The sequence below is a fragment of the Paenibacillus hodogayensis genome (assembly GCF_039536325.1).
In the GTDB taxonomy this organism is placed as follows: Bacteria; Bacillota; Bacilli; order Paenibacillales; family NBRC-103111; genus Paenibacillus_AB; species Paenibacillus_AB hodogayensis.
In genome coordinates this window covers 500,997-558,667 of sequence record NZ_BAAAYO010000010.1, presented here as the reverse complement: position 1 = coordinate 558,667, position 57,671 = coordinate 500,997, and the positions used below count along the sequence as shown (strand labels likewise).

At 57.6% G+C, this 57,671-nt stretch carries 55 protein-coding genes and 1 other annotated feature (1 of these 56 only partly in view); of the genes, 48 read left to right on the top strand and 7 right to left on the bottom strand.

Features of this window, described 5'->3' with window-relative positions; translation table 11 throughout:
- The 12 genes from lon to hemB all read left to right on the top strand — a co-directional run.
- Window positions 1-1,164 carry the 3' end of an endopeptidase La gene (lon, locus tag ABD796_RS21525; RefSeq protein ID WP_344911623.1) on the top strand. Its footprint begins 1,176 nt before the window's first position, so only the last 1,164 of its 2,340 coding nucleotides appear in the window; the start codon falls outside the window, past its left edge; the stop codon is at window positions 1,162-1,164.
- A gap of 21 nt (window positions 1,165-1,185) precedes the next feature.
- On the top strand, window positions 1,186-1,815 hold the full coding sequence (gene yihA / locus ABD796_RS21520; protein WP_344911621.1) for a ribosome biogenesis GTP-binding protein YihA/YsxC: 630 nt from the start codon (window positions 1,186-1,188) through the stop codon (window positions 1,813-1,815).
- Between the two features lie 287 nt (window positions 1,816-2,102).
- The gene (locus ABD796_RS21515) at window positions 2,103-2,690 is read left to right on the top strand and encodes a non-ribosomal peptide synthetase module (protein ID WP_344911619.1); all 588 of its coding nucleotides are present in this window, start codon (window positions 2,103-2,105) and stop codon (window positions 2,688-2,690) included.
- A gap of 84 nt (window positions 2,691-2,774) precedes the next feature.
- A complete protein-coding gene (locus tag ABD796_RS21510; RefSeq protein WP_344911617.1) occupies window positions 2,775-3,287 on the top strand; it encodes a double zinc ribbon domain-containing protein in 513 nt (170 codons plus the stop codon).
- Between the two features lie 266 nt (window positions 3,288-3,553).
- A complete protein-coding gene (gene speD, locus ABD796_RS21505) occupies window positions 3,554-3,955 on the top strand; it encodes an adenosylmethionine decarboxylase (RefSeq protein WP_344911615.1) in 402 nt (133 codons plus the stop codon).
- A gap of 206 nt (window positions 3,956-4,161) precedes the next feature.
- Entirely contained in the window at window positions 4,162-4,698 is a 537-nt protein-coding gene (locus ABD796_RS21500) for a hypothetical protein (RefSeq protein ID WP_344911613.1), read from the top strand.
- 152 nt (window positions 4,699-4,850) lie between these two features.
- Window positions 4,851-6,272, top strand: coding sequence for a glutamyl-tRNA reductase (hemA, locus tag ABD796_RS21495; protein WP_344911611.1), 1,422 nt, complete (start codon window positions 4,851-4,853; stop codon window positions 6,270-6,272).
- Between the two features lie 12 nt (window positions 6,273-6,284).
- Window positions 6,285-7,118 carry a cytochrome C assembly family protein gene (locus ABD796_RS21490; protein WP_344911609.1) on the top strand — a complete coding sequence of 278 codons (834 nt, stop codon included), beginning with the start codon at window positions 6,285-6,287 and terminating at the stop codon, window positions 7,116-7,118.
- 5 nt (window positions 7,119-7,123) lie between these two features.
- Window positions 7,124-7,792, top strand: a complete 669-nt coding sequence (locus ABD796_RS21485; protein ID WP_344911607.1) for a precorrin-2 dehydrogenase/sirohydrochlorin ferrochelatase family protein — start codon at window positions 7,124-7,126, stop codon at window positions 7,790-7,792.
- A gap of 25 nt (window positions 7,793-7,817) precedes the next feature.
- Window positions 7,818-8,756 carry a hydroxymethylbilane synthase gene (gene hemC / locus ABD796_RS21480; RefSeq protein WP_344911605.1) on the top strand — a complete coding sequence of 313 codons (939 nt, stop codon included), beginning with the start codon at window positions 7,818-7,820 and terminating at the stop codon, window positions 8,754-8,756.
- Window positions 8,757-8,763: 7 nt separating this feature from the next.
- The gene (gene cobA / locus ABD796_RS21475) at window positions 8,764-10,305 is read left to right on the top strand and encodes a uroporphyrinogen-III C-methyltransferase (RefSeq protein WP_344911603.1); all 1,542 of its coding nucleotides are present in this window, start codon (window positions 8,764-8,766) and stop codon (window positions 10,303-10,305) included.
- A 21-nt stretch (window positions 10,306-10,326) separates the two neighbouring features.
- On the top strand, window positions 10,327-11,322 hold the full coding sequence (gene hemB / locus ABD796_RS21470) for a porphobilinogen synthase (protein WP_344911601.1): 996 nt from the start codon (window positions 10,327-10,329) through the stop codon (window positions 11,320-11,322).
- A gap of 120 nt (window positions 11,323-11,442) precedes the next feature.
- Here the strand turns inward: hemB and ABD796_RS21465 are convergent, their stop codons facing one another.
- On the bottom strand, window positions 11,443-11,598 hold the full coding sequence (locus tag ABD796_RS21465; RefSeq protein ID WP_344911599.1) for a hypothetical protein: 156 nt from the start codon (window positions 11,596-11,598) through the stop codon (window positions 11,443-11,445).
- A 282-nt stretch (window positions 11,599-11,880) separates the two neighbouring features.
- Here ABD796_RS21465 and hemE point away from each other — a divergent pair, with 282 nt between their 5' ends.
- Genes hemE through hemG form a run of 3 tightly spaced genes read left to right on the top strand, consistent with a single transcriptional unit; the run spans window position 11,881 to window position 15,352 of the window.
- The gene (gene hemE / locus ABD796_RS21460) at window positions 11,881-12,948 is read left to right on the top strand and encodes a uroporphyrinogen decarboxylase (protein WP_344911597.1); all 1,068 of its coding nucleotides are present in this window, start codon (window positions 11,881-11,883) and stop codon (window positions 12,946-12,948) included.
- A 1-nt stretch (window position 12,949) separates the two neighbouring features.
- Window positions 12,950-13,879, top strand: a complete 930-nt coding sequence (gene hemH / locus ABD796_RS21455; RefSeq protein WP_344911595.1) for a ferrochelatase — start codon at window positions 12,950-12,952, stop codon at window positions 13,877-13,879.
- Between the two features lie 30 nt (window positions 13,880-13,909).
- Entirely contained in the window at window positions 13,910-15,352 is a 1,443-nt protein-coding gene (gene hemG / locus ABD796_RS21450; protein ID WP_344911592.1) for a protoporphyrinogen oxidase, read from the top strand.
- A 100-nt stretch (window positions 15,353-15,452) separates the two neighbouring features.
- Here hemG and ABD796_RS21445 read toward each other — a convergent pair whose 3' ends face one another.
- Entirely contained in the window at window positions 15,453-16,121 is a 669-nt protein-coding gene (locus ABD796_RS21445; protein WP_344911590.1) for a Crp/Fnr family transcriptional regulator, read from the bottom strand.
- Window positions 16,122-16,232: 111 nt separating this feature from the next.
- Here ABD796_RS21445 and hemL point away from each other — a divergent pair, with 111 nt between their 5' ends.
- Window positions 16,233-17,537: a glutamate-1-semialdehyde 2,1-aminomutase gene (hemL, locus tag ABD796_RS21440; protein WP_344911588.1), complete on the top strand. Its 1,305-nt coding sequence runs from the start codon at window positions 16,233-16,235 to the stop codon at window positions 17,535-17,537.
- 223 nt (window positions 17,538-17,760) lie between these two features.
- Window positions 17,761-18,087, top strand: coding sequence for a hypothetical protein (locus ABD796_RS21435; protein ID WP_344911586.1), 327 nt, complete (start codon window positions 17,761-17,763; stop codon window positions 18,085-18,087).
- 128 nt (window positions 18,088-18,215) lie between these two features.
- Here ABD796_RS21435 and ABD796_RS21430 read toward each other — a convergent pair whose 3' ends face one another.
- Entirely contained in the window at window positions 18,216-20,195 is a 1,980-nt protein-coding gene (locus tag ABD796_RS21430; protein ID WP_344911584.1) for a phosphodiester glycosidase family protein, read from the bottom strand.
- A 126-nt stretch (window positions 20,196-20,321) separates the two neighbouring features.
- Between ABD796_RS21430 and ABD796_RS21425 the strand changes: the two genes are divergently transcribed.
- Window positions 20,322-20,444: a hypothetical protein gene (locus ABD796_RS21425; RefSeq protein ID WP_344911582.1), complete on the top strand. Its 123-nt coding sequence runs from the start codon at window positions 20,322-20,324 to the stop codon at window positions 20,442-20,444.
- Window positions 20,445-20,654: 210 nt separating this feature from the next.
- Complete coding sequence (locus ABD796_RS21420) at window positions 20,655-22,133, top strand: LysM peptidoglycan-binding domain-containing protein (protein ID WP_344911580.1); 1,479 nt, start codon at window positions 20,655-20,657, stop codon at window positions 22,131-22,133.
- A 64-nt stretch (window positions 22,134-22,197) separates the two neighbouring features.
- Here ABD796_RS21420 and ABD796_RS21415 read toward each other — a convergent pair whose 3' ends face one another.
- Complete coding sequence (locus ABD796_RS21415; RefSeq protein WP_344911578.1) at window positions 22,198-22,362, bottom strand: hypothetical protein; 165 nt, start codon at window positions 22,360-22,362, stop codon at window positions 22,198-22,200.
- Window positions 22,363-23,089: 727 nt separating this feature from the next.
- On the opposite strand from ABD796_RS21415, the gene ABD796_RS21410 reads away from it, so the two are divergent.
- The 4 genes from ABD796_RS21410 (at window position 23,090) to ABD796_RS21395 (ending at window position 30,314) form a co-directional block, all read left to right on the top strand.
- On the top strand, window positions 23,090-25,765 hold the full coding sequence (locus tag ABD796_RS21410) for a valine--tRNA ligase (protein WP_344911576.1): 2,676 nt from the start codon (window positions 23,090-23,092) through the stop codon (window positions 25,763-25,765).
- Window positions 25,766-25,936: 171 nt separating this feature from the next.
- Window positions 25,937-27,313: a bifunctional folylpolyglutamate synthase/dihydrofolate synthase gene (locus ABD796_RS21405; RefSeq protein ID WP_344911574.1), complete on the top strand. Its 1,377-nt coding sequence runs from the start codon at window positions 25,937-25,939 to the stop codon at window positions 27,311-27,313.
- Window positions 27,314-27,321: 8 nt separating this feature from the next.
- Window positions 27,322-28,704, top strand: a complete 1,383-nt coding sequence (gene murC / locus ABD796_RS21400) for a UDP-N-acetylmuramate--L-alanine ligase (RefSeq protein WP_344912914.1) — start codon at window positions 27,322-27,324, stop codon at window positions 28,702-28,704.
- A gap of 194 nt (window positions 28,705-28,898) precedes the next feature.
- Window positions 28,899-30,314 (top strand): SPOR domain-containing protein, encoded by a 1,416-nt coding sequence (locus tag ABD796_RS21395; protein ID WP_344911572.1) that lies wholly within the window; start codon window positions 28,899-28,901, stop codon window positions 30,312-30,314.
- A gap of 75 nt (window positions 30,315-30,389) precedes the next feature.
- On the opposite strand, the gene ABD796_RS21390 is transcribed toward ABD796_RS21395, so the two are convergent.
- Window positions 30,390-31,706: an N-acetylmuramoyl-L-alanine amidase gene (locus ABD796_RS21390; protein WP_344911568.1), complete on the bottom strand. Its 1,317-nt coding sequence runs from the start codon at window positions 31,704-31,706 to the stop codon at window positions 30,390-30,392.
- A 181-nt stretch (window positions 31,707-31,887) separates the two neighbouring features.
- Between ABD796_RS21390 and ABD796_RS21385 the strand changes: the two genes are divergently transcribed.
- From ABD796_RS21385 to ABD796_RS21295, 19 genes are all read left to right on the top strand, one after another.
- Entirely contained in the window at window positions 31,888-32,130 is a 243-nt protein-coding gene (locus tag ABD796_RS21385) for a DUF4321 domain-containing protein (protein ID WP_344911566.1), read from the top strand.
- Window positions 32,131-32,192: 62 nt separating this feature from the next.
- Entirely contained in the window at window positions 32,193-32,897 is a 705-nt protein-coding gene (locus ABD796_RS21380; protein WP_344911562.1) for a Maf family protein, read from the top strand.
- Between the two features lie 429 nt (window positions 32,898-33,326).
- Window positions 33,327-34,085, top strand: coding sequence for an MgtC/SapB family protein (locus ABD796_RS21375; protein WP_344911558.1), 759 nt, complete (start codon window positions 33,327-33,329; stop codon window positions 34,083-34,085).
- A 165-nt stretch (window positions 34,086-34,250) separates the two neighbouring features.
- Window positions 34,251-34,952, top strand: a complete 702-nt coding sequence (gene radC / locus ABD796_RS21370; protein WP_344911554.1) for a RadC family protein — start codon at window positions 34,251-34,253, stop codon at window positions 34,950-34,952.
- A gap of 103 nt (window positions 34,953-35,055) precedes the next feature.
- A complete protein-coding gene (locus ABD796_RS21365; RefSeq protein ID WP_344911551.1) occupies window positions 35,056-36,093 on the top strand; it encodes a rod shape-determining protein in 1,038 nt (345 codons plus the stop codon).
- A gap of 85 nt (window positions 36,094-36,178) precedes the next feature.
- Window positions 36,179-37,033 carry a rod shape-determining protein MreC gene (gene mreC / locus ABD796_RS21360; RefSeq protein WP_344911548.1) on the top strand — a complete coding sequence of 285 codons (855 nt, stop codon included), beginning with the start codon at window positions 36,179-36,181 and terminating at the stop codon, window positions 37,031-37,033.
- A gap of 8 nt (window positions 37,034-37,041) precedes the next feature.
- Window positions 37,042-37,572 (top strand): rod shape-determining protein MreD, encoded by a 531-nt coding sequence (gene mreD / locus ABD796_RS21355; protein ID WP_344911545.1) that lies wholly within the window; start codon window positions 37,042-37,044, stop codon window positions 37,570-37,572.
- Window positions 37,573-37,643: 71 nt separating this feature from the next.
- On the top strand, window positions 37,644-38,309 hold the full coding sequence (locus ABD796_RS21350; protein WP_344911543.1) for a septum site-determining protein MinC: 666 nt from the start codon (window positions 37,644-37,646) through the stop codon (window positions 38,307-38,309).
- A gap of 14 nt (window positions 38,310-38,323) precedes the next feature.
- Window positions 38,324-39,118, top strand: coding sequence for a septum site-determining protein MinD (gene minD, locus ABD796_RS21345; protein WP_344911540.1), 795 nt, complete (start codon window positions 38,324-38,326; stop codon window positions 39,116-39,118).
- Between the two features lie 7 nt (window positions 39,119-39,125).
- Complete coding sequence (locus tag ABD796_RS21340; RefSeq protein WP_344911538.1) at window positions 39,126-40,292, top strand: FtsW/RodA/SpoVE family cell cycle protein; 1,167 nt, start codon at window positions 39,126-39,128, stop codon at window positions 40,290-40,292.
- 189 nt (window positions 40,293-40,481) lie between these two features.
- Window positions 40,482-41,459, top strand: coding sequence for a peptidoglycan DD-metalloendopeptidase family protein (locus tag ABD796_RS21335; RefSeq protein ID WP_344911536.1), 978 nt, complete (start codon window positions 40,482-40,484; stop codon window positions 41,457-41,459).
- Window positions 41,452-42,333, top strand: a complete 882-nt coding sequence (locus ABD796_RS21330) for a M50 family metallopeptidase (RefSeq protein ID WP_344911534.1) — start codon at window positions 41,452-41,454, stop codon at window positions 42,331-42,333. Before ABD796_RS21335 ends, ABD796_RS21330 begins: the two co-directional genes overlap by 8 nt.
- A gap of 31 nt (window positions 42,334-42,364) precedes the next feature.
- Window positions 42,365-43,627, top strand: a complete 1,263-nt coding sequence (locus ABD796_RS21325) for an Rne/Rng family ribonuclease (RefSeq protein ID WP_344911532.1) — start codon at window positions 42,365-42,367, stop codon at window positions 43,625-43,627.
- 50 nt (window positions 43,628-43,677) lie between these two features.
- Window positions 43,678-43,777 (top strand) — a sequence feature (ribosomal protein L21 leader region).
- 15 nt (window positions 43,778-43,792) lie between these two features.
- On the top strand, window positions 43,793-44,104 hold the full coding sequence (gene rplU, locus ABD796_RS21320; protein WP_344911530.1) for a 50S ribosomal protein L21: 312 nt from the start codon (window positions 43,793-43,795) through the stop codon (window positions 44,102-44,104).
- A gap of 14 nt (window positions 44,105-44,118) precedes the next feature.
- Complete coding sequence (locus tag ABD796_RS21315; RefSeq protein WP_344911528.1) at window positions 44,119-44,466, top strand: ribosomal-processing cysteine protease Prp; 348 nt, start codon at window positions 44,119-44,121, stop codon at window positions 44,464-44,466.
- Between the two features lie 5 nt (window positions 44,467-44,471).
- The gene (gene rpmA / locus ABD796_RS21310) at window positions 44,472-44,786 is read left to right on the top strand and encodes a 50S ribosomal protein L27 (protein ID WP_344911526.1); all 315 of its coding nucleotides are present in this window, start codon (window positions 44,472-44,474) and stop codon (window positions 44,784-44,786) included.
- A 93-nt stretch (window positions 44,787-44,879) separates the two neighbouring features.
- The gene (locus ABD796_RS21305; RefSeq protein WP_344911524.1) at window positions 44,880-45,497 is read left to right on the top strand and encodes a Spo0B domain-containing protein; all 618 of its coding nucleotides are present in this window, start codon (window positions 44,880-44,882) and stop codon (window positions 45,495-45,497) included.
- Window positions 45,498-45,512: 15 nt separating this feature from the next.
- A complete protein-coding gene (gene obgE, locus ABD796_RS21300) occupies window positions 45,513-46,820 on the top strand; it encodes a GTPase ObgE (RefSeq protein WP_344911522.1) in 1,308 nt (435 codons plus the stop codon).
- A 215-nt stretch (window positions 46,821-47,035) separates the two neighbouring features.
- The gene (locus ABD796_RS21295) at window positions 47,036-48,538 is read left to right on the top strand and encodes a UDP-N-acetylmuramoyl-L-alanyl-D-glutamate--2,6-diaminopimelate ligase (RefSeq protein WP_344911520.1); all 1,503 of its coding nucleotides are present in this window, start codon (window positions 47,036-47,038) and stop codon (window positions 48,536-48,538) included.
- A gap of 17 nt (window positions 48,539-48,555) precedes the next feature.
- Here the strand turns inward: ABD796_RS21295 and ABD796_RS21290 are convergent, their stop codons facing one another.
- Window positions 48,556-49,437, bottom strand: coding sequence for a LysR family transcriptional regulator (locus ABD796_RS21290; protein ID WP_344911518.1), 882 nt, complete (start codon window positions 49,435-49,437; stop codon window positions 48,556-48,558).
- A gap of 125 nt (window positions 49,438-49,562) precedes the next feature.
- Between ABD796_RS21290 and ABD796_RS21285 the strand changes: the two genes are divergently transcribed.
- Complete coding sequence (locus ABD796_RS21285) at window positions 49,563-50,726, top strand: MFS transporter (protein WP_344911515.1); 1,164 nt, start codon at window positions 49,563-49,565, stop codon at window positions 50,724-50,726.
- Between the two features lie 369 nt (window positions 50,727-51,095).
- Window positions 51,096-52,055, top strand: a complete 960-nt coding sequence (locus tag ABD796_RS21280; RefSeq protein WP_344911513.1) for an alpha/beta fold hydrolase — start codon at window positions 51,096-51,098, stop codon at window positions 52,053-52,055.
- A gap of 878 nt (window positions 52,056-52,933) precedes the next feature.
- Here ABD796_RS21280 and ABD796_RS21275 read toward each other — a convergent pair.
- Window positions 52,934-53,440, bottom strand: coding sequence for an NUDIX domain-containing protein (locus ABD796_RS21275; protein ID WP_344911511.1), 507 nt, complete (start codon window positions 53,438-53,440; stop codon window positions 52,934-52,936).
- Between the two features lie 287 nt (window positions 53,441-53,727).
- Here ABD796_RS21275 and ABD796_RS21270 point away from each other — a divergent pair, with 287 nt between their 5' ends.
- From ABD796_RS21270 to pheA, 4 genes are all read left to right on the top strand, one after another.
- Complete coding sequence (locus ABD796_RS21270) at window positions 53,728-54,219, top strand: ACT domain-containing protein (protein WP_344911508.1); 492 nt, start codon at window positions 53,728-53,730, stop codon at window positions 54,217-54,219.
- Window positions 54,220-54,303: 84 nt separating this feature from the next.
- The gene (locus tag ABD796_RS21265; protein WP_344911506.1) at window positions 54,304-55,590 is read left to right on the top strand and encodes a homoserine dehydrogenase; all 1,287 of its coding nucleotides are present in this window, start codon (window positions 54,304-54,306) and stop codon (window positions 55,588-55,590) included.
- 42 nt (window positions 55,591-55,632) lie between these two features.
- The gene (gene thrB, locus ABD796_RS21260; protein ID WP_344911504.1) at window positions 55,633-56,640 is read left to right on the top strand and encodes a homoserine kinase; all 1,008 of its coding nucleotides are present in this window, start codon (window positions 55,633-55,635) and stop codon (window positions 56,638-56,640) included.
- Between the two features lie 163 nt (window positions 56,641-56,803).
- On the top strand, window positions 56,804-57,671 hold an 868-nt coding region (gene pheA / locus ABD796_RS21255; RefSeq protein ID WP_344911502.1), incomplete at its 3' end, for a prephenate dehydratase.

Here is a 57,671-nt window from a genome sequence, read left to right as displayed (position 1 = left end):
GGCCACCGCCGCACCTACGTCGGAGCGATGCCGGGCCGCATCATGCAGGGACTGAAAAATGTCGGCAGCAACAACCCGGTCATGCTGCTCGACGAAATCGACAAGATGGCGATGGATTTCCGGGGAGACCCGGCGTCAGCTTTGCTTGAAGTGCTCGATCCCGAGCAAAACGGAACTTTTAGCGATCATTATATCGAACTGCCCTTCGATTTATCGAACGTCATGTTCGTCACGACGGCCAATGCCGTGCACAACATTCCGCGTCCGCTGCTGGACCGGATGGAGATGCTGTACATTCCCGGCTATACGGAAATCGAGAAGCTGCAAATCGCGATCCGTTACTTGCTGCCGAAGCAGATTAACGATCACGGGCTGACGAAGGAACAACTGCAAACAGACGAGAAAACGCTCATGAAGGTCGTTCGCGAGTATACCCGAGAGGCCGGCGTGCGGAATCTGGAGCAGCAAATCGCCACCATCTGCCGCAAATCCGCGAAGATGATCGTATCCAGCGGGGAGCAGCAAACCGTTGCCGTAACGGTCGACAACCTGAAGGACTTCCTCGGACCGGCCAAGTTCCGCGTCAGCATCGCCGATCAGGAGGACCAGGTCGGGGCGGTCAACGGGCTCGCCTGGACCGAGGTCGGCGGCGACACGCTGGTGATCGAGGTGACGGTTATGCCCGGCAACGGGAAACTGACGCTTACCGGTAAGCTGGGCGACGTGATGAAGGAATCGGCTCAGGCCGCTTTCAGCTATACGCGCTCGAAAGCCGGACAGCTCGGCATAGCCGCCGATTTTCACGAGAAAAACGATATTCATATCCATATCCCGGAAGGCGCCATTCCGAAGGACGGCCCTTCTGCGGGCATTACGATGGCCACAGCGCTCATCTCGGCCTTGACCAACATACCGGTATCCAAATCGGTGGCGATGACCGGTGAGATCACGCTTCGGGGTCGCGTGCTGCCGATCGGCGGGCTGAAGGAAAAGTCGCTGGCCGCTCACCGTGCCGGCGTCAAAACGATCCTGCTGCCGAAAGACAACGAAAAAGATTTGATCGAAATTCCGGAAACGGTCCGCGGCGAGCTGACCTTTATTCCGGTGCATCATATGGATCAAGTACTGGAGCACGCTCTCGTGCGTCCGGTCTCGATTTCTTGATGCTGGAGGGAGAAACCGGAAATGAACGTAACTCAAGCGGAATTCGTAATAAGCGCGGTCGGACCCGATCAGTACCCGGAGGACGGGCTGCCGGAGATTGCGCTGGCCGGCCGGTCCAACGTGGGGAAATCGTCGCTGATCAACAAGATGATCCAGCGCAAAAACTTGGCTCGCACCAGCTCGCAGCCGGGCAAGACGCAGACGCTCAACTTTTATAAAATCAACGAGAAGCTGTTTTTCGTCGATCTGCCCGGCTACGGGTATGCGAAAGTGTCAATGTCCCAGAGGCAGCAATGGGGCAAATTCATCGAATCGTATTTACTGAACCGCGACCGGCTGCGCATGGTCATCTTGCTGGTGGACTTGCGCCATCCGCCGAGCCGCGACGATACGGCTATGTACGATTGGCTGTCCCATTACGACATTCCGATCTGCATCGTGGCGACGAAGGCGGACAAGGTTCCGCGCAGCCGGTGGCCCAAGCATTTGAAGCAGGTCAAGGAAACGCTGCTCGTGCGCGGGACCGACCGCGTTATCATGTTCTCTTCGGAGACGGGACTTGGCAAGGAAGAGCTGTGGAGTCACATATTGCAGCATACGGACGATGCGGAGCAAGCGCGTCCGGAAGCGGCGGGAAACGAAGCGGACTGATGCGGTCCGCTTCTTTGCCTTTTTCGCATATCCGGCAATTTCGCAACATGCGGCTGCGAATACGCGAAATTGGGGAGCGATCCGGAGAGATCCAGACAACATTGCGGACAAATTGCGCTTGGCTGCCGATTTTTCTGGATTTTGCTTGTTTTCCGCGAAAATTTAGCAGGAATATTACGGCGAGATATAGTATAATTAATTAAGGTAACGCAGTTGGATCCATTCAAAGCGGACCCTATAGGTCGGGATGGATTGTTGGGTTTAAACAAGAGAATCGAGGGATTTTTATGGCTCAGCGGTTAGCGACGGAATATGTCAAAACCTGCTTGACTCTAACGGAAGCCGAAATGATCCAGTTTATCCAGTTGTTTGAAAGCGAAAACGTATTTCTCCAGGCGAAAGTCGCAGAAAATGGAGATCAAGAAATTATACTGAAGGACAATTCCGGAGAAGAAGTCGTCCTGGCGTTTGAGCGCAGAAAAGGGAAGTTCGTATGCGAAGGCTCGTGCCGCGTCAACGATCCGCTGCTGTCCAATCTCATCCGCAAGGCCGTGTCGCGTTTCAAGGGCGATGCGATCGTAAACCGGATATATCCTGCCTTTACGATGAACTATGTGTACAAACGAGGTTCTGTCGTACGAATTTCCGAGATCGTTTCCGGTAAGCATAAGCTCGTATACGAATACAAGGATACGGTCGGCCAATTCGAGCGACTGTACCGCAAGCAGCACGTGGAACGGCAAATCCAGACCGTGTATACCCGCATCGATGAATTGCTCGACAAACGCAATCGTTCGGACACGACGGACGACCAACGCGGCGTGGATGAGCAGCTGACACAGCTTGCCCGCAAGCTGTTCGAACTGGAAGCCTGACGCATTTGTCCTACCTGGAACACAAGGAGCCGCGAGGCTCTTTTTTTTGGATACGGGTGTCCGTACAAGCAAGGGGGCGTTAGGATGAAGAAATGGCTGGATGTACTGAAGGAAGGCGCTACCCGGGCTGCCGACAAAGCGCAGCGCACCGTCGAGGTAACGAAGCTGGCGGCGCAAATATCCGGCAAACGCAAGCAAATCCGCGACGTGCACCGGCAGATCGGAGTCGCGGCGCATACCGCCTTCCGGCAGGGCGACCTGAAGGCGGCCGAGCCGGAGATTGCCCGCCTGACGATGCAGATCGATGCCCTGGAGCGGGCAATAGGCAATCTCGAGCTGGAGCTGCAGCGGCTCAATCGCGAGAAGACATGCTCCTGCGGCAAACGGGTGCCTTATTCGGCCCGGTTTTGCCCGGACTGCGGCAAGCGGTTCGAGACAGCTCCCGAAACGATGGTCGTTGCAGTGGAGATCGAAGCTACGATCCGGTGCGTCAATTGCGACGGCGAGCTGGACGAGGGCGACAAGTTTTGCCTGCGGTGCGGCTCGGACCAGCGGGAAGAACATCACGCGGAGACGCCCGGGCCGGAGCGCGACTAGAAAAACGTTGGCACCAAACCCGCCCTCCGCACATACTGTGACAACGGGAAGAATACGGGGCGCGAATCGTTTTGTTCCTTTACAAAAAAAAGTATTGCAATTGTGGGCAATAGATGTTATTTTTATTCTCGTTGAAAACAATATAGGAACCAGGATTCACTCAGGACATGTAATGTTGCGAGAGATTATTCCCTCGAGAAGTGAATGACGTAGGTCCTAGCGGATGAAATCCAACAATTTTATTCCTAGGAAGGGGGAACCGAAAGATGGAATACTCAACTTTCGGAAGACACGTTGCTGTTGATACTTGGGGAGCCGATTTTGAACTGCTGAACAATGCAGAATGGTTGCAGGCTCAGATGGTTGAGGCGGCAGAAGTTTGCGGGGCTACGGTATTGTCCGTGCAAGCCAAGCAATTTGAACCACAAGGCGCGACGGTGTTGGTTTTGCTTTCGGAAAGCCACATCTCTATCCACACGTATCCTGAGAAAGGATTCGCGGCCCTGGATTGTTACACGTGCGGAGAAACGGTCGACCCACAAGCGGCCATCGATTACTTGGTCTCGGTGCTTAAGCCCGAGCGCACTTATGCAAAGAAGCTGATTCGCGGTCTCGGCGAGCTGACGGTCGAAACGCCCGTGATGGATCAGCAAGCGTTGGCGAAGTAAGGAAACAGTAAGAACAAGCTTGGAACGGCGGTTTTTCTCGAAATGCAAGGCGCAAATAACCATGGGAAACCATGGTTATTTGTTTGTTGTTCGTCCCATACAATGGAACATGTACGAAGTCAGGTGTCCGTACCGTCCGGCATAGCGGTTGTCGGAGCGGGCTTTGATAGGTAGGTTCCAATGTATATCGGGGAGGAGAACCTTGTATGGGACGACATGCGGGATTGCGCAAAATGGCGCTGTGGCTTGCCCTGCTCCTGCTCATCCTGTGGCCGATTTCACGCATTTACGGCTATTTGACGCAGCACCGGGAGTCGGCCAACGCTTCGCTGCTGCTGTTTCAGGTATCCCAGTTCCAGATCGAGCTGCTGAACAGTTCGCTTGCCGAGGCGACGAAGGCGGGCGATACGAAGGAGTTGGACGCGCTGCGGCTGTCCGCCTATTCGGCCAATTACGTCCATGAACGGCTCGTCCAAGCGGTGGGCGACGACCGTCTGACGCCGCTCCGTTCGGTGGAGCAACTGGTGCAATGCGTGCTGCGGCTGCAGATCGGCGGGAGCCGGGCGCTTAAGGCGGATGAGAAGGAAGCGCTGGGCGAGGCGTCGCGCGCCTTCAAGGACGTGTATGAAGGCTACGGCAAGCTGCTTACTTCGTCGGGTAAACTCGTTTCGTCGCAAAACGACAAGGTGGCGAAGCTTGACGAACAACTGGCCGAGCTGTTGAAGAAAAAGCTGCTCCGGTAAAGTTTTGAATACCGGACACTTTTTCCGATCACACTAAAGGCAAGAGATACCGAAACGGCCTGTCATGATTTAGTCAAACTTTTGTCCTTTTACGTTTGTCGAACTATGGTATAATGGGAAAAGATTTTAGATGCGGAAGGCAGGTGAACGCGATGCATATCATTGCGGTAGGTCTGAATTATCGGACGGCTCCCGTCGAAATTCGGGAACGGTTTGCTTTTGAAGAGAACTCGCTTCCTCAAGCGCTGCAACAGCTGAAAGATACGAAGAGCATACTGGAATGCGTCATCGTGAGCACCTGCAACCGGACGGAGATTTATGCGGTCGTGGACCGGCTGTACATGTGCGGTCATTACGTGCGCAATTTTTTGGAAATGTGGTTCGGCATCCCGCGCGAGCGGATGAAGGACTATCTTTATATTTACGAAGACCGCCAGGCAATCGACCATTTGTTCCGGGTGACATGCGGACTCGACTCGATGGTGATCGGGGAGACGCAAATTCTTGGCCAAATTCGCGATGCGTTCTTGAAGGCGCAGCAGGAGAAGGCGACCGGCACGATGTTCAACACGCTGTTCAAGCAGGCGATTACGCTGGCGAAGCGGGCTCATTCGGAGACGTCGATCGGCGACAATCCGGTATCGGTCAGCTATGCGGCCGTCGAGCTCGGTAAGCGGATATTCGGTAATTTCAGCGGAAAGACGGTTCTGATCGTCGGAGCAGGTAAAATGAGCGAGCTGACGCTCAAGCATTTGACCTCCGGCGGAGCGAACAAGGTGATCGTCGTCAACCGAACGTTCGATAAGGCGGTCGAGCTGGCGGGCAAGGTGAACGGCAAAGCCATCCCGTCCGAACGGCTGGGCGAGGAGCTCGGCAAGGCGGATATCGTCATCAGCTCCACCGGGGCGCCCGGCTACGTGCTGGGCCGCGAGATGGTGGCCAATGCGATGCGGTGCCGCCGCTCTCGTCCGTTGTTCATGATCGATATCGCCGTTCCGCGGGATATCGATCCGGATATTGCGAACCTGGCAAACGTTTATTTGTACGATATCGACGACCTGGAGCTTATTGTGGAAACGAATTTAAGCGGACGTCAGAAGGAAGCGGTCAAGATCGGCATCATGATCGATAAGGAAATCGAGGCGTTCGATCAGTGGTACAAGCTGCTCGGCGTCAGCCCGGTTATCCGGGCGCTGCAAGACAAGTCGGTCGCCATCTACGACGAAACGATGAACAGCATGCTGAACAAGCTGAGCGGGCTTGACGAGCGGGAAATCAAAGTCATTCGCAAACTCACTAAAAGCATGCTGAACCAAATGATGCGGGACCCGATTATGCGGATCAAGGAGCTGGCCGGGGAGCGTAAGGGCGAAGAGGCCATCCAGCTATTCACCGATCTGTTCGGCCTCGAGCAATTGGTGGAGAACGCCAAAGCCGATCAGGAAGCCGAGCGCGCGGCGGACAAGTCGGCGATGGCGGAGCTGAAGAAAGATGTTCCTCCTCTGTTGGCGGAACAGCGAGAGCGCAAGCCGCTTGCGGCCTTGGCGGCCGGCGAGCTGCTGGCCGGCTCGTAGAGGATAGGCGCGATGCTGGCCAAAACGTGGATTTACGACGCGATTTTATATATGTATGCCCTGAGCCTGCTGTTTTCTTTCTCCGACTTGGCGTCCAAAAACCGGAGTGCAAAGCGGTTAGGAACGGGGCTGCTTGCATTTGTATGGCTGCTGCAAACCGGCTTCATCGCGGTTCGGGTGGCCGAGCACCGCTACATACCGGTGTTGACGATGTTCGAGGCCTTATTCTTTTATTGCTGGATGCTCGTTACCGTTTCGCTCATGATGAACTTCTTTTTAAGACGGCTCGATTTGCTCTTGTTCTTGCTGAATTTGGCAGGCTTTGCCATATTGGCGCTGAACTTCTTCAGCGATCCGTCGGCTACGCCAATCAGCAGGCAGTGGGAGGCCAAGGACGAACTCGTCTTTATTCATATTACGCTGGCGATCGCCAGCTACGCCGCGTTCCTTATAGCCGCCTTATTGTCGGGCATGTACTTGTTCATGCACCGGAAGCTCAAGGGCAAGCAATGGTCCACAGTGATGAACCGATTCCCCAGTCTGGACAAGATTGAAGGCTATACGTACCGGGCGGTCATGATCGGCATTCCGCTGCTGATCCTGGCTGTCGTGCTGGGAATCGCCAAGATCGTGCTGGAAGGCGAGACGCGTCTGATCGCCGACGCGAAGGTACTCAGCTCTTTGTTCAGTCTGGCCGTGTATGCGTTTTATCTGCTCCAGCGCTTTTCCGGGAAGCAGACTGGCTATATGCTGGCGTTTTGGAATTTGGCCGCGTTTACGATCGTGGTCATCAATTTTTCATTATTTAACCTGTATTCCGGGTTTCATCATTGGATTTGGATGTGAGCTTGATGCGCGCCTTGTATCCGATCATGACCGATGTGGCCGGTCGAAGCTGTCTTGTCGTCGGAGGCGGGCGGGTCGCCGAGCGGAAGATCGCGGGACTGCTTGCCGCGCGGGCGGCCGTCGAGGTCGTCAGTCCGACGGTTACGGCTGGAATTGCCGAATGGGAGCAAGCGGGTCGGGTTACGGTGCATCGGCGGGAGTACGCCGCAGGCGACGGAGCGCAGGCGGCGCTCGTCTTTGCCGCGACCGACCGGAGCGACGTGAACGAACGCGTCCATGTCGACGCATCGGCGCGCGGACAGCCCGTCAATGTGGCGGACCGTCCCGAGCTGTGCACGTTCGTCGTACCGGCCGTCTGGCGCCGGGGGCATCTGCTGGTGGCCGTCTCCACGTCGGGGACGAATCCGCTGGCCGCTTCGCGTATCCGCGACCGGATCGAAGCGGCTGTCGGTGGGGATATTGATGCGTTTTTGGAATTTGCCTCCGCGTACAGACTGGAGGTGCTCCGCCGCACGGACGACCCGGATCGGCGCCGCAAGCTGCTGGCCGAGCTGTTCGGCGACGAAGCGCTCGAAGCGGTGCGGGCCGGGCGATGGAACGAGTTGCGCGCGCATTTCACGGAGAGGCTGGAGCGGGAAGCGCCGCCGGACAACAGCGGCGTGCAAAAACCGTAAGGAACGAAGGGAGAGCGGAGAGAAGATGCGAACGATTACGGTAGGTACGCGCCAGAGCGCGTTAGCTTTAACGCAAACGAATCAGGTGATCGACCGGCTGCAGCGGATCGCCGACGAAGCGGGCATCCAGTGCCGGTTCGAGCTGCACAAAATCGTTACCCGAGGCGATCAAATCTTGGACGTGACGTTATCCAAGGTTGGCGGAAAAGGCTTGTTCGTCAAGGAGATCGAACAGGCGCTGCTCGGGGGCCAGATCGACATGGCGGTGCACAGCATGAAGGATATGCCGTGGGAGCGTCAGCAGGGGCTCGCCATCGGGGCGACGCCGGAACGGGAAGACCCGCGCGATTGTCTCGTTACCCGCGGCAACGTCTCGCTCGCCGATCTTCCGCGCGGGGCTCGCGTTGGCACAAGCAGCTTGCGCCGTTCCGCCCAACTGCTCGCGTACCGCCCGGATCTGCAGGTCGAATCGCTTCGCGGCAATATTGATACGCGGCTGCGCAAGCTCGAAAAGGAAGGCTTCGACGCCATCGTGCTCGCTGCGGCGGGACTGCACCGAATGGGCTGGCAGGATCGGATCAGCGAATATTTATCGCCCGACATTTGCATCCCGACTGTGGCGCAAGGAGCGCTCGGCATCGAATGCCGCGAAGACGACGCGTTCATGCTCAATCTGCTCGGCCGGTTTCAGCACGCGGAAACCGCGCTGGCGGTTCGTGCGGAGCGGCAGTTTCTCGGCCGTCTGAACGGCGGCTGCCAAATTCCGATTGGCGCCCACGCCGTCGTCAAGGAAAGCGATGACGGAACCGTGCTGGAGATGATGGCCGTCGTCGGCACACCGGACGGCAGCCGTCTGATCAAGGAATGGGGACGGGACAGCGATCCCGTCAAGCTTGGCGATCTGCTTGCCGACAAGATGATCGAGCAAGGAGCGGACCGAATTATAGCCGAGCTCGGGGGATGATGCAGCAATGGGTAAAGGAAAGGTATATCTGGTCGGAGCCGGTCCCGGCGATCCGAAGCTGATTACGGTCCGCGGATTGGAAGCGATCCAGCGGGCCGACGTCGTCGTATACGACCGTCTGGCCAACCCGCGTCTGCTCCGGCAGATGAAGCCGGGAGCGGACAAAATATTCGTCGGCAAGCTGCCGGACAAGCATATGATCAAGCAGTCGGAAATTAACCGGATGCTGGTCGATCTGGCGTTGGAGGGCAAGACGGTAACCCGGCTCAAGGGCGGCGATCCGAGCGTATTCGGACGCGTCGGCGAAGAGGCGGAGCTGCTGGCCGACAACGGCATCGAGTTCGAGATCGTGCCGGGCATCACGTCCGCCATCGCAGTGCCGGCATACGCCGGCATTCCGGTGACGCACCGCGACTTTACTTCTTCATTCTCGGTCGTCACCGGGCATGAATATCCGAACAAGACGTATTCCAATGTGAATTGGGATAACCTAGCGGGAGCTTCGGGAACGATTATCTTCTTGATGGGCGTTGCCAATATCGAGACGATATGCGGGCAATTGGTCGCGCACGGCCGGGATTCCAATACGCCGGCGGCGGTGATCCGCATGGGGACGTGGATGGAGCAGCGGACCGTGGTCGGGACGTTGGAGACGTTAAGCGGGCTGGTCAAGGCGGCGGATATCCAATCCCCGGCGATTATTATCGTCGGCGACGTAGTCAAGCTGCGCGAGAAGCTGGCCTGGTTCGAGAAGCGTCGGCTGTTCGGTCGCAGGGTGTTGGTCACGCGCGCGCGGGAGCAGGCGAGCGAGCTCGTCCGCTTGATCGAGGAATACGGCGGCGAGGCTGTAGAGTTTCCGGTCATCCGTCTGCGTCAGCCGGAAGAAGGGCCCGTCCTGCGAGCGCTGGACGAGGCGCTCGGACGGCTCGAGCAGTACGATTGGCTGTTGTTCACGAGCGCGAACGGCGTCGATTTTACGTTCCGGCGCATGGCCGAGCTGCGGACGGACGTCCGGTCGCTGCACCGGGCGAAGCTGGCCGCGGTCGGTCCGAAGACGCAGGAGGCGCTGCTCGGGCGCGGTCTGGTGGCCGATCTCGTGCCGAACGAGTCGTTTCAGGCCGAGTCGCTGCTGGAGCTGATGAAGCAATTCGTTCAACCGGGCGAACGGGTGTTTTTCCCTCGGGGAGACCGGGCGCGCTCGGTGTTGGCGGACGGCTTGCGCGAGTTCGGCGCGCATGTGGACGTAGCAGACGTTTATGAAAATACGTTATCGTTGGAAGACGGCGAGGAGACGCTGGAGCTGCTCCGGACGGGCTCGATTCACGCGGCGACCTTCACCAGCTCGTCCACGGTGACGAACCTGCTCGAGGCGCTCCGAAGGCTCGGAGAGCCGGAGCCGGAGGCGCTGCTGAACCGGATCGAGCTGTACGCGATCGGGCCGGTCACGGCGGAGACGGCGGTCAAAGCCGGCTTGCACTTGCACGCGACGGCCCGGGAAGCGACGGTCGCTTCGCTGGTGGAGGCAATCGCCGGCGGAACGGCGGATTAATCAGACGAAAGGGTGGAGACGATGGGTTTTCCTGTAGTTCGCAACCGTAGACTGCGTACATCGTCCGCGCTGCGCAATCTGGTGCGGGAAACGATGCTGTCTGCTCACGACTTTATATATCCGATTTTTGTCACCGAAGGAACCGGGGTTAAGGAAGAGATTCGCTCGATGCCCGGCGTATACCACTGGTCGTTGGATTTGTTAGAGGACGAGATTAAGGAAATCGCCGGACTGGGCATCCAGGCCGTACTGCTGTTCGGGGTTCCGGATCATAAGGACGAGGTGGGCTCGGAAGCGTACGGCAACCATTCGATCGTGCAGCGGGCCACGCGCAAAATCAAGGAATGGCAGCCCGATCTGCTTGTCGTAGCCGACACGTGCCTGTGCCAGTTCACGAGTCACGGCCATTGCGGCGTCGTCCGCCGCGACGAGCTTACCGGCCGGGCCGACGTCGACAACGACGCTTCGCTCGAGCTGCTCGTCAAGACGGCCGTCTCGCAGGCGGAAGCGGGCGCGGACATCATTGCTCCGTCCAACATGATGGACGGCTTCGTGCAGGCGATCCGCGGGGGGCTGGACGATGCCGGCTTCGAGCACGTGCCGGTTATGTCTTACTCGGTCAAGTATGCGTCGGCTTTCTACGGTCCGTTCCGCGATGCCGCCCATTCCACGCCGCAATTCGGGGACCGCAGAACGTACCAGATGGACCCGGCCAACTTGCGCGAAGCGCTGCGCGAGGCGGAGAGCGATGTGCTGGAGGGCGCGGACATGCTCATGGTCAAGCCGGCTCTGGCTTATCTCGACGTGATTCGGCTGCTGAAGGAGCAGTTCGACTTGCCGCTGGTCGCCTACAACGTCAGCGCGGAGTATTCGATGGTGAAGGCTGCCGCTCTTCAGGGGTGGCTGGACGAGCGGGCGATCGTGCTGGAGACGCTGCTCGGCATGAAGCGCGCGGGAGCGGACATCATCATTACGTATTTTGCCAAAGACGCGGCCCGTTGGCTGCAGGATCGTTAAAAAATGGCATGAAAAAAAGGGCTCCCGGCTATCGTTCCGGTCGAGCCCTTTTTTATGACGTTTCCCGTTTCAACATGCGTCCCCCCGTCGTTCTGGATAATAAGCCCTCAGGCTTTCCGATCAACTCCCGGGCGATACGATCCAGCCGAACACGCTGACGAGCGCAACAAGACCGAAAAAGAAATAGCTGAACGTGCGCAGCGGCTTCGGCAGCGAGCTTTGCCATTGATCCACGGCGCGTTCTCCGAATTCCGGCTCCATCGGCGGTTTGTCCATTCGCGTCTCCTCCTTTCCGGGTAACCGCTTTCAATTGCTATATAACATAAGACGCAGCAGAAGACGAAAAGTTTCAAAAACGGAAATTATATTTTTTGGAAGAAATCGTCGGCCTCTGTCGAAAAGAGGGAGGCGCTTCTCTCTAGCGCATTGTCATAGTTTTGTCGGATTATATACGGCGGTTTGGTTGTTACGGCGCGCGAAATGGGGCATAATGAAAGTTGGAAACAGGAAGCTAGAATCCTTCCTTACAAAGCGCGGAATAGAAGGGGAGAACCGAATATGGCTTATAACGATAACTTTATCCGGGCATGCCGCAAGCAGCCGGTCGACCGGCTTCCCGTCTGGTATATGCGCCAAGCCGGACGGTACGATCCGGATTATCGCAAGATTAAAGAAACGCATTCGCTGCTCGACATATGCAAGCAGCCGGAGCTGGCCGCCGAGGTGACGTTGATGCCGGTCCGCAAGCTGGGCGTTGACGCCGCCATTTTGTATTCCGACATTATGAATCCGGTCGCATCGATCGGCATCGACTTCGATATCGTCAAAAATGTCGGGCCAGTCATTGACAATCCGCTGCGAAGCGCCGAGGATGTGCGCAAGCTGCGGCCGATCGACGTGGATGGCGACCTATCCCACATTATCGAGACGATCCGCATTCTCGACCGCGAGCTGGAAGTGCCGCTCATCACGTTTGCCGGCGCTCCCTTTACGATCGCAAGCTATCTGATCGAAGGCCGTCCGTCCAAAAGCTATATCCGGACGAAGGAAATGATGTATGGTGCGCCAGACGTCTGGTTTATGCTGATGGACAAGCTCGGGGATATGGTCATAACGTATTTACGCGCTCACATCGCTGCCGGAGCGAAGGCGGTGCAGCTGTTCGACAGCTGGGTCGGGTCACTGTCGCCCGCCGATTTCCGGACGTACGTGCTGCCGACAATCGAACGCATTTTCCAAGGCTTGTCCGATTTGCCGCAGCCGAAAATTTATTTCCCCGGGGTCAGCTCGGGCGAGCTTCTGCCGGACTTGCACGGCGTGAAGGCCGACGTCATCGGACTGGACTGGCGGGTGCCGATTCGTCAAGGGCGGCAGCGTCTGAACGACCGCTTTGCCGTGCAAGGGAACCTCGATCCGTATATTTTGACGGCGCCGATGGACCTGATCGAGCGTCAGGCGCAAGCTTTGATCGACGAGGGACTGGAAAGCCCCGGCTACATTTTCAACCTCGGTCACGGCTTATTCCCGGAAGCATCGCTTGATAAGCTGAAAGCATTGACCGATTTCATACACCGGTACTCGGAGAGCGCTATAGCCAAGCTTCGGGTTGCGGAGGGAGCGAACTGAATTGTCGAAACGGAAAATAGGCGTTCTTGTCATGTCGTACGGAACGCCCGCCAGCATGGATCAGATCGAAGCTTATTACACCCATATCCGGCGCGGATCGCCGCCCTCCGAAGAGCAGCTGAAGGCGCTGACGGACCGCTATGAGAAAATCGTCGGCGGCTTTTTCCCGCTGCGCGAAAATACGAACCGCCAGGTGGAGGCGCTCGAGCAGACGCTGAATCGGGACTACCCCGAACTGGAGTTCAAATGCTACCAAGGCTTGAAGCATGCATCGCCGTTCATCGAGGACGGGGTCAAGCAGATGGCGGCCGACGGCATAACCGAAGCGGTCGGCGTCGTACTCGCTCCGCACTACTCGACCATGAGCGTAGGCGGCTATATGAAACGGGCCCAAGAGACGGCCGAGCCGCTCGGCTTGCCAATCCGTTTCGTGAAGAGCTACCATCTTCATCCGAAGCTGATCCGTGCGCTGGCGGATCGCGTAACTGCGGCGCTAGATCGTTTCGAGTCGAAGGAAGGCGTCAGGGTGCTGTTCTCCGCACATAGCTTGCCGGAAAAAATATTGGAAATGCGCGATCCGTACCCGGACCAACTGCTGGCTTCGTCCAAGGCGGTTGCCGAGCTTGCCGGAATCGGCGACTGGCAGTTTGCTTGGCAAAGCGCCGGACAGACAGCTACACCGTGGCTCGGACCGGATATTATGGACGTGCTGGAAACGATCCATCGCGAGGAGAACGTCGAGCGCGTGCTTATTTGCCCGCTCGGCTTCGTATCCGATCACCTCGAGGTGCTGTACGATATCGATATCGAGTGCAAACAGCTGGCCGAACGGCTGGGCATGCATCTCGAACGGACGGCATCGTTGAACACCGACCCTCTGTATATGGAGACGTTGAGCGATGTCGTCTATAAGCAGCTTACCGAAGCGTAGGCGGGCTTTCAAAGGGGGAACGTTGTCGTCATGGGAGAGAGAACGCGCAAGCGCGTCGTCATCGCGGGCGGTGGCATCAGCGGCCTGACCGCCGCTTTCTATGTCAGGAACGCGCTGGAGAGACGGCATATCGAAGCCGATATCTCGATCGTGGAGAAAAGCGATCTGTTCGGCGGTAAAATCCGTACGCTGCACCGCGACGGGTTCGTCATCGAGCAGGGACCGGATTCGTTTCTCGCCCGCAAGCTGTCCATGATCGAGCTGACGCGGGACTTGGGCCTTGAAGGCGAGCTGACGGGAACGAACCCGAAGGCGAATAAAACGTATATCGTTCATAAGGGCAAGCTGCAGCGGATGCCCAAAGGACTCGTGCTCGGAGTGCCTACGGAAATGAAGCCGTTTCTCGGCTCCGAGCTCGTATCCCCGGCAGGCAAGGCGCGGGCGGCCATGGACTTTATGCTGCCGCGGCGTAAAGAAACGGGAGACGAGTCGGTCGGGGATTTCTTCGAACGCCGGCTCGGCAAGGAAGTGCTTCATCATATCGCCGAGCCGATTCTGGCCGGGATCTATGCGGGAGATGCGCGCAAGCTCAGTCTGGAGGCAACCTTCCCGCAGTTTCAGCAGGCCGAGCAGAAGTACGGCAGCTTGATGAAAGGGATGACCGCAAGCCGTCTCAATACGCCGCCGCCATCGCCGGTAACGGAGGCGATCCCGTTCATGCATCGCAAGAGCGTGTTTCTGACGTACCGCCGAGGGCTTGTCACGATATTGGAAGGACTCCGCAACGCTTTGGAGGACACGATCGATATTCAAGCGGCGGTTCAAGAACTCGTCCGGGACAACGATCAGTACGTGATCGGGCTCGATCAGGGTGAGCGGCTGGAGGCGGATGCGGTTATACTGGCGATGCCCGCATTTGCCATAGCGCCTTTGCTCGGCCAAATGCCGGAGGCGCAATGGCTGGGGAAGATGGACTACGTTTCGGTAGCCAACGTCGTGCTGGCTTACGACAAGGAAGCGATGACCCACCCTTTGGACGGCTCGGGCTTCGTCATTCCGCGAACGGAAGGCCGATTTATAACGGCATGCACCTGGACATCGTCCAAATGGCTGCACACGGCTCCCGAAGGGAAGGCGCTTATCCGCTGCTACGTGGGACGGGCCGGTGATCAAGGCTGGAAGGAACTGTCCGACGAAGAGATCGTCCGTCGGGTTCGGCAAGATGTAGCCGAACTGATGGGCATTGAAGCGGAGCCTTTGTTCGTGGAAATAGCGCGGCTGAATCATTCAATGCCGCAATACGAGGTTGGGCATGTGGAGCGCATTCGCCAATTGCGCGAAGCCCTTCAGACGACGATGCCGGGCGTGTACGTCACCGGACCCGCGTTCGAGGGCGTAGGCATCCCAGACAGCGTCCGGCAGGCCAAGGCTGCGGCCGAAGCGGCTGCAACCTACCTGGCCGGCGGTTTTTGACCACAAGCTGTGAGCAGCGAGGGTCTGACGATCTTAGTGCGGATCGGGACGCAGCGGACTGGTGGAACGACAGTGGCCGGATCGAAGCGGCCTGGCTCCGTCAGCTTCCGCCGCGCAGCTTGTCCAGATGCAGGACGAATTCGTCGATTCCTACGGAGAGGACGCGGCGGTCTTCCAGATCGCGGATCACTTGCATAAGCACGTTTTTCTGCACGCCGGCCATCCGCGAGATTTCGTCGAAGTTGAGCGCAAGCTTGACGTGAATGGCATTTGCTTTGCGGGAGCCGTTCTTGTTGGCCAACAAGATCAAATTTTTGACGACGCGGGAACGCGCATCGAGGAAGGTCAGGTCGTGGACGTGCTGGTTCGTATCGCGCAGCCGCTGCGCCAGCTCCTGCATGACGCTGAGCGCAATGTCGAAGTTGGCGCGGAGCAGCCCGAGAAAGCTGTCGGCGCCAAGTACGATCAGAGAAGAGTCCTCCAGCATCTGGGCGCTGCCGGAGCGCGGCTTGCCGTCGATCAAGGAAAGCTCACCGAAGCTTTCTCCGGCTCTGAAGATCGATAATATTTTGTCTTCTCCGCCTTGACTGGTTAAATAAAGCTTGACGGAACCGGTCTGCACGATATAAAAATCGCTTCCGGGTTCTTTCTCGCGGAACAGTATCGTTCCGGCTTTGTAGGTCTTGCGGGTACAAATCTCGGCGATGTACCGCAACTGGCTGTCGTTCATTTTGCAAAAAAGCGGCACTTGCCGCAAAATTTCCATCATCCCGTTAACCCCCGCTTTGCCTTATGGCTTCTTGAGCGTATTTTACCACACGGGGGCTTCAGACGAACAGTATTCATATCGGATAAATATCCTTACTAGGAGTGTGGACGGATGTCGGAACAACAGCGCAAACGGGCGGACGCGAAATCGGCCGCGGCGTTCGAGGAAGCGAAGCGGTACATTCCCGGAGGCGTAAACAGCCCTGTACGCGCCTTCAAATCGGTCGGCTTGACCCCGGCTTACATCGAACGGGCCAGCGGCTCTCGGGTGTACGATATCGACGGCAATACGTTTATCGATTATGTCGGGTCCTGGGGTCCGCTCATCGTTGGGCATGCCCATCCGGAAGTAGTCGAGGCGATCAAGCGGACGGCTGAAAAGGGCACCAGCTTCGGGGCGCCGACGGAAATCGAAACCGAGATGGCCAAGCTCGTCTGCGAGCGGGTACCTTCGATCGAGATCGTGCGGATGGTCAATTCCGGGACGGAAGCGACAATGAGCGCCCTCCGGCTGGCGCGCGGCTATACTGGACGCAACAAAATTTTAAAGTTCGAGGGCTGCTATCACGGCCATGCCGACTCCCTGCTCATAAAAGCGGGCTCCGGGGTTGCTACGCTCGGGCTGCCGGACAGTCCGGGCGTGCCAGAGGGCGTAGCGGTCAACACGATTACGGTGCCGTATAACGATCTGGAGTCGGTTCGTGTGGCTTTCGAGAAATTCGGCGAGGAAATCGCCGCCATTATCGTCGAGCCTGTGGCCGGCAACATGGGCGTCGTTCCGCCGCTTCCGGGATTTTTGCAAGGGCTCCGCGACGTGACGAACCAGTACGGCAGCCTGCTTATTTTCGATGAGGTGATGACGGGCTTCCGCGTCGGCTTCCATTGCGCGCAAGGCGTATTCGGCATTACCCCGGATCTGACCTGCCTCGGCAAAGTCATCGGCGGCGGTCTGCCGGTTGGCGCATACGGCGGCAGACGGGACATTATGGAACGGATGGCGCCTAGCGGTCCGATCTATCAGGCAGGCACGCTGTCGGGTAATCCGCTGGCGATGGCCGCCGGATATACGACGCTGAAGCTGTTGGCCAAACCGGGCGTGTACGAGGAGCTGGAACGGAAATCGGCCCGACTGGAGCAAGGCTTTACGGACAACGCCCGGAAGCTCGGCATTCCGTCCACGATCAACCGGATCGGTTCGATGGTATGTCCGTTTTTCACGGAAACGAAAGTAGTCGATTACGAGACGGCCAAGACGTCGGATTTGGCCCGCTTCAACCGTTATTTCGGCAATCTGCTCGATCAGGGCGTGAGCGTAGCGCCTTCGCAATTCGAGGGGATGTTTGTTTCCACCGCCCATACGGACGAAGATATCGAGGCGACGATCGAGGCGAACTATAACGCATTGGCGCTCTTGTAAGGGTTGGGGGCGTCCAGGCGAAAAAGAAAAGCGTTCCATTCCTTCTCGAAGAGGAGGGGGAACGCTTTTTTGTGCGTATTGCGGGCAAAGCCCGAGGTTAGCTGCAACAAACCAGATGCTTGTTTCGTATAAAAGGTGAAGGCGCACAAGCTGCGCGGGCGCCATAAACTAAACGACGCCACCGACTTGCAGACGTAGCGTGCAATACGAAAGGAGAACGAACATGAAGAAACGGGTATTCATTCTTGCTCTCTTTTCCTTGACGATCGTTTTTCTTGCCGGATGCGGCGGAGAGAATGCGACCCAAGCTTCCATTTTAACCTATAATAAGCAACAATTTATTGGAAAAGAGTTGGTTTGTAAAGAGCAGTACGGGACGATTCAAAAGGTTGGCATGGTGTCCAAGAAAAAAGCCGGTCATCCGCTGCCGGAAAATGATTTTTCATCAAACGAATTTGCAGAGGGAACCGAAATATACAAGGTCGATAACAGCAAGCTATTGGCAAAAGTGGATGACAACCAATTTAAAGTGTTCGAACTTAAAAAGTAACGAAAATCATATTGGAAATAGAGGGAGCCCATGCTACGGCGCATGGGCTCCTCGTTTGTTCATTGTCGCGATAAGTGCATGGTGTTGACAATGCGGTACAGCGGTTGCAATTCGCGTATGTAGTTGAATTACTTGGCTGCACCGCTGCCATTCGTCGGGGTCGCCGGGGATTGAGGCGCTCCGCCTGCCGGAGGAGTGCCGCTGCCTTGCCCTGAGCTGCCGCCCGCCGGAGGAGTGGCGCCGGCTTGCCCTGCGTTACCGCCCGCCGGAGGAGTGGCGCTGCCTTGCCCTGAGCTGCCGCCCGCCGGAGGCGTAGCGCTGTTTTGCCCTGAGCTGCCGCCCGCCGGAGGCGTAGCGCTGTTTTGCCCTGAGCTGCCGCCCGCCGGAGGCGTGGCGCTGCCTTGCCCTGAGCTGCCGCCCGCCGGAGGAGTGGCGCTGCCTTGCCCTGAGCTGCCGCCCGCCGGAGGAGTGGCGCTGCCTTGCCCTGAGCTGCCGCCCGCCGGAGGCGTAGCGCTGCCTTGCCCTGAGCTGCCGCCCGCCGGAGGCGTAGCGTTGTTTTGCCCTGAGCTGCCGCCCGCCGGAGGCGTAGCGCTGTTTTGCCCTGAGCTGCCGCCCGCCGGAGGCGTAGCGCCGCCTTGCCCTGAGCTGCTGCCCGCCGGAGGAGTGGCGCTGTCTTGCCCTGCGTTGCCGCCCGTCGCAGGCGTGTTTTTCGTTCCTTCGCCAGCGCCGCCGGAAGCGGGGGCACCTGCTCCCGCGCCGTTGCCGGCCGGGGTGCCCGATTTGCCGGCGTCCGGGGTCGTGCCGCCAGGTTTATCTTTGTCGGATGCCGCTCCGCCGTTGTTTTCCGTTTTGGGCGGGGTGGTCGTTTTGGCTCCGGTGCCGCCTTGTTCGTTTTTAGCCGGTTCTTTCGGCTTGTCCGTCTGGCCGGGAGCTTGCGTTTTGTCGGGTTCCGTTTTTTGCGGCTGGGATTGCTGCTGTTTTTTTTGTTCGGCTTGTTCCTTCAAGAAATCGGGATGGTCGTATCGGCCGCCCGGATCGATCTTGTTCAAACCGTCCCAAATCCGGTCCGCCTTATAGGAATCCGGATCGTCATATACCAGAATGCCCGAAGGCAGTCTCCGCTCGCCGTAACGGCTCGAAGGCTTCGTCAGCACCTCGCCCTTGACGACCAGCTCGGAAGAGGCGCCTCCGTCGAGCAGACCAGCATTAACCGCGCCTTCCTTGAGCAGCAAATCCTGAACTTCTTTCAATGTCGCACCGACGCTGCTCGTCTGACGGCCGTCGATGATGACGAAGATCAAGGTGCCGTCTTTCTTTTGTCCGATCGCGGTACGGGGAGCGCGTCCCCAGCCTCCGTCGCCGCTGGTGATCTGCCCGTTGCCGTTGGCGATCAGGCGAGGAGCGACGAACGATACGGCTTCCTTGACGCCCATCTTCTGCAGTTCGAGCAGGCTGTATTTGCCGACGACAAGCGTTCCTTCATGAGTGAAGCCGATAATATGTTGAGCGGTGTCCGCTTCGACGTCGGCAAATATCGGCTCGTATCCGGACATGATGAGTCCGATGGGGGCGAAGCCGTTACCGAGTCCGTCCGGGTCGATGAAGCCGCCGCCGTTGATGCCGGCTACCGCTCCGGTGCGGATCGCCATCGAGCTGATCCGTTCGCCCTCGCCTACTTTGTTCGGCACGACGACGCGTATTGAGGTCGGGTCGTATACATAAATCATTTTGCCTTTCCAGAACTGTCCGGAAATTTCGATCGGCTCGCTGATCAGCTCTTCAACCGATCTTTCTTTGCGGACCAGATCGTGCTTGATCAGATCCATGTCCTGCTTTTCAAGCGCCGAGGTTTCGGTGAATTGATGGGACATTTTTACCATATAATTGCGTTTTTCCTTGCCGACGACGATCCATGCCCAATCGCGGTGCTGAGTCGATATGACCGTTTGGGCCAGAAACTCGCGTATCGCGAGTCCGGGAGGCGTCAAATATAAAAAGCTGGACGTTGCGAAAATAAGCAGCGCAAAAATGAGCAGCGTTTTCTTAAACCAGCTCCATCCGCCAAGCTCTCTTCGCGTACTCGCCCATATTTGGGTAGCTGTGCTCACAGCGGTTCCTCTCCTTATCGTATCTTCCATGTTGCCAACCATCATCATATCATATTTTTGTTTGGTTTTGGGTGGGGGCTTTGTTAAAATATAAGGAAAATCCCGATGAAATCAGGAGACAAAACGATGAAGCAGTATTACGTATTCGACTTTCCGCTCGAGCTGTACGGGATCGGTTTTGTATTCGTTCTGGCTCTGCTCGGCATAGTCTATTTTGCCTATCGAAGGGCCAAAAGACGGAAGGTCTAATATCCCTGCGTTAAGCATGAACGCTTTCCTTTGCCAAGCGGCTCCGGTAGCCTTGGAGCAAACTTTGGAAAAAACGTGTCATGCGCCTCTTCCTTCGTCCATATATATGTTATAGAACGCTCTTGAGAACGATCCGGTACATAAGAGCAGACTGACGTAGAGACTCCGCACAAGCGTATCGGACAGGACGTTATGGAAGGAGGAATTGCAGTGAGCGAACAGCAGTCGGGCTTACGCTTTGATATTTACGAGCGGGTTCATCTGCCGGCAAGCGTAGCCGCGATACAAGAACTGGATGAGGTCGAATTGACCCCGCAAATTCGCGTAACCGTCGAAGGGGATCAAGCGGTAGTAAAAGGGTACTTGCTGCTCGTCGGCGCGTATTCCGGACAAGCGGAGGGCGAGTCGCGCGAGACGAAACGGTTGGAGCATACGATTCCGGTGGAGATTACGCTGCCGGTCAATCGCATTCGAAGCGTGGACGACATTACGGTGGAGATCGATAATTTCGATATCGATCTGCTCTCCTCGCGCAGCCTGAACGTGACCGGCGTATTATCTCTGGGCGGCATCGAAATGCTGTCCGGACATCCGGAAGCGTGGCGGGAGGAAGAAGAGGTCTTGTTCGTGCATGAAACGGCCAAGGCGGACGAGACGTTCGGAGCAGAACCGGGTGCCGCGGCGGGCCGCAACGAGTTTTACGAACCGCACCCCGAGGCGATCGTGGCGAGCGAGCCGGTTCCCAAGCCGAGCGAACCTGCGACCAAGCCGAGCGAGGCTCCGCTCAAGGCAACCGTACCGTTGTTCAAGGCAAGCGAACCTTCGCTTAAGCCGGGCGAGAAGACCGAAAGCCTGGGCAGCCATTTCCTGAAACAGTATCCCCAGAACGTACAGGCCGTTGAAGGAGGCGCCTTGAAGAAGCCGGGCGAGCCGCTCCAGGGTGAAGCCGCCGAGGCCCAGCAGCAGGAAGCCGCCGAAACCGCGCGACTGGAGGAACTGCAGAGACAGGCGGAGGCAGCGGAGATTGCCCGGAGGGAGCAGCAGCGAGCCCGCTTCCAGGAATCCGCGACGGAACGGAGCGCTCCGAAGCAAGCCGCTTCGGATAGTGAGTCCGCAGCCATAACCAGTTCCGCGCAGCTGCCGGTGCCGCGCGATCAGCTTCCAGACGACAATTTTGAAGACTACGAGGCCTTGAATGAATATGATGGAGCCCCGGCTTCTACGACGACTGACGACGGCGGTCAGGAAGAGGCGGTGGAGGCTGCCGCCGATGAGGCGGAGAAGGGCGAGATGAAGATCGCCTTCGGCAGCAAGAAGCCGGAGGGGGGCTCCGCGTTCGATTTGAAATCGTATTTGAGCAAAACGGACGATTACCGGGTCAAGAAGGCGTCCGAACCGCAGGGGGCTCCGGCTTCGCGGTCAGGAAGGTCATGGCGCGGCGAACCGGGCGCGGCAGCAGCCGAGCCTGTGGCGGAGACGGGCGGCTCGGATGTGCTGGAATGGAAAAACTTGTTTTTATCCGCCAACGAAGAGCAGCAGTTTCGCACGCTGCGCCTCTGCATCGTCCATAAGGACGATACGGTGGAATCGATCGCGCGCAAATACGACCGCAAGCCGCAGGAAATCCGCCTGCACAACAGCCTGAGCGATACCGAAGTGTCCGAAGGCCAGATCTTGTATATTCCTTAGAAAATAGAACGCGTCCCGTTCGGCCCTCAGGCTGTCGGCGACGCGTTCTTTTTGCAGGATGGCCTCAGTAGACGTTGAGCAAAAAGCCGAGATAGAGCAAAAACAGGCCAAATAAAATGAAAACGTCCAGCCCGGTGGGCAAGAGCAGCGTCCGCACGAATTGAATGCAGATCAGCGGAAAGAGGACCCCTTTGACGGAATACCGGATTTTCCACCACCATTTGTCCATAAAACGCGTTTCACCTCGTTTCGGATCGTTCCGGCTAAGGTGACGAGCTTGTCGGTATCATCGTGTATGACGGTTCGCCCCGATTGCCTCCTGTTCTATATGTATGAAGCCCCGTCCATTGGATATGCTGATGATAAGGTCGAGCCGAAGGAAATACGGACGAATGGAGGCCGTCATGGGATCGACAGTCCAATCCATTTACCAGGCGTTGTGGATTACGGCCTTGATCGCGGTGGTCATCTACGTCGCCAAGCAAATGTTCAAGCGAGATTAGCGGATGGCTCATTGACTGAACCGCGCAAAATGTTTAATATAGGGGTAACCCCAAAAGTGGAGACAGGGCTTGGACGCCGGTTCCGCTGCATTGAAGGGGACCATCTGATAAGCAAAGACTTGGAAGGGGAGTAGTAGGCAGCCAAACCTTCAGAGAGCGGACCGCTTGACGCTGTGAGGATCCGCAGGCTGTAACTGTCGAAGTCGCCCCGGAGTCGCCGGTCATGCCGCACAATCGTTCTCCGCCGTTGCGCGGGATGTTGGGCAGCACGGAGAACCGGCCGGCCGCAGCCGTTATCTGCTCGAGTGTCGCGTTTGTTTCGGTAGGAACGGCGCGGAATAAAGGTGGTACCACGGAAGCAATGCCTTTCGTCCTTTGCGGCGGAGGGCTTTTTTGTTTTCTTTTTTTGGCCGCTTGCATGTGGGCGGCGAACGAAACGGGAGGTTGTTGTTCATGACGGAATTGCAGGAAACGAAATCGACTTCGTCGGTATCTATGCCGACCACGTACGACCCGAAGGCGGCCGAAGCGAAATGGTACGCTTACTGGCTGGAGCATAACGTGTTCGCAGCGGGCAAGCGTCCGGACGCCCAGCCCTATACCATCGTGATCCCGCCCCCGAACGTAACGGGGATGCTGCATATCGGCCACGCTCTCGACTGCACGCTCCAGGACATTATGATCCGCATGAAGCGGATGCAAGGCTTCGACGCATTGTGGTTACCGGGGACGGACCATGCCGGCATTTCCACGCAAACGAAGGTGGAGCAGAAGCTGCGCGGCGAAGGCTTGTCGAGACATGATCTGGGCCGGGAAGCGTTCCTCGAGAAAGTATGGGAATGGAAAGAACTGTATGCGAACACGATCCACGAGCAATGGGCCAAAGTGGGCTTCTCGCTCGACTACTCCCGCGAGCGCTTTACGCTGGACGAAGGGCTGTCCCGCGCGGTTCGCGAAGTGTTCGTCCAGTATTACGAGAAAGGGCTCATTTACCGCGGCAAACGGATTATTAACTGGGACCCGGTGGCTCGTACGGCGCTGTCCGATATCGAGGTCGAGCATAAGGAGGTTCAAGGGGGACTGTACCATCTCCAGTACCCGCTGAAGGACGGAAGCGGCCATATTACGGTTGCTACCACTCGTCCCGAGACGATGCTCGGGGATACGGCGGTCGCCGTTCATCCGGATGACGAGCGTTACCGGGACATGATCGGCAAAATGCTGATTTTGCCGATTGTCGGCCGGGAAATTCCGGTTGTTGCGGACGAATACGTAGACAAGGAATTCGGAAGCGGCGCCGTCAAAATTACGCCGGCTCACGATCCGAACGACTTCGAGGTAGGCGAGCGCCATGAACTGCCGCGGATTCTCGTCATGGACGAGTCCGGCGTCATGAATGCGAACGCCGGCCCGTACCAAGGAATGGACCGATTCGACTGCCGCAAAAAGCTCGTGCAGGATTTGAAAGACCAGGGCGTATTGCTCAAAATCGAGGAGCACGTCCATCAGGTCGGTCACAGCGAGCGGACGGGCGCGGTTGTCGAGCCGTTCTTGTCCACGCAATGGTTCGTCAACATGAAGCCTCTGGCGGAAAAGGCGATCGAAGCGCAGAAGTCCGGCGCGGGCGCGAATTTTGTCCCGGATCGGTTCGAAAGATCGTACTTGCAATGGATGGAGAACGTCCGCGACTGGTGCATCTCGCGTCAGTTGTGGTGGGGGCACCGCATCCCGGCATGGTATTGCGACGATTGCGACGGCATCACGGTTGCCCGGGAAGACGCGACGGCGTGTTCGCATTGCGGAGGAACGCATTTGAAGCAGGACGAGGACGTATTGGATACCTGGTTCAGCTCCGCGCTCTGGCCGTTCTCCACGCTCGGCTGGCCGGACGATACGGCCGAAAAGCGCAAATATTTCCCGACGAGCCTGCTCGTTACGGGGTATGACATCATTCCGTTCTGGGTGTCGCGGATGATTTTCAGCTCGCTCGAATTCACTGGCCAAATACCGTTCAAAGACGTGCTCATTCACGGTCTCGTCCGCGATTCGGAGGGCCGTAAAATGTCCAAGTCGCTTGGCAACGGGGTCGACCCGCTCGAAGTCATCGAGAAGTATGGCGCCGACGCCATGCGTTACATGCTGTCCACAAGCAGCACGCCGGGTCAGGATTTGCGTTTCCGTTGGGAACGGGTAGAGCAAGCCCGCAATTTTGCCAACAAAATATGGAACGCCTCGCGCTTCGCGCTTATGAATCTGGAAGGCTTCTCGGCTGCGGATATCGACCTTGGCGGGGAGCTGCGCACGGCGGACCGCTGGATTTTGCACCGGCTGAACGAAACGGCTGCGGAAGTGACGCGGCTGATGGACATCTACGAATTCGGCGAAACGGGACGGGTGCTATACAACTTCATCTGGGACGATCTGTGCGACTGGTATATCGAGTTCGCCAAGCTGTCGCTGTACGGGGAGGACGCCGCGGGCAAGAAGACGACGCAGTCCGTGCTCGCTTACGTGCTGGACCGCACGCAGCGGTTGATCCATCCGTTCATGCCGTTTATCAGCGAAGAAATCTGGCAGCATCTGCCTCACGAAGGCGACACGATCGTCCTGGCCGAATGGCCGGTTTACGACGCCAAGCTGGAGGCTCCCGACGCCGTGGCGGAGATGAACCTGTTGATGGATGTGATCCGGGCGGTGCGCAATATCCGGGCCGAAGTGAACGTGCCGATGAGCAAGAAGATCGAGCTGGCTATTCGTCCGTCCGGCGAAGAGACGCTGTCCATCCTGCAGCGCAATGAAGAATATATCCGCCGCTTCTGCAATACGTCCAGCTTCGAGCTGGGCACGTCGCTTGCCCATCCGGAGAAGGCGATGACCGCCGTCGTGACGGGTGCGGAGCTGTTCCTGCCGCTGGCCGGGCTGATCGACATCGCGCAGGAGCTGGCGCGGCTGGAGAAGGAAGTGCAGACGCTCACCGCAGAAGTGCAGCGCGTGGAGAAGAAGCTGTCCAACGAAGGCTTTGTCGCCAAAGCGCCGGCCAAGGTAATCGAGGAGGAGAAAGCGAAGATGCACGATTACGCCGAGAAGCGGGAGAAGGTGCTAGCGCGCCTTGCCGAGCTGAAAGGGTAATCCAAGGGCATTGCACGCGATGTTGAATACCCGGCTGCATGGGCGGCCTCCGAAACGATAGGCAGACGGAACGGTCTGGGGAGCGAGGGCGCTCCTCAGGCCGTTTTCCGGAAATGGACCGATGACTATCAATTTCACGGACCAAATTCATATATTAAAGGGATGAGACGTATGAATGGAGCGACCGATGCCGCGCAGGCGGCTTTCCGGACGGCGGACGAAGCGGTAAGTTGGATAACGGGCAGGATGAAATTCGGCATTCGTCCGGGGATGAAGCGGATGGAACTGTTTATGGAGAAGCTCGGTTTTCCGCAAAGACGGCTGAAATTTATCCATGTGGCCGGAACGAACGGCAAAGGCTCCACGTGCGCCTTTTTGACGAAAACGCTGATCGCGTGCGGGTATGACGTGGGGACGTTCACTTCTCCTTTTATCGAACGGTACCAGAACCGGATTCAATACAACGGCCGTGACATCGGGGACGATTCGCTGCTTGCGCTCGTCAATGAAATCAAGCCGATTTTCGACGAAATCGCCGAAACCGAATGGGGAGCCCCAACGATGTTCGAAGTGTCGACGGTGCTGGCCGTGCTGTACTTCGCTAAGGAGGCGTACCCGGACTTCGTCGTATGGGAAACCGGCCTTGGCGGCCGTCTCGATTCGACCAATGTCGTGACGCCTATCGTATCGGTCATTACGAACGTAGGTCACGATCATATGGAAATATTGGGCGAGACGCTCGCGCAGGTGGCCGAAGAGAAGGCCGGTATTATCAAGCCCGGGGTGCCTGTCGTCAGCGCGGTTGAGCAGCCCGAGGCGATCGAGTCGATTCGCCGGGCGGCGGCTGAGCGCAAGAGCACGCTCTATCTGATGAACGAGCAATTCCGCTTCGAGCCGGTCCGCTCCGATCTCGATCGGCAGACGCTCCGCTTCTCGGGACCGTTCCGCCGGCTTGACGATATCGACATTACGCTTAACGGGGCTCATCAGTTGAAAAATGCGGCCGTCGCCCTGATGACGCTGGAAGTGCTGCGGCAGTATTATGCCGTCGTGCTGGACGAGGAGCCGTTCCGGCAAGGCATGAGCTCGGCGCAGTGGCCGGGAAGGCTGGAGATGGTTAGCCGCGATCCGCGCGTGCTGCTGGACGGCGCGCACAATCCGGAAGGAGCGGAGACGCTGGCGGAAGCGTTGAGCACCGTCTACCGGTACGACAAGCTGCATATGATGATTGCCATGATGCCGACCAAGCAGCATGAGGGCGTGCTGCGGCATTTGCTGCCGCTGGCCGATTCCCTGATCGTGACCGAGCCCGACTTCTTCAAGAAAGCGGAGGCGGAGGCATTGGCCGGCCTGGCCCGCGATATGCTGAAGGAGCTGAATCTGTCGCTGGATATTACCGTGGAGCCGGATTGGAAGACGGCGCTTCGTCTGCTGACGGAACGTACGGACCGCGAAGGCGACCTGGCCGTCGTGACAGGCACGCTCTATCTGATCTCCGATGTGCGATCCTGGATGCTGTACCGCAAAGATTCTGACAAAGGCTGGTGAGCGTGAGTGTGAATACGACGGAGCAGGTGCATTTTATCGGTATAGGCGGCTACGGGATGAGCGCGATTGCCAAAGTGATGCTGGAGATGGGCTTCAAAGTGACGGGATCGGATTTGACGAGACAGGAGCTGACCGACAAGCTGGCGGCCAAGGGAGCCAAGGTGTTTATCGGCCATGCGGCCAGTCACGTCCGGGGGGCGGATGTCGTCGTCTATTCGACGGCCTTGTCCGGGGACAACGTGGAGATGGCGGAAGCCGAGCGGCTGAACATTCCGATCCTGCACCGCTCGCAGATGCTGGCCAGGCTGATGGAGTCGCGCAAAGGCGTCGCCGTCGCCGGGGCGCACGGCAAAACGACGACGACGTCGATGATTTCCCTCGTCATGGAGGAGTGCGGGCTCGATCCGACCTATATTATCGGCGGGGAGATTATGAATGTCGGCAGCAACGCCAAGGCGGGCTCCGGCGATTATGTCGTCGCCGAGGCCGACGAAAGCGACGGTTCGTTTTTGCGGTACAGGCCGCAGTACGCGATCGTGACCAATATCGAAGCCGACCATCTGGAAAATTACGATGGCGATTTCAATAAGCTGAAGCAGGCGTACGCCCAGTTTTTGGGACAGGTGACCGAGGGCGGCAAGGCGGTCGTCTGCATCGACGACCCCGAAGTGCGCGAGGTTGTCGCCACCGCGGCTCCAGGCACGACATTGACGTACGGCCTGGATCGGGAAGCCGACTACCGCGCCCTGAACGTCAAGCTCGGGGACCGGCGCGTGTCGTTCGAGGTCAGTCACGGCGGCGTGACGCTCGGTACGCTGGAGCTGTCCGTTCCGGGACGCTATAACGTATACAATGCGCTTGCCGCCTTCATCGTCTGCCGCGAGGCGGGCATTCCGTTCGCCGACTTCGCCGCGGCGATCAAGCTGTTCCGCGGCGCGAAGCGGCGCTTTCAGGTGCTGGGCGAATCCGGAGGCATCCTCGTCATCGACGATTACGCGCATCATCCGACGGAAATCGTAGCCACGATCGGGGCGGCGAAGGCGACCGGCAAGCGGATTATCGCGGTGTTCCAGCCGCAGCGGTATACGCGGACGTATTTTTTGTTCGAGCAGTTTAGCCGCGCGTTCGGAGAAGCGGACGAAGTCGTTATCGCCGATATTTATTCGCCGGCCGGAGAGCGGCAGATCGAAGGAATCAGTTCGGAGAAGCTGGTGGAGCTGATCCGGCTGAACAGCAACAGCCATGTACGCCATATTTCGTCCGTGAACGAAGTGCTCGCTTTTCTTCTAAGTTTCGTCCGCAGCGGAGATCTGGTGCTGACGATGGGCGCGGGCGACATTTGGAAGGCGTCCCACGCCCTTGCCAAAGCGCTTGCCGAACGGGAAGGCTGACGGTCGCGGCCGCCAAACGGCGGCTCTGCTCGTAAGCCATACTGCCTATGAAGAGACCAGACGGAGGCCGATAGCCCGAAAGGGAATCGGTTTCTTTTTGTTGCCGCCGGAAACGCATGATACTGTCATATTGCCCGCCTGTCCCGCATACAGATGAGAACAAGCAGTTTTCAGGGACAAGGAGTGAACCGGGCATGAACAAGGCGAGAATTACGTACCGATTCGACGAGCCGGGACGGGATACGGTCCGCAGGGAACCCAGACCGGTTATCCCTTTATCGAAAGAAGAGTTTACCGTCGTGGAGGACACGCGTCTGCCGGGTCCCGAGGACGTCTACCGCGCGGAGCCGTCCGTGCGTCCGGAGCCTCGCGCAGAGAAGCGGCGCGATGAAATATTCGATACGGGTCCGCTTAACCAGTTCACGACCGATTTCGGCGCTTGGAAAAGCCCGTTCGAAGCCGAGACCGAACGGGTGGAGCGGATGATTCGCGAAGCCGAGCATACGGAGCATCGCGAAGAGCGCCGCCCCGAGCCCGTCCGGGAACCATACCGGGAACGCAAGCAGGAGCGGGAGAGGGAACGCAACCGGGATCGTTATCCCGTCGAGCGGGAGGGACCTATCGTGGATCAGGAGTACGATCCTGGACAACTGCCCGGAGGTTACGACCGTTACGATCGTTACGATCGTAACAACCGGCCGGTCACCACGATTCGTACCGGTCACGAACGGAATCCCGTTACCCCTTGGTTGAAAATCGTTGCGTCGGTCACAGGGGCGGTCGCTACCGGCGTATTGATCGGTTTCTTCGTATTGTCGATGTTCGGAGGTGAGGATCAGCTTCCCGGCGTCCCTGAAGCGACAGGCAAGCAGCAGGTCGCCGGGACGAATCCGCAGACGAAGCAGCCCGACTCGGCAGCGGCGTCGTCCGGCGCCAAGGAGCCGGCGGCTCCGGCTGCCTCCGCAGCGGCTGCCTCCGTATCGGCCAAAATCGCCGAGCAATCGTATACGCTGCTGCAAAACGGCGTTTTTTCCAATCAGCAAGGGGCTGACGCTGCGGTAGCCGAGCTGAAGAAAAAGGGGCTTGCCGCTTTCGTGCAGCCGTCCGACAAATTTTACGTATACGTCGGCATGTCCCCCAGCCGAGACGATGCTCTGGCGTTAAGCCAGACGCTCAAGGAGCAGCAGATGGAGCTGTTTTTGAAGCCGATCACGCTGCCGGCGGCGGATAAGGTCAGATGGTCCGGCGAGCAGACCGGGGCGCCCGAGCAATTTTTCGCGCAGAACCGCAAGCTGCTCCAGACGATCGCCAATTTCACTACAGCCCGCTTGAAGGAGAAGACGCCGGCGGCGATCGACGATTCGACCCTTCAGTCGATTCATACCTCCCATCAAGCATGGACAGGCGCGAGCGGTTCGTTCGGAGCGGGGCTCGCCCAGGAGCAAAAGGCAATGCTGCAAAAATGGGGCACCGCGATGAGCACCGCCGTCACGTCCATGGACGAGTACAAGAAAAATCCGTCGCCGGCGTTTCTGTGGGCCGCGCAGTCGGCGCTTATGCAGGCGCTGTTCGCGGAAAACGAGTTGCTCGGGGCAATCAGGGTGCAATAAACGGCACAAACGAACAAAGGACCTGCGCGCATGCAGCGCACAGGTCCTTCTTGAGGTATCGCGACCTTACAACACCTAGCGATTGGCCGGTTTTCCGGTATTCGGGACGGCTGCCGGCTTACCGGAGCCGTCCGTCTGGACGGCGCGGCCCGCCTTGTCGTTCTGGGCCAACAGCCGGTCGACCATCGCCGCCATTTCGGCCCGGGTCATGTTTTTCGCCGGAGCGAACGTTTTGTCGGTCACGCCGTTCATAATGCCTTTCTGTTTCAGCCGGTAGATCGATCCGGCCGCCCAATACGTGGCCGGCACGTCGGCGAAATCCGCCGTCTTCGTCCACGATCCCTGCGCGGAGCCGTCGGTCATCCGTTCCAGCAGCACGGCGACTTCGGAACGGGTAACCGGCTGATCGGGCCGCAGCGAGCCGTCCTCATAACCGCTAATGTAGCCCAGTCGGATGGCGTTCTGGAACGTCCCGTACGCCCAATGCGATTTGGGCAAGTCTTGGTAAACTTGGCCCGTGACGGTCGTCTGGCCCGTTGTGCCGGATGGCGTCTTCAGCTTGTCGCCGAATGAGAACAGCCTGTCCGCGATCGTGAGCCATTCCGCCCGCGTCATCGGCTTGTCCGGTCTGTATGCGCCGCCGTCCCCCTCTACAAGCCCTTTTTCCTTCAGGCGAACGATGGCGTCGCGGGCCCAATGTCCGGCAATGTCGGAGAAACCTCCGGGAAGCGTCAGAGGCAAATACGCGGCAACGCCTTTGGCGATTCCGTCGGCGAGCTTCTGCCGTACCGAATCGTCGGCCAGCCGGGCGGCGTCCGACGCATTGCTGAGAAACGCCGTCTCCACCAGGATGCTCGGAACTTGTCCCATGCGAATCACGTACGCGGCGCTTGGCACGAGGCCGTTGTCCGCGAAGCCGGTCTTCGCGACCATATATTGCTGCACCAGCGATGCGAGGCGTTTGCTTTGAGGTGTAAGCGCGGCCATCTCCTCGCTCGAAGGGTAGCTGGCCTGCGGGAAGTCTTTGTCGTAATAAAGGACGAGCGATCCGCTTGCGTTCGCGTTCGTATGCGAATTGGCGTGGACGGATACGAACAGGTCGGGCTTCTCCTTATTCGTCATTGCGACGCGATCCGAGAGGCTTATGTAATCGTCCGAATCCCGGGTAAGCGTTACGTCGTAACCTTGCTCGGTCAGCAAATCGCGAAGCTTTCGGGCGACGCTGATATTTACATTTTTTTCGTAAAGTCCGTTAACGCCTACGGCTCCCGGATCGGAGCCGCCATGTCCGGCATCGACCACGATTTTCGCGGCGCTGGCCTGGACGGGTGCGGCAAGAAGGAAGCCGGCTGCGAGAAGCAGCTTGATCAGTCCGGTGTTCATTCGTCTCATGCGTGCAGTCCCCTCCCATCTTCATTGTACATGTCGAGCGGGGTGGAAGTATTCAGGAAATATGTTCCATTGCGTACGTCCGGGACATGCGCTAGGGCTCATTGTCAACCGCCTGCGTCCATCGTATAATTAGGTCCGTGAACAGGCCATACGCGATTGTCGGAGGAGAGGGCGGGTTTTGATGAAAAAAAACGGATTCATGCTGGTGCTATTCCTGCTGCTCGGCCTGTTGGCCGCCGCGATTGTCACGCAGCTGCTGGCGTCCGTCACATGGCTCGGCTTTTTGACCAAATCGGCGCAAATTACGTGGGAGCCGAAAGCGGATTTGAATGTCATCAAATACAGCTTGTTTTTACAGCTTAAGCTGAACGTCATCAGCATTCTGGGCATTGCCGCCGCCATATGGATATACCGGAAAATGTGACGAGGGACGCGGCGGACAAGCCGGATAAGGCTTTAGCTTTGGAAAGCAGAAGGAGAAGGAGAATGAATACTATGTCACAGCAAACGACGCTTCTGCTGGCTTCGAGCTCTCCGCGCAGACGGGAGCTGATCGGAACGATCGGATTGCCCGTTCTTATCGAGGCTCCCGACGTCGATGAGACGATGCCGGAGGGCACGCCGCCGGACGAGCTGGTCGAACAGCTGTCGCTTCGCAAAGCGGGTACGGTAGCCGGACGGAACGGGGAACAGACGGGAACGATCGTCATTGGCTCCGACACTGTCGTCGTTTTGGACGGACGCATCTTGGGCAAGCCTGCCGACGGGGACGAAGCATTTGCCATGCTGCGCGCGCTGTCCGGACGAACGCACCAGGTATACACCGGCATTACGTGCATAGACGCGGGATGCACCTTGCCGCCGACCGTGGCGGAGGGCCGCGGGACCGTCATGCCGTTCGGAGACGTCGGCCGGTATCGGGTGTCGGCGGAGGGGGCGGACGGGAAGCCGAGGGCGCTCGTCGGACATACCGTCAGCCGGGTGACGTTCAGGCCGATGAGCGATAAGGAAATACGAGCGTACATCCGGACGGGCGAGCCGATGGATAAAGCGGGAGCATATGGCGTGCAGGGATCGGGAGCCTTGTTTATCGAAAAGATCGAAGGCGATTTTTATAGCGTGATGGGGCTTCCCTTGAGCCTCCTTTACCAGCTGTTATTGCATTGGGGGATCCGTCCTTTTCAAGGATAGTCGGGGAGCTCGTCGCGAACGATTGCCGGAAGAAATGCATAAAAGAGGCGTGCGGTTGCCGAAGCCGCACGTCTCTTTTGCCGTATGGAATATTTGTTTACATGAGAGCGCTCCAGCCTATTGACAATCGAATAGCAAGGAGCCATAATGTTAAATAATTGTTAAACATTTTGAAAGCGGTCTATCCGCTTTCATCCATGCTTCCTTAATGCTACGGTGGATCAAATAGGATATCGGGTGGGGACGCGGAGACAACCCGAAGACCTGGCTTGCTTGGCTGACTTGCGCAGCGGGACAGGCGTTTTGGTTTACACGGAGCCGTTTTTCAAACTTATTTACTTATTCATTAAGTTATTTCGGCAGGTCTTATACCGCACTCGAAACATGCCGCCGGCGCATAGTATGGGGAATAAGGAAGTGCAAAATGCGATGATCAATGAAAGCGTCTGGCATATTTCCAATTTTGATTTGACTATACGCATGGTCGTCTCGGTTCTGCTCGGCGGCTTGATCGGCTTGGAACGGGAATGGAGCAATCATGCTGCCGGCTTCCGCACCCACATTCTCGTGTGCATCGGGGCAACGTCGATTATGCTTTTATCCATTTACGGGTTCTCGCAATTTATCGAGGAGCCGAACGTGCGGACCGATCCGGCACGGCTTGCCGCCCAAGTCATAAGCGGCATCGGCTTTCTCGGAGCGGGCGCGATCATCCGCAACGGACCGAGCATATCGGGGCTGACGACGGCCGCTTCGGTGTGGGTCGTAGCGGCGATCGGCCTGTCCGTCGGAGCGGGCTTTTATTATCCGGCCTCGCTTGCTACGTTTCTCGTACTCGTGAGCCTCTTCCTGCTTAACAAATGGGAGAAGTATCTGCTGCGCAACCGCCGCAATCAGGATGTCGTGATCAAAATTTACGATCGGCCGGGCATGCTTGGCATCATCGCCACGAAGTTCGGCGAGCAGGGTATCCAGATTAAAAATTTGGTTATGCACTCGGCCAGCGCAGAGGTCGAAGGAGCGATGGAGCTACGCTTTACTCTCCGGACGACAAGCTCCGACAGGCTGCTGAAGGCGCTCGAACAAATATTGACGATTCCCGACGTCATCGGTCTGGAATCCAACTCGATGCCTTCCGCCCAGATCAAATCGTTTTCGACCGGACGCTCGGCATCCGGCGGCGGCTAGAGGCCGCTTTGCAAGGCAATCTTCTCCCCGTCGTTACCGGCGGGGATGTTTTTTTGGACGGCGGACATTCCGGCCCCTTTTTTTTCGAACCATTTCGTATACTATCGTATGTAATGGTATAATGGAAGGATAAGAAGCAATCCCATTTTTGTCGAAAGAGGGGAAATGATGGAATCCTCCGCAACACCCATATATACCATGCGCGATATGCCGCTATCGGAACGGCCGCGCGAACGTATGCTCCGGGACGGGGCAAAGGCGCTCAGCAATGCCGAATTGCTGGCCATTCTGCTGAGAACCGGCACGTTCCAGGAGTCCGCGGTGGCGCTTGCCCAACGTCTCCTGATCGAAGCGGGAGGTTTACGCCAGCTTGTGGAGATGAATATCGAGCAGCTGACCGCTTTGAAGGGGATCGGGCATGCGAAGGCGCTGCAGATTCAGGCCTGCATCGAGCTGGGCAGGAGGGTGGTTCGAACGTCGCAGCCCGACACGGTCACGATCCGTTCCCCCGGGGACGTGGCGCTGCTGGTCGCGGAGGAGCTCCGTTATTTGCAGAAGGAACATTTTGTCTGCTTGTTTCTGAATACGAAAAATCACGTTATCGGACAGGAGACGTTGTCGATCGGCAGCCTGAACGCGTCGATCGTACATCCGCGCGAGGTGTTCCTTGCGGCCATCAAGCGGAGCAGCGCCTCCATCATTTGCGTCCACAATCACCCCAGCGGGGACCCGACGCCGAGCCCCGAAGATGTCGACATTACACGCCGGCTGGTCGAAGCGGGGTCCGTTATCGGCATCGACGTGCTCGATCATGTCATAATCGGGGACAAGCGAAATGTGAGTTTGAAGGAACTAGGTCTGATGTAATATAATGAGGGGACGGACAAAAGATCCGCGCCGAATGACGGCTTCGTGGGAAGGCTTCGATCCAGGAAGCTTTTCTCTCTTATGAAAGGAGATCGCACACCTTATGTTAGGTAGTTTTTCGAAGGACCTGGGGATTGACTTGGGGACAGCCAATACGCTTGTGTACGTCAAAGGAAAAGGAATAGTGGTCAGAGAGCCGTCCGTGGTCGCTCTGCGTACCGATACAAAAACGATCGAGGCAGTCGGCGATGCGGCCAAGAAAATGATCGGCCGGACGCCTGGAAATATACGTGCCGTTCGTCCTATGAAGGATGGCGTTATCGCCGATTTCGAGACGACCGCGACAATGATCAATTACTTTTTGCGGCAGGCGCAAAAGCAGCGCGTGCTGTTTCCGCGCCGTCCGAACGTCATGGTTTGCGTTCCGTCCGGCATTACCGCGGTCGAGAAGCGCGCCGTCGAGGACGCGACCAAGCAGGCGGGAGCCCGCGAAGCTTATACGATCGAGGAGCCGTTCGCCGCGGCCATCGGGGCCGACCTGCCGGTATGGGAGCCTACGGGCAGCATGGTTGTCGATATCGGCGGAGGCACGACCGAGATCGCGGTCATTTCGCTCGGCGGGATCGTGACGTTCAAGTCGATTCGCGTCGCCGGCGACGAAATGGACGAGGCGATCATGCAGTACATTAAGAAAACGTACAATCTGATGATCGGAGAGCGCACGTCCGAGCAGCTGAAGCTGGAGATCGGCTCCGCGCTGCCGATGGAGAAGCCGGAAACGATCGAAATTCGCGGCCGCGATCTGGTCAGCGGATTGCCCAAAACGATGTCGGTCACGTCGGACGAGATTACCGAAGCGTTGGCCGATACCGTCAACAACATCGTCGAAGGCGTGAAGGCGACGCTGGAGAAATGTCCGCCGGAGCTGGCAGCCGATATTATGGATCGCGGCATCGTCTTGACAGGCGGTGGAGCGCTTCTGCGCAACCTGGACAAGCTGCTTGCCCGGGAGACCGGCATGCCGGTGCTCGTAGCCGACCACCCGCTCGATTGCGTGGCGATCGGAACCGGCCGGGCGTTGGACAACATTCATTTGTTTAAATCGACAAGATCCGGTTCCGGTTCGAGATCGAGACGTTAAATCGCTACGACAGCGCCGGCCGGCCGCGCGACAAGGTGAGAGGGCGCGGCTGCGTTGACCGGCCAGACGTTGGAAGGTGTTCGCTTTGTTCAAATGGTTTGGAAATATAAGGCTGATTATCCTGATGGCCGGGGTGATCGTGTTCGTGGCGATCATCGGTTTTACATACGGCGGCAAGGGACCGATGTCTGCGCCGGAAGGCTTTATGAAGGATACAGTCACCTGGATGCAAGGAGTGCTGAACAAGCCGGCCAGGGCCGTATCGGGCTTCTTCGGGGACGTGCGGCGGATCTCGGTATTGTACGAGGAATACCGTCAGATGAAGCAGACGCTGACGCAGTATGCGAAGGATACGGCGCGTCTGAACGATCTGGAGGCGCAAAACAAGCGGTTGCAGGACGCTCTGGGCTTCACCGAACGCCAGCAGCAATCGAACAACTACAAATACCGCATTGCCGAAGTGTATGCCTCGAGTCCCGACCCGTTGAACAGTACGATCGTCATCAACCTCGGCGAAAAGGACGGCATCAAGATGAACATGGGAGTCATGTCCGTCGACGGACTGATCGGCCGCATCGTCAGCGTCTCGCCGTTCTTCTCCAACGTTCAATTGCTGACCGATCTCGATTCCAGCAGCACGAAGGCGATCGCTGTGACGATCAAAGGGAACGAGAACGAATCTTTCGGCATTCTGGAAGGCTATAAGCGCGAAGAACAATTGCTCGTGATGAATAAAATTCCGAAGACGGACAAGATGAAGCCCGGCGATGTGGTCGTGACATCCGGCATGGGGCAGCTGTTTCCGCGCGGAATCGAGATTGGCGAGGTCGTCTCGCGCGACGAAGGGGAGTTCGGCATCACTCATACGGCGCTGGTCAAGCCTTTCGCTTCGTTCAATCATCTGCGCGAAGTATTTGTCATCCAAGTGCCGGATCTGTGAGGTGAAGCATGCGCCGTTACCGGATCTTTCTTATTTTGTTCGCTTTGTTTTTGCTTGAGGGCACGATTCTGCAGTGGCTGATCCCCGCCGCGTGGAGGTCTTCCGCGCTGGTCGCCCCGCATCTCGTGCTGGTCGGCGTCATCTTCACGTCGCTATTCAAAAACCGCTATCAGGGGCTTGCCTACGGACTCGGGTTCGGCATGCTGCAGGATTTGATTTATTACGGCCATGCGCTCGGCATTTATTCGTTCAGCATGGGGTTGGTCGGTTATTTATTCGGCTCCGCATTCCGCTTCTCGACCCGGGGCATCGTCATCAGCCTCATAGCCGCCATGCTCGGCTCGTTTCTGTACGATTCGCTTGTTTTCGGCATTTATCACCTGTTTTTGAGCATCGTTCAAACCGGTTATCAATGGATGTTCCTGCACGGGATTTTGCCCAGCATGCTGTTCAACGCTTTGATCGCGCTTTTGCTGTATATGCCGATGCGCAAATGGCTGGAGGACGACGAGGCGGATCGGGAGTCGGAAGAGAAGTGAAGCCGGGCATGGACGGCAGGAGAAACACGCGGCGCCGGAGAATTGTTTTTGGGTAGGAGGATTTTGCGGAAATGGCGGAAACGAAGCATCTCGTTACGATCAAGGGAGTCAAGGATGGACTCATATTCGTGATTGACGATTCGTGCCCGTTTGCCGAAGTGCTGCAGGAGCTGGAACATAAGCTCGACAATACGCACCGGAACATCCTGACGGGGCCGGTCGTGCATGTACATATCAAGCTGGGGAAACGGACGTCGAGCGAGGCAGACAAGGAAGCGATCAAAGATATTATCGGACGCAAGGGCAATCTTCTCGTGCAAAGCATCGAGTCGGACGTCGCGTCGCAAGCTTCCGCCGATCCGCTGCTTGACCGTATTACGGTGCGCAAAGGAATAATCCGGTCGGGTCAGACGGTGAGCCACGACGGCCATCTGTTGTTTCTCGGCGATATCAATCCGGGCGGGGCCGTGCTCTGCACGGGAGACATCTTCGTGCTGGGCGCGCTCAGGGGAATGGCTCACGCGGGTTATAGCGGCAACGACCGCTCGCTCATCGCGGCGTCGTATATGCGCCCGACGCAGCTTCGCATAGCCGACGTGATCAGCCGCCCGCCGGACGAATGGGGAATCGAAGACGCCACGATGGAGTTTGCCTATATTCGCGACGGAAATATGGAAATCGACAAAATCAACCAACTCCACCGGCTGCGGCCGGACCATCCGTTCGGAGGCACGTAAAGGAGATGATTCGCATGGGAGAGGCAATCGTCATTACATCGGGCAAAGGCGGCGTCGGCAAAACGACGACCTCCGCCAATGTGGGCACCGCTCTGGCGCTGCTCGGCAAAAAAGTGTGCATGGTTGACACGGATATCGGGTTGCGCAATCTGGATGTCGTGATGGGTTTGGAAAACCGCATCATATACGATCTGGTCGACGTCGCGGAAGGCCGCTGCCGGCTTCAGCAGGCGCTGATCAAGGATAAACGCTTTGACGAGCTGTACATGCTGCCTGCTGCGCAGACGAAGGACAAGCACGCCGTGTCGCCGGAGGCGGTGCGCGATATGGTCCTGGAGCTGAAGAAGGACTATGAGTTCGTCATTATCGATTGTCCGGCGGGTATCGAGCAAGGATTCAAAAACGCCGTGGCCGGCGCCGACAAGGCGATCGTCGTTACGACGCCGGAGCTTGCGGCGGTGCGCGATGCGGACCGGATCATCGGCCTGCTGGAGCAGGAGAAGGTGCACGGGCCTAAGCTGATCATCAACCGGGTCAAGGCGACGATGATGAAGAAGGGCGAGATGCTCGACATCGACGAAATTTGCTCGGTGCTGGCCATCGATCTGCTCGGCATCGTTCCCGACGACGAAGCGGTCATCAAATCGGCCAACAGCGGCGAGCCGACGGTCATGAATCCTAAATCGCGCGCAGCTATCGCGTACCGCAATATCGCCCGGCGCATACTGGGCGACACGGTGCCGCTCATGCCGCTGGAAGAGAAAAGCGGAGTTATGCATAAAGTGAAGAAGCTATTCGGGATGGGATGAGACGAAGTTGCTGGACAAATTGAAACGAACAGATTGGTCGATCGTCGTCCTCATGGTCTTGTTTATGGTCATCAGCACGCTTGTCGTACATAGCGCGACGGCGAACGATCCGCTTTTTCTAGGGACCGACGTCAGGAATATGATCAACTTCGCGGTCGGCTTTGTGGTCATGTTTGCCGCAATGCTGTTCGATTACCGGATTCTCATTAAGGGCGGCTGGTATTTGTATGCGTTGGGAATCATTCTGCTTGTGGCAGTGTATTTGTTCGGCGCCGAGAAAAACTCGGCCAAAAGCTGGTTTTTGCTGCCATTCGGCTTCAACTTTCAGCCTGCCGAGCTGGTCAAGCTGCTGACCATTATAGCCATCGCCGCTTTCTTGGCCAAGCGGGACGGGGAGCCGTTGCGGTTTTGGCGCGAGGTTGTGCCCATCGGTCTGATGGTCGCTTTGCCGGTCGCCCTGATCGTTATCCAGCCGGACCTGGGGAATGCGATCATTTTTCTCGTCGTGCTGGTCGTCCTGTACTGGATCGGGAATATCAAATACACGCATGTGCTGATCGGCGGGGCTTTGATCGGCGGCTTTATCGCGCTGTTCTTTTATTTGTTCCAGATTTACTACGATCCCGTCATTCAATATTTGAAAGAAAACGACAGAGGCGAATGGGTGCACCGGGTGAACCGGATCCATACGTATATCGACCCCGACGCCGCCTCGGCGGACGCCAAATACCAGGTGCATAACTCGATGCGGGCGATCGGATCGGGCGGGCTGACCGGGGAAACGTATATGAACGGCGACTCGATTCAGAAGGGCTTCATTCCGCTGCCATATTCCGATTCGATCTTTGTGGTCATCGGGGAAGAGTTCGGGTTCGTGGGCTCGTCGGTGCTGCTGCTGCTCTACTTTCTGCTGATTTACCGGATGATCTATATTTCCATCCAAAGCCAGAACCGGACAGGCGCGTACATTATTATCGGTATCGTATCGATGTACGTGTTCCAAATTTTCGAAAATATCGGCATGATGATCGGCATTATGCCGCTAACCGGCATTACGCTGCCGTTTGTCAGTTACGGGGGCTCCTCGCTGATGATCAATATGATGGCCGTCGGCATCGTGCTGAGCATTCATGTGCATCAGGAGCAGAAGTCGCTGTACGGTACGAGCGGTTAAGCCGGCACCTCGTTCACTACACAATACATTTTTGAGATGAAGCGTTCCGCGAGGAGCGTTTTTTTTGCTTGCTCTTGCCCTCGCAAGACCGCCTGCGCGCGGTTCTACCCCTTGTCCGCCCCTCATAAGATGTAGGGAGAAGCCTGTCTGCCTCCCCGGCGTGGCGAGGCGAATGAGGGGGGAACGCCGATGGAAGTCAAATCAAGTGTTCGCAAGCGGCGCATGGACCGCATGAAGCAAATTGTGGCGTCCGAGCGCGGGGAACATCCGCATAGATCCGCACCGGACTGGACAGGCGCTGCGTGGAATAGTCGCGAGCCGCAGCCTTACCGGGTTCCCGCGGACCCGGATGGAAGACCCGAAGACAGACGATCTTCTCCCGGCGAAGACCGATTGCGCGAGCCGCTGCCGCTGCAATGGGAGTACGGCCAAGAGGACGATCCGGAATATGTATGGAAAAGCCAAGAGCGCGAACGATGGTCTTCTCTCGAACAAGCGGGCCGAGCATCGGGGGGCGAATGGAGGAGCGGAGGCGGAGGCGGTTTGAAGCCGCCGAGTACGCGGCAGATCGGGGTCAAGCTGGTGGTCAGCGTCGCCCTGTTCGGCGCCGTATGGGGGGTATTCCAGCTGAACCATCCGTTGGCGGAGCAAGGCCGTCAGTGGGTGCGAACCGCCTTGACCGAGGATTACGATTTTGCCGCGATGTCGGCTTGGTATGAAAGGGAGTTTGGCGGCCTGCCGGCGTTTCTGCCCGCGCTGGGCATCAAATCCGACCCTCAGGCGCAGAAAGCGAGCTCGCCGTCGCCGCAGCGGCTTTATACTCCCGTCCATGGCAAAATCGTCGAAGCCGCCAAGGACGGCGAGCTTGGCATTACGATTCGCACCGGACCGGAAGCGGCGGTTGCTGCGCTCGATACGGGACGGGTTGCCGCGGTCAATACCGGAACGGACAAAGGAACGGTCGTCGTCATTCAGCATGCCGGCGGCCTGCAATCGACATACGGCTGGCTGCAGAGCACGCGGCTTAAACCGAACGACTGGATTCAAGGGGGAGAGACGGTCGGCGTCGCGGCGACGGATGCGGCAGGCGGGGCAGGCAAGCTGTACCTGGCCGTCAAGAAGGATAATCAGCCGATCGACCCGGCTGAAGTGATTCCTTTTGATTAAATGCCGAGGCATCGAGTTTCGTCTGCACCCTTTGTTCTCCCTCTTGATGCTGCTGTCCGTAGCGACAGGTTATTTCGTGGAGCTGCTGACCTTATTCGTCATTGTGCTCATTCACGAGCTGGGGCATGTCGCGGCGGCGCGCAGCTTCGGTTGGACGGTAGTGCGCGTCGAGTTGCTGCCCTTCGGGGGCGTGGCCGAGACCGACGACCGGGGCCGCTCCAGCGCCTTCCAGGAGGCGGCGGTCGCACTGGCCGGACCGCTGCAAAATGGCTGGATGGCGCTGTTTGCCGTCGGCATGGGCCGTCTCGGCTGGTGGGAGACGGGCTGGAGCCACTATTTCGTCACCGCCAACATCATGATCGGCCTGTTCAATCTGCTGCCGGTATTGCCGCTCGACGGCGGGAAGGTGATGCAGGCGCTGATCAGCCGCTGGCTGCCGTATTACCGGACGCTGTTTCTGTGCAGCCTCATCAGCCTGCTGCTCTCCATTATGCTCGCTGCAGCCTCGCTGCTCGGCATTCTTTCCGCGGGGGTGCACCTCAACCTTCTGGCGATCTCGTTGTTTCTCGCCTACTCGAACTGGTACGGTTACCGGCACGCGTCGCTGCGCTTCGTGCGATTTTTAATGAACCGGGAGCCGGTTATGGCGCGTCTAATCGATAGGGGGACTCTTGCCCAGCCCATCGTAATTTACCATCATCGCAAAATCGCCGACATCGTCCGTTTGTTTATGAGGGACAAGTACCACCTGATCTACATTATGAACGATCGGGGCCGCGTTCAGGCCGTATTGCCGGAGCAAAAGCTGCTCTACGCATATTTTCAGTTGAACGTGCCGGGAAGTGCCGTTTCCGACGTTTTCGTGTTAGAATAGAAGGGTTACATGGTGAGGTGGTGAGTTTTAGTTGAAACAGATTATCGTTCATTGCCGGGACTCGCTGACCCAAGTGGCACTTCTGGAGGACCGGGTGTTAACCGAGTTTTACGCCGAGCGGTCGGCCGAGAAGCAACTGGTCGGCAGCGTATACAACGGGAAGGTGGTCAATGTGCTTCCGGGCATGCAGGCCGCTTTCGTCGATATCGGACTGGAAAAAAACGCTTTTTTGTACATTGACGATTTGCTTCCAGCTCATCTGGAAAAAATCCCGTCTGTCAAGCCGTCTATTTCCGAGCTGGTCAAGCCGGGCCAGGAGCTGCTCGTCCAGGTGACGAAGGAGCCGCTCGGTTCGAAGGGCGCCAGAATCACGACCCACTTCTCACTGCCCGGCCGCTGGATCGTCTATATGCCGAACGCCGACTATGTCGGGGTATCGCGCAAGATCGGCTCCGAACAGGAGCGGTCGCGGCTCAAGGACGTCGCGGAACGGCTGCGCAGGCCAGGCGAAGGATTGATCATCCGGACGGTCGCGGAGAACGAGACGCTGGAGGCGCTGGAGCGCGATTTCAACGTCATGCGCAACGATTGGAGCTCGGTCGTCCGCCGTTCGGAGACGAGCGGCGCCCCGACTTTGCTGTACCGCGAAGCCGGAGTGCTGGACCGGGTTGTGCGCGACGCTTTCACCGACCATGTGGACGAGCTTGTGATCGACGATCCGGTGAGGGGCGAAGTGCTTGTCAACCGGGTGCGCGAGATGTCCGGGGAGCTGGCTGACCGGATTCATATTTACAGAGGCCATGAACACGTGCAGTCCGCTTACAAAGTGCGGGAGCAGCTCGAGAGGGCGATGAAGCGCAAAGTTTGGCTGAAAAGCGGCGGCTATCTCGTGCTCGACCGGACGGAGGCGCTTACGGTCATCGACGTCAATACGGGCAAATTTACCGGCACCGACGATCCCGAGGCTACCGTGTTCACCACGAATGCCGAGGCGGCGGAGGAAATCGCCCGGCTGCTGCGGCTGCGCGACATCGGCGGGATCGTTCTCGTCGATTTTATCGACATGACTTCGGACAAGCATCGCGCGGAGATCGCAGCTTTGCTCGAGGAGGCGTTCCGCCGCGACCGCACGAAGACGTTCGCCGTCGGCTGGACGAAGCTGGGACTGATGGAGATTACGCGCAAGAAGGCGCGGGAAAGTCTGGACGATTCCATGTTCACCGCCTGCAATATGTGCGGAGGGACGGGGAAAGTGCCGTCGGAGCGGTCCCCCCATCATCGGCGGAAATCATAGTTGCTTTTATAACCGGGGCTGTGGTAGAATACTTGGGTATGTGCGCTTTGCACATGCTGCAACCGCACGAGTCGGGTCAACCTAAGCGCGTTGCCGGCCGGCGCAAGCCGACGGACAGGCCACCTGGACAAGGCGAGTCTTATGACATGAGGAGGTGCACAAACTATGTACGCTATTATTGAAACTGGCGGCAAACAGTACAAGGTGCAAGCGGGAGACGCTATCTACATCGAGAAGCTGGAAGCAGGCTCGGGCGACGTTGTCACGTTTGACCGTGTATTGGCCGTATCGAAGGAAGACGGATTGGTAGCAGGCACTCCGCTCGTTGCCGGAGCATCTGTTTCCGGTAAAGTGGAGAAGCACGGCAAAGGCGAGAAGATCATCGTTTTCAAGTACAAAGCGAAGAAAAACTATCGTCGCAAGCAAGGCCACCGTCAACCGTACACTAAAGTGATCATCGACAGCATCCAAGCGTAAAGGATGCGGCAAGCATGATCCGTGTGAACATCGAACGAACCCGCAGCCGGAGGAAGATCGCCGCTTTTGCTGTAACCGGTCACGCTCTATACGGAAAACACGGCCACGATATCGTATGCGCGGGAGTATCCGCCGTAACGGTAGGCACGGTCAACGCCGTCGAGAAATTGACGGGCGTGTCGCTTCCGAACGAGATGCGCGACGGATTGCTGAAGGTGTGTATTCCCGAGGATACGGACGAAGCTCTATCCGTTCAAATTCAGCTGCTCCTCGAATCGATGGTCGTCATGATCGAGTCGATTGAGGAAGCGTACGGCAAATATATCGCAATCAAGACTACGATAACAGAAGAAGGAGGTTGACTCCAATGTTGAAATTAAACCTGCAGTTGTTCGCCTCGAAAAAAGGCGTAGGCTCGACAAAGAACGGCCGTGACAGCATCGCGAAGCGTCTTGGCGCAAAGCGTGCCGACGGTCAAACGGTAACGGCGGGAAGCATTCTCGTCCGTCAACGCGGAACGAAGATCCACCCGGGCGAGAACGTTGGCCGCGGTACGGACGACACGCTCTTCGCAAAAATCGAAGGCGTCGTGAAGTTCGAACGCTGGGGACGCGATCGCAAGAAAGTAAGCGTCTATCCTGTGGAAGCCGCTCCGGTTGCAGCAGCATCCGAAATCGTATGATGACAAGCCTCCGGTCGAACGGGACCGGGGGTTTTTATTTTGCAAGCGTCATGCTATACTGTGGGAGAAGTTGACCGTGAACGGGGAAATGAAATGAAGCTAAACGCCAGAAGCTACGAAACGGATCAAGCGGACGGACTGCATGGCGAACAGGAGCGGTTGTTCGTGCAGACGATCAACCACCTCCGGCACGACTGGATGAACGACGTTCAAGTGCTGTACGGCTACTTGAAGCTGAAAAAGTATGATAAAATGCGCGATTATATGGAAGCCTTAAAAGAAAGGATGTCGCGTGAAAGCGGCATCGCCAAGCTAGGGATTCCAGCGCTGATCGTCTATTTGCAGTCGTTTCGCGTGCGCAGCCGGTCCATCCGCCTTGATGTCGAACCGGAGCCGGGCTTGCAGCTCGCTTCGTTGCCGGTTCAAGCGCAGTTGGTGACCGACGCGATAATCTGCGTCCTCGAAGCGTTCGTGCGGCATGCGGGCATGCGCAGCGACGGCGAGCCGAATGAGCTGCTGCTGAAGCTGGAACTGAGGGATCAAATGCTAGTAATCGGTTTCGGTTACGTCGGCAGCTACAACGGTCCGGGCTTGAAGCAGGAGCTGAACGAGCTGGCGCTCTCGTACAACGCCGACGAACGGGTTCGCGGCACAGCGTCATATGAAGAAGACGGGGCGTTTATCGACATTTACGTGCCGCTTGGCGAATAGAAAGTGGTGTTACCTATGTTTTTGGATAAAGCGAAAATTTATGTAAAAGGCGGAGACGGCGGGGACGGCATCATCTCGTTCCGCCGCGAGCTGTATGTGCCCGAGGGAGGCCCGGCCGGCGGCGACGGCGGCAAAGGCGGCGACCTTATTTTCCGCGTGGACGAAGGGCTTCGTACGCTGATCGATTTCCGGTACCAGAAGCATTTCAAGGCGCCGCGCGGCGAGCGGGGCAAGACGAAGGGCATGCACGGGGCTAGCGCCGAGGATATGATCGTACGCGTTCCTCCCGGCACGATCGTCGTCGACGACGATACCCGGGAAGTGATCGCCGACCTGACCCGTAACGGGCAGGAGGTTGTCGTAGGCAAAGGCGGACGTGGCGGCCGCGGCAATATGCGCTTCGCTACCTCTCGCAATCCGGCTCCCCACTTGTCCGAGAAGGGCGAGGAGGGCCAAGAGCGCTGGATCGTGTTGGAGCTGAAGGTAATGGCCGACGTCGGTCTTGTCGGTTTTCCAAGCGTGGGCAAGTCGACTCTGTTGTCGGTCGTGTCTGCGGCGCAGCCGAAGATCGGCGCCTATCATTTTACGACGATTACGCCGAATCTGGGTGTCGTCGATGTCGGCGAAGGCCGCAGCTTCGTTATGGCCGATTTGCCGGGATTGATCGAAGGCGCGCATGAGGGAGTCGGACTGGGTCACGAGTTTTTGCGTCACGTCGAACGTACGCGGATCATTGTCCATGTCGTCGATATGGCGGCTACCGAGGAACGCGATCCGTACGACGATTGGCTCAAAATCAACGAGGAATTGCGGCTGTACAGCGCCAAGCTGGAAGAGCGTCCGCAAATTATCGCGGCGAACAAAATGGACATGCCCGGGGCCGACGAGCATCTGGAGCGGTTCAAGGAAAACCTGCGGCGCGACGGCTACGAGCAGATCGAGATTTTCCCGATATCGGCGGTAGCCCGCCAAGGCGTGCAGGAGCTGCTGTACCGTGCCGCGGATTTGCTGGATCAAATTCCGGAAGCTCCGTTGGTCGAAGAAGTAGCGGATGTAACCGAGCGGAAAGTGTATACGTTCGAGAAGGAAGACGACGACACCGCGTTTACGATCCGCCGCGAGAACGATTTGTTTATTATCGAGTGCATCGGTATCGAACGGATGCTCAAGCGGATGAATATGAACTCGTACGACGGGCTGCTGCGCTTTGGCCAAGCGATCCGCAAGTCCGGCATCGAAGCGGCGCTGCGCGAAAAGGGTGCCAAAGACGGCCATATGGTACAAATCGGCGACTTCGAATTCGAATTCGTCGAACAGGAGTGAGCCGCTGCGCTCGCTTTCGGGACGTTCCCTGACCACAGGATTTGTGGGGCCGGGGGTCGTCTTTTTTTGTTTGCGGAACTTTGTCCGTACAGGTTCGTGCCGGAGTTCGAATCGAAACACTCATAGGACGATGAAATGCGGCAATTATCGCTGGCGCTGTCCAGGCTGTGTCCCTTATGATAAACAAAAAACTCGTGTAATAGGAGGAAAGCCCGATGAAGTTAAAGGAATTGGCGCAATTGCTGACTGTTGTCCGTACGGACGGAGACATGGACGTCGAGATTACCGGATTCTCGATGCATACCCGAACGGTGCAGCCCGGTAATTTATTCGTATGCGTGCCGGGGATCGACGGGTTTCAGGAAGACCGGCACCCGTTTGCGGCGGAAGCGCTCCGGCTTGGCGCGGCCGGACTCGTCGTAGAAAGGGACACCGGACTGGATGCGCCGACCTTGACGGTGCGCGACGCGCGCCAGGCCATGGCGTTGATGGCATGCCATTTCTACGGGTATCCGAGCGCCGCCCTCAAGCTGATCGGCATCACGGGAACGAACGGCAAAACGACGACGGCGCATATGCTCGAAGCCATTCTGGAGCACGCGGGAAACCGTACCGGAGTAATGGGCAATATCGGGCTGAAAATCGGCGGCGAATTGGTAGAGACAGACTTGATCAATACGAAGGAGCCGCACAAGCTGCAGGCAAGCCTGCGTCAAATGAAGGAGCGGGGCGCCGAGTTCGGCGTCATGGAGGTGACCTCGCTCGGGCTGGATATGGGCCGGGTATGGGGCTGCGAGTTCCGGACCGCGGTGTTTACGAACCTGACCCCGGATCATCTCGATTTCCACGGCACGATGGAACGGTATTTGCATGCGAAGGGGCGGTTGTTTTCCCGGCTCGGTAACGGCTTTTCTCCGGATGTCGCGAAGCGCAAGTTCGCCGTTCTGAACGCCGACGATCCGGCGACGACCTATTTGAGCCGGGAAACGGCAGCGCAGATCGTGACGTACGGAATCGAACGGGAAGCCGACGTTATGGCCAAGGCTGTCCGTCTAACGCCGGGGGGAGCGGAATTCGAGCTCGTGTCGTTCGCTGGAAACGCGCTCGTCAAGCTGCGGATGGTCGGGCTTTTTAACGTGTACAATGCGCTTGCGGCGATTGCATGCGCCTTGCTTGAACAAATTCCGCCGGCTTTGGCGTGCGAAGCGCTGGAGAGACTAAACGGCGTTCCCGGCCGGATGGAGATCGTCGACGAAGGTCAACCTTTTCTTGTACTCGTCGATTATGCCCACACGCCGGACGGACTGGAGAACGCGCTAGCGACGGTGCGAGGTTTTGCGCAAGGGCGCATCATTACCGTATTCGGCTGCGGGGGAGACCGGGACCGTGCCAAACGTCCGACGATGGGCAGACTGGCCGCTCTCCATAGCGATCGGGTGATCGTCACCTCGGACAACCCGCGCCGCGAAGACCCTGCCGCCATTATGGCCGATGTGGAGCGAGGGCTGCAGGAGGCTGGAAACGGAATCGAATACGAGCTGATCGCGGATCGTAGACAGGCGATAAGGAGCGCGGTGGCGTTGGCTGCGCCCGGGGATACGGTGCTGATTGCAGGCAAAGGCCATGAGACGTACCAGCTCGTCCAAGGCCAGACCTTTTCGATGGACGACCGGGAGGAGGCGCGCAAGGCGATCTCCATTCTGAGGCATGATATATAAGGAATCAGGAAAGTTCTTTACCCGTCTCCTTGAAAGAAAGTTTCCAGCCGCCGAATAAACGTCTTGGCAGCCAAGCTTACATATTTGTCGTTGCGGTAAACGATTTCCAAATCTCGAACGGGCGAGTCCTGAATCGGCACGGACCGGATGTCGGTGGAGCGCAAGCTTTCGATTAATCGGCTCGGTTGGATCGTCCCTCCGATCCCCGCCTGAACGAGTTGGAACAGCGAAGCGGCCGAGCCCGTTTCCATCAGGGCATCGATCGACGTTTGGCGTTCCAGGCACCAGGCGTCGATCAGATCTCGCCCGTAAAAGCCTTTCGGATACATAACCAAAGGAACCGCGCCCAAATCTTCAACGGAGATTACGTTCCGCTCCGCGAGAGGATGGTCTTGGCGAATGTACAAGCTGTACGTTTCGGTATAGAACGGAGTCCGGTGCAGACGGCTGTCGGGCTTGGCAGACAGACCGACGCCTATATCCACTTCATTGTCCAACACCTGGTTTACGATGTTCAGCGAAGGGACAACCTGAACTTTCGTGCGCGGAAATTCCTTGTGAAACTCGATGAGCAGCGCCGTCAGACGGTAGTCCAGATCGGACGGCAGCACCGCTACGCGCAGACTTCCCGCGTTCATCGCCGTAAGATCGGCAATCGCCTGCTTTGCGTTCTCCAGTTGCCGGACGGCTTGCATGGCGTAATGCTCCAAGATCGCTCCTGCCTCGGTTTTCTCCGTTTTTTTCCCCATCCGGTCAAACAGCGGAACGCCAACCTCATCTTCCAGCACGCGTATTTGCTGGCTCAAGGTAGGCTGAGATATGCCGAGTTGATAAGCCGCTTCCGAAAAATGCAGCTCGTTGCACAATTTGAGAAAATAGTGCAGTTGCCTGATCTCCATGCTTCTTCCCTCCCTTATGTATAGGATTATACTATCGTTTTTATAGAAAAAATAGTATTGTGCTATCGATCGGGCAGGTCTACACTTTACCTTAGAACAACAAGAAGGAGTTGGTGGAGGTGCGCATGTTCTATTGGATTGTCGTTCTCTTTATCATTTCATTGAATTTGAGGCCGTCGATTACGTCTGTCGGTCCTTTGCTTGATGTGATCAAGACGGACTTGGGCATGAGCGGAGCCGCAGCCAGTTTGTTGACGACGCTCCCCGTATTTTGCATGGGCTTGTTCGCCCTGTTGTCGATACGCATGGGCAAACGTTTGGGAATCGAACGTTCTTTGCTTCTTGCGATGCTGCTGATCGGCGCGGCGACCCTCGTCCGGGCGTTTACCGGCAACGCGATTCCGCTGCTCGTCACGGCGTTGTTTTCGGGTATGGGCATCGGTATAGCCGGTCCGCTGCTTACCGGGTACATTAAAAAATATTTTCCGGACAAGCTTTCTGTCACCAGTGTGTATTCGGTCTCGATGGTCGTCGGGGCGGCGGTTGCCTCCAGCTTTTCGATTCCGCTGTTTCACGGAATGAACGGCTCCTGGCAGAAGGCGTTAAGCTTCTGGAGCATCTTCGCGTTTATCGCCGCCGCGCTGCTGCTGCCGCTTCTGGGCAAAAGCAAGGGAGGACAGGGAGCATCGTCCCCGGCCGAGCCGGCCTCCAACCCGAGAACGAACCCGAAGGTGTATTGGTTTATGCTGTTTTTTGGCTGCATGGCGGCTATCTTTTACTCCGTCACGGCATGGCTGGCTTTTTTCGTAAAAGGGCAAGGGCTGAGTCAGGCGCAATCCGGTCTGATCCTCACCTTGTTTACCGTCATTCAAGTTCCGGTCAGCTTGTTCATGCCGATGCTCGTAAGACGAACGGGTAACCGCATGTTTTGGCTGCTTCTGTGCGGGGTATCGGAGCTGATCGGGCTTGGCCTGCTGCTGCTCCACCTTTCTCCATGGGTAGCGACCTTGTTTCTCGGAATCGGCGCAGGCGGTCTGTTCCCGCTCGCATTGCTTCTTCCGCTCGAAGAAGCTGCCGGCGTGGAGGAAGCTACTTCCTGGTCGGCCAACATGCAGTTCGGCGGATTCATGCTGGGCTCCCTTGGCCCTGTGGGCATCGGACTTACGATAGACGCGTTTGGCAGCATCACTTCGGCTTTACTGGTCATTGCGCTGATGGTGTGCCTGATGATCGTGACGATTCTCCGAATAGGGAACAATCCGGCGGTAAGGAAGCAAGCGGCGGATTGATCGAGGCAGGGGACCGCCAGGTGTGCTGTAGTATGCCCGTTGCTGAGGAGGTATAAGCAGTAGGGGCGGTACGATTAAACCGGTAGTCTGGAAAAAGCGCGGCAGTTCGGACGATTGGTGTCCGGGCTGCCGTTTTGGCTTGTATTCCTATCAATTCGGAGACTGGTGTAGGGACTGCCATTTTGGCTTGTATTCATACCAAACTGGCTTCTTCTTTTTCGTTAATCGGCGGGCTGGAATATTCTGTACAAGTCGCCGCGGGACAGTATTCGTTCGCAGAATTCCGTGGTAGAATGACTGGGGAAGAATAGGAAGCGCAAGCAAGACCCGTTAGGATTGGGACTTATACTAGGATAAAGGATGATGCATATGCCACAGCTTGACATGCCGCTAAAGCAGCTTCAACAGTATGAAGGCCGGACGCCACGTCCGCACGATTTCGATGAATACTGGGATAAAGCCTTGGAGGAAATGAGATCGACCGACCCAGCCGTGGAGCTTGTTCCGGCTCCGATCTCGTTGCCTTATGCGGATTGTTTCGATCTTTACTTTACCGGAGTGAAGGGTGCGCGGGTGCATGCCAAATATTTGCGTCCCAAAGGCTTGACTCAGCCGGGGCCGGCTTTGCTGCAATTTCACGGCTATTCCGGCAGTGCCGGAGACTGGTACGATAAGCTGCCTTATGTCGCGCTTGGCTATTCCGTCGTGGCGATGGATTGCCGTGGGCAAGGCGGAAAGTCGGAAGACACGGGGGGCGTTTTCGGCAATACATTCCGCGGCCATATTATCCGGGGGTTGGATGATGCGCCGGAACAATTGTTGTTCCGCCATATTTTTCTGGATACGGCGCAGCTCGCTTCGATCGTCATGGGCCTTCCCGATGTCGATCCGAACCGCGTCGGGGCGATGGGTTGGTCGCAGGGCGGGGCGCTGACCGTGGCGTGCGCCGCGCTGGAGCCGCGTATCAAGAAAGCCGCTTCGGTGTATCCATTCCTGAGCGATTACCGCCGCGTATGGGAGATGGATTTGGCCAAGGACGCTTACGAGGAGCTTCGCACGTATTTCCGGTTGTTCGACCCGCAGCATAAACGGGAGGACGAGGTGTTCACGCGGCTCGGCTACATCGATATCCAGAACCTGGCACCGCGGATTCGCGCGGAGATGCTGTTCGGTGTCGGGCTGATGGACAGCGTATGTCCGCCTTCGACCCAGTTTGCCGCGATCAATAAAATAACCGCTCCGAAGACGCTGGAAATTTACCCGGATTTCGGTCATGAAGGACTGCCTGGTCTGCACGATAAAATTATGCAGTTTTTCTTGGGCTTGTAAGGCGAGGGGATTGACCGTCTTTGCGCTTTGGGGATGTAGACGACTAGTCGAGGAGCATTGCCTAATTCGGCCATCCGGCGGAAAAGAGACGTTCGCCATTGTTTGCCGGACGATTTTGATGCTCGCAGTTAGACGAGGCGGATACATGCTTGTTACATTGTAGCAGAGAGACGAGAGGGCAGGAGCGGTCTGAAGAACCAGGAGCGGGTAGGAGCGGCCGTGAGTAGCGGCCGTGGGTAGCTGCGAGTAGTCATTGGCAGCCATGAGCAGCTGTGAAGCAGTCATGGGCAGCAGCGATGAGCGCCATGAGTAGCCATGAGCAGACATGAGTAGCCATTGGCAGCCATGACCAGCAGCCGTGTGTTATGCTCTTTCGAGCACTAATCCCCGTCAAAATGACCGGGTTCGCAGAAGTAATGCGCTTTGGAGCACTAACGGGAGAAAATCGGTCCAAAAAGGGCCGATTTTCAGCCCCTTTGCCCGAATTTATGCTCTTTCGAACACTATCCCGCGCAAAAGGACCCTCTCGTGCCAGGATAGTACTCTTTTTAGCATTACTCTTCGGCTGTGGCCGTTACTCCGCAACCGAGAGGCGCACCTTCAACAGCAACCCAACAATCAGCAGCCCGGAACAGTTAACCATAATCTGCAACTGAAAACTTGCAATCACCAGTCAGCAATCACCGACCCGCAACCCCAGCTACAGTCCGCAACCGTCAACCAACAAACAGCAACCTGCAACTGAAACCTGCAACTGAAACCTGCAACCATCAACCATCAACCAATACCCATCCCCCACCTGCAAACGTGCCATCGGCGGCGCTCCCTTCTAACAGATCCTTCCCTACAATCATCCGCACACCCCGATACAATCGCTTTTAATAGTTAGGGTCCGTCAGCGGCACCCAATCGACGCGCGGCTGCCCGGACGGCGGGTCGAGGTTGGCGACGCCGACCCAAACATGGTCGCACGGCCCCGTACGGAAGTAATGCTCCAGCGTCTTCCGGTATATGTAAGGGATGTCGCGATCGCGGTCCAGCACTTCAGCGACAGGCACCCAATGCAGATCCCCCTCGTCGGTGTCGACGAAGTCTCTGCGCAGTGCCCGGCCGCTGTAAATAAACTGCTGCCGCAGCTCGCCTTCCTTATTGCGCAGCAAAATATAGCGCAGCTTCAAATCGGCGATATCGTCCGGACCGAATCCGGTCTCCTCCTGAATTTCGCGCAAGCATGCGTGGCGGGGACGGCTTAGCTCGTCCGGCTCCAAGTGACCGCCCACGGCAGCCCACATGCCGGGGTTCAAGGTGCGGCTCATGGAACGTTCCATCATCAGCAATTCGTCGTCGTGAAAAAGCATGGCCGCGGCCATCATACGGCATTTCATGGTGCGTTCCTCCGATCGGCAGCGCCCCTGACGGCGCCGGTCTATTTGCGATGCTACCCATCTTAGCATGGCAGGCCGGAAGCCGCAACCGCTGTGACGTGCGGAAGCAAGGCCAATAAGCATATGAATAAAACGGCGGCAAGTCAAAGCGGCTGCGACCTGTTGATCCGCCCCTGCTTAACGTCTCCCATGAAAAGTTTTCAGTTTCGCCTATTGCCGCCACGTTCCCTTTTCGGTATAATGTCCACTATGTAGAAACATTAGTCTTTACAGAGAGGACGATGGCCGTGGAAGGCGACACCACCGTGAACGATTCCAAGGACGATGGCATCGACGGCACCGAACGCTACTATTTGGTCCGGGAGGATATTTTGCCGGAGGCCGTCGTCAAGACCATGCAGGCCAAGGAATTGCTGGCCAACGGTCAGGCCAAGACTGTACACGAAGCAGTAGAGGCGGTCGGCATCAGCCGAAGCGCTTTCTATAAATACAAGGATGGCATTCATCCGCTGAGCCGGCTGGAACGGGAACGTCTCGTCACCGTCTCCATGGATCTGGAGCACCGTTCGGGTATTTTGTCCCGGGTGCTGGCGGTGATTGCCGGTCTGGAAGGCAACGTGCTGACGATCCACCAGACGATTCCACTTCAGGGAAGGGCCAATGTCGTATTGTCTATCGATACGTCGCAGATGGGCAATCACAACTCTGCCCGTCTTATGGACGTCATTCGTCATCAGGACGGCGTCCGCAAGGCATTGCTGATCGGCCAGGGCTCGTAACGACGGCGTCGATGCACACATACGTATACCCCGTTCGCGTCGGAAGAAAGGCGCGGCGGTTTACGATCAGGAGGAGAAAAAACGATGGAACCAATCAAAGTGGGATTGCTCGGCATGGGCACGGTCGGAACGGGTGTGCTGCGGATCATCGAAGGGCATCAGGACGATTTGCAGAAACAGGTAGGGTCCACGATCCGCGTCGAGAAAGTGCTCGTTCAGGATAAAAGCAAAGCTCGCCGCTATGCGGTAGAGGCGGACCGGATCACGGAAGACGGCTGGGACATCGTCAACGACCCGGACATCGACATCGTCGTCGAAGTGATGGGCGGCATCGAGCCGGCCAAGACTTATATTTTGGCCGCGCTGGACAAAGGCAAGCATGTCGTTACGGCGAACAAAGACCTGATGGCTCTGCACGGACCGGAAATATTGAACAAAGCCGCGGAGAAAAACTGCGACGTATTATATGAAGCAAGTGTAGCTGGGGGCATCCCGATCATCCGCACGCTGATTGAGGGCTTCTCGTCCGACCGGATTACGAAAATTATAGGGATCGTCAATGGCACCACCAACTATATCCTGACCAAAATGAGCCAGGAAGGAGCTTCCTACGAAGACGTGTTGAAGGAAGCGCAGGAGCTCGGCTATGCGGAGTCCGATCCGACCTCTGACGTGGAGGGGCTTGACGCGGCCCGCAAAATGGCCATTCTTGGCACGCTCGGTTTTCATACAAGCCTCGGGCTTGGCGACGTTCAGGCGAAGGGCATTTCCCAAGTGTCCAAGGAAGATATCCAGTACGGCAAAAGCCTCGGCTACGAAGTGAAGCTGCTGGGGATCGCCGAGCGCCAGGACGATCTGATTAGCGTAAGCGTGCAGCCGACGCTCGTGCGCAAGACGCATCCGCTCGCATCGGTAGGCGGCGTGTTCAACGCGGTATACGTGTACGGGGAAGCGGTAGGAGAAACCATGTTCTACGGTCCGGGTGCCGGCGAGATGCCGACGGCCACTTCGGTAGTGGCGGATTTGGTCGCCGTCGTCAAAAACCTGAAGCTCGGCGTCAACGGACGGACGATGTTCGTACCGTACAAAGAAAAGAAGCTGAAAACGGAAGAACAGATCGCCTCCAAATTTTTTGTGCGGTTGCATGTAGAGGACAAGGCCGGGGTGTTGGCGAAAATTACGCAAGTGTTTGCCGAGTGCGAGGTCAGTCTCGAATCGGTCGTACAGCAGCCGAACCAGACGATATCCGAAGCCGAGATCGTAATCGTGACGCATAACGCCAGCCTGGCCAGCATGAACCGGGTGTTGGCGGAATTCGAGTCGCTTGAAGTGATCAAGATGATCAAGAGCGTGTACCGCGTCGAGGGTTAAAAAGAAAGTGGAAGCCATTCGCAGGCTGGAGGGCGCTAACGCATGAGTTTGACGGGGGAAAGAAGCAATAAAGCCGGCCAGCCCGGCAATTCGAAAGTGTATGTACAAATTCCGGCCAGCACGGCCAATCTGGGTCCGGGTTTCGACGCCCTGGGGATGGCGCTCGGGCTGTACGCCTGGATCGAGATGGGCGTCGCCGAGCATACGGAAATTCGGCTGTACGGCGATCAGATGACCGGAGTGCCGACCGACAAGTCCAATCTGGTGTACAAGGTGGCGCAGCAAGTATTCGAAAAAGCCGGCGTGGATTGCCCCGAACTGGATATCGCGATGTACAGCGATATTCCGCTGACCCGGGGACTCGGCAGCAGCGCCTCGGCGATCGTCGGCGCACTGGTGGCGGCGAATGCTTTGATCGGCGACAAGCTGTCTCGGCACGAGCTGTTCCAGATGGCGTCGGCGCTGGAGAAGCATCCCGACAACGTCGGAGCCTCGTTGTTCGGCGGGCTGACGGTTGCATTCTGGGACGGCCAGCGAGCAGAGCATATCCGTGTCGTACCGGATGATCGCCTCGAGGTGCTCGTCGCGATTCCGCGCTTCCAGCTCTCGACCGAGAAGGCGCGCCATGTACTGCCCGAGCAGGTGCCGATGAAGGACGCGGTGTTCAATATCGGTCATGCTTCCTTGCTTGTTGCAGCATTTTGCACCGGACGCTACGATATGATCCGCTATGCGATGAAGGATGCGCTGCATCAGCCGTACCGCGCCCCGCTCGTTCCAGGCATGAGCGATATTTTGGCAGCTGCGGAAGATCACGGCGCACTGGGCGTTGCCTTGAGCGGGGCGGGACCGACACTGCTGGCGCTTGCGGACGGCCAGCAAGGCCGTGGAGCGGAGCTGGAGCGCTTCCTGATCGATACGCTGCGCGCCAACGGCATCGAGGCGGACACGATGTGGCTGAAGGTGAGCGCGGAAGGCGCAACGGTGTTGACGCATTTCGACTCTGCCGTGCCGCTGATCGATAATATCCGGGCGCATGTCCACGCGTAAAGCGCAGACCGCCATTCAAAGCTCTTTATCCGGCCGAGGCGCCGGCTTAAAGAGCTTTGTACGTTACGAGAGCTATTGCATTCCGCTATCCATTAGTGATACGATCTGAAAAAAGGCAGCATTGGCTTTCCAAGAACTGTCGACGAGAAGGAGCTTATCGCACGTGAAACGGATCGCTTTTCTCGGGCCCGAAGGGACTGTGTCCCAGGAATCGGCCCGCTATTTTTTCGCGGAAGGGCCTTACGAATTCGTGCCCTATGCGCTAATGTCCGACGTGTTCGCGGCAACGGCAGACGGAACGGTCGATTATGGCGTCGTCCCGATCGAGAACACGATTGAAGGTTCGGTCAAACATCATATCGACCTGTTAGTCGAAGAAGAGACGCTGCCCATCCAAGGGGAATGGGTATACCCGTCCATCCAAAATCTGATCGGACGGAAGCCAGCTGCGGCCGCCTCCGGGGAAGCGCAGTTCGCCTCGGTCAGGCGCATCGTCTCCAAGGATGTGGCGGTTGCGCAGTGTCAGGAGTTTTTGCGCAGCAAGCTGCCGAACGCCGAGTTCGAATATGTGAGCAGCACGGCGGAAGGCGTGCGAATGGCGATGGAGTCCGGGGACGAGACGGTTGCTGCGATCGGCACGCGCATGTCGGCCGAACTGTACGGACTCGATTTGTTGGCCGAGAACATTACCGATCATGACAACAACTATACCCGCTTTATCGTTGTCGGCAAGGACCGGCTGGCCAAGCACTGCTCCGACCAGCAAAAGACAACGATCCTCGTCACGCTGCCCGAGGATTACCCGGGGGCGCTGCATCAGGTGCTTTCGGCCTTTGCCTGGCGGCGCATCAACCTGTCCAAAATCGAGTCGCGGCCGACGAAGAAGAAACTTGGCAGTTACTATTTCTATATGGATATCGAGATGTCGCTCGATACCGTGCTGCTTCCCGCCGCTTTACAGGAAATCGAGGCTATCGGCTGCCAAGTGCGCACCTTGGGCTCTTATCCGATATTCGCTTACCACAGCGCAG

Coding starts and splice junctions, on each gene's coding strand:
- thrB (WP_344911504.1), top strand. CDS start 55,633: ATGAGTTTGACGGGGGAAAGAAGCAATAAAGCCGGCCAGCCCGGCAAT.
- ABD796_RS21265 (WP_344911506.1), top strand. CDS start 54,304: ATGGAACCAATCAAAGTGGGATTGCTCGGCATGGGCACGGTCGGAACG.
- hemG (WP_344911592.1), top strand. CDS start 13,910: ATGGGAGAGAGAACGCGCAAGCGCGTCGTCATCGCGGGCGGTGGCATC.
- hemL (WP_344911588.1), top strand. CDS start 16,233: ATGTCGGAACAACAGCGCAAACGGGCGGACGCGAAATCGGCCGCGGCG.
- ABD796_RS21415 (WP_344911578.1), bottom strand. CDS start 22,362: ATGGACAAATGGTGGTGGAAAATCCGGTATTCCGTCAAAGGGGTCCTC.
- ABD796_RS21395 (WP_344911572.1), top strand. CDS start 28,899: ATGAACAAGGCGAGAATTACGTACCGATTCGACGAGCCGGGACGGGAT.
- ABD796_RS21350 (WP_344911543.1), top strand. CDS start 37,644: ATGGCGGAAACGAAGCATCTCGTTACGATCAAGGGAGTCAAGGATGGA.
- ABD796_RS21280 (WP_344911513.1), top strand. CDS start 51,096: ATGCCACAGCTTGACATGCCGCTAAAGCAGCTTCAACAGTATGAAGGC.
- hemC (WP_344911605.1), top strand. CDS start 7,818: ATGCGAACGATTACGGTAGGTACGCGCCAGAGCGCGTTAGCTTTAACG.
- speD (WP_344911615.1), top strand. CDS start 3,554: ATGGAATACTCAACTTTCGGAAGACACGTTGCTGTTGATACTTGGGGA.
- ABD796_RS21285 (WP_344911515.1), top strand. CDS start 49,563: ATGTTCTATTGGATTGTCGTTCTCTTTATCATTTCATTGAATTTGAGG.
- ABD796_RS21510 (WP_344911617.1), top strand. CDS start 2,775: ATGAAGAAATGGCTGGATGTACTGAAGGAAGGCGCTACCCGGGCTGCC.
- ABD796_RS21335 (WP_344911536.1), top strand. CDS start 40,482: ATGGAAGTCAAATCAAGTGTTCGCAAGCGGCGCATGGACCGCATGAAG.
- ABD796_RS21485 (WP_344911607.1), top strand. CDS start 7,124: ATGCGCGCCTTGTATCCGATCATGACCGATGTGGCCGGTCGAAGCTGT.
- ABD796_RS21405 (WP_344911574.1), top strand. CDS start 25,937: ATGAATGGAGCGACCGATGCCGCGCAGGCGGCTTTCCGGACGGCGGAC.
- hemB (WP_344911601.1), top strand. CDS start 10,327: ATGGGTTTTCCTGTAGTTCGCAACCGTAGACTGCGTACATCGTCCGCG.
- ABD796_RS21465 (WP_344911599.1), bottom strand. CDS start 11,598: ATGGACAAACCGCCGATGGAGCCGGAATTCGGAGAACGCGCCGTGGAT.
- ABD796_RS21295 (WP_344911520.1), top strand. CDS start 47,036: ATGAAGTTAAAGGAATTGGCGCAATTGCTGACTGTTGTCCGTACGGAC.
- ABD796_RS21500 (WP_344911613.1), top strand. CDS start 4,162: ATGGGACGACATGCGGGATTGCGCAAAATGGCGCTGTGGCTTGCCCTG.
- ABD796_RS21425 (WP_344911582.1), top strand. CDS start 20,322: ATGAAGCAGTATTACGTATTCGACTTTCCGCTCGAGCTGTACGGGATC.
- mreD (WP_344911545.1), top strand. CDS start 37,042: ATGCGCCGTTACCGGATCTTTCTTATTTTGTTCGCTTTGTTTTTGCTT.
- ABD796_RS21490 (WP_344911609.1), top strand. CDS start 6,285: ATGCTGGCCAAAACGTGGATTTACGACGCGATTTTATATATGTATGCC.
- ABD796_RS21390 (WP_344911568.1), bottom strand. CDS start 31,706: ATGAGACGAATGAACACCGGACTGATCAAGCTGCTTCTCGCAGCCGGC.
- yihA (WP_344911621.1), top strand. CDS start 1,186: ATGAACGTAACTCAAGCGGAATTCGTAATAAGCGCGGTCGGACCCGAT.
- cobA (WP_344911603.1), top strand. CDS start 8,764: ATGGGTAAAGGAAAGGTATATCTGGTCGGAGCCGGTCCCGGCGATCCG.
- ABD796_RS21385 (WP_344911566.1), top strand. CDS start 31,888: ATGAAAAAAAACGGATTCATGCTGGTGCTATTCCTGCTGCTCGGCCTG.
- ABD796_RS21275 (WP_344911511.1), bottom strand. CDS start 53,440: ATGAAATGCCGTATGATGGCCGCGGCCATGCTTTTTCACGACGACGAA.
- hemA (WP_344911611.1), top strand. CDS start 4,851: ATGCATATCATTGCGGTAGGTCTGAATTATCGGACGGCTCCCGTCGAA.
- obgE (WP_344911522.1), top strand. CDS start 45,513: ATGTTTTTGGATAAAGCGAAAATTTATGTAAAAGGCGGAGACGGCGGG.
- ABD796_RS21410 (WP_344911576.1), top strand. CDS start 23,090: ATGACGGAATTGCAGGAAACGAAATCGACTTCGTCGGTATCTATGCCG.
- ABD796_RS21380 (WP_344911562.1), top strand. CDS start 32,193: ATGAATACTATGTCACAGCAAACGACGCTTCTGCTGGCTTCGAGCTCT.
- rplU (WP_344911530.1), top strand. CDS start 43,793: ATGTACGCTATTATTGAAACTGGCGGCAAACAGTACAAGGTGCAAGCG.
- ABD796_RS21435 (WP_344911586.1), top strand. CDS start 17,761: ATGAAGAAACGGGTATTCATTCTTGCTCTCTTTTCCTTGACGATCGTT.
- ABD796_RS21515 (WP_344911619.1), top strand. CDS start 2,103: ATGGCTCAGCGGTTAGCGACGGAATATGTCAAAACCTGCTTGACTCTA.
- ABD796_RS21365 (WP_344911551.1), top strand. CDS start 35,056: ATGTTAGGTAGTTTTTCGAAGGACCTGGGGATTGACTTGGGGACAGCC.
- minD (WP_344911540.1), top strand. CDS start 38,324: ATGGGAGAGGCAATCGTCATTACATCGGGCAAAGGCGGCGTCGGCAAA.
- hemE (WP_344911597.1), top strand. CDS start 11,881: ATGGCTTATAACGATAACTTTATCCGGGCATGCCGCAAGCAGCCGGTC.
- radC (WP_344911554.1), top strand. CDS start 34,251: ATGATGGAATCCTCCGCAACACCCATATATACCATGCGCGATATGCCG.
- ABD796_RS21305 (WP_344911524.1), top strand. CDS start 44,880: ATGAAGCTAAACGCCAGAAGCTACGAAACGGATCAAGCGGACGGACTG.
- rpmA (WP_344911526.1), top strand. CDS start 44,472: ATGTTGAAATTAAACCTGCAGTTGTTCGCCTCGAAAAAAGGCGTAGGC.
- ABD796_RS21315 (WP_344911528.1), top strand. CDS start 44,119: ATGATCCGTGTGAACATCGAACGAACCCGCAGCCGGAGGAAGATCGCC.
- ABD796_RS21375 (WP_344911558.1), top strand. CDS start 33,327: ATGATCAATGAAAGCGTCTGGCATATTTCCAATTTTGATTTGACTATA.
- ABD796_RS21290 (WP_344911518.1), bottom strand. CDS start 49,437: ATGGAGATCAGGCAACTGCACTATTTTCTCAAATTGTGCAACGAGCTG.
- ABD796_RS21445 (WP_344911590.1), bottom strand. CDS start 16,121: ATGATGGAAATTTTGCGGCAAGTGCCGCTTTTTTGCAAAATGAACGAC.